Source organism: Bacillus sp. FSL K6-4563 (assembly GCF_038630405.1).
Classification (GTDB): Bacteria; Bacillota; Bacilli; order Bacillales; family Bacillaceae; genus Bacillus; species Bacillus pumilus.
Genome location: NZ_CP152030.1, coordinates 3,567,197 through 3,624,867 on the forward strand (window position 1 = coordinate 3,567,197; position 57,671 = coordinate 3,624,867).

Annotated in this window: 50 protein-coding genes and 1 riboswitch (2 of these 51 running past the window's edge); of the genes, 23 read left to right on the forward strand and 27 right to left on the reverse strand. The window is 40.8% G+C overall.

The genetic code is table 11. The annotated features are described in order from the left end of the window. A protein-coding gene (locus tag MHH54_RS18185; protein WP_342500515.1) for an amino acid permease crosses the window boundary here: on the forward strand, positions 1–1,018 show its 3' portion. The gene continues 320 nt to the left of window position 1, outside the view; the window shows 1,018 of its 1,338 coding nt (coding positions 321–1,338); the start codon falls outside the window, past its left edge; its stop codon occupies positions 1,016–1,018. 32 nt (positions 1,019–1,050) lie between these two features. Here the strand turns inward: MHH54_RS18185 and MHH54_RS18190 are convergent, their stop codons facing one another. From MHH54_RS18190 to MHH54_RS18220, 7 genes are all read right to left on the reverse strand, one after another. Next, complete coding sequence (locus MHH54_RS18190; RefSeq protein WP_342500516.1) at positions 1,051–2,157, reverse strand: DNA alkylation repair protein; 1,107 nt, start codon at positions 2,155–2,157, stop codon at positions 1,051–1,053. A gap of 80 nt (positions 2,158–2,237) precedes the next feature. Further along, on the reverse strand, positions 2,238–3,566 hold the full coding sequence (locus tag MHH54_RS18195) for a GntP family permease (RefSeq protein ID WP_113387507.1): 1,329 nt from the start codon (positions 3,564–3,566) through the stop codon (positions 2,238–2,240). Between the two features lie 24 nt (positions 3,567–3,590). Further along, positions 3,591–5,135: a gluconokinase gene (gene gntK / locus MHH54_RS18200; protein WP_342500517.1), complete on the reverse strand. Its 1,545-nt coding sequence runs from the start codon at positions 5,133–5,135 to the stop codon at positions 3,591–3,593. Positions 5,136–5,320: 185 nt separating this feature from the next. Continuing rightward, positions 5,321–6,178, reverse strand: coding sequence for a MurR/RpiR family transcriptional regulator (locus MHH54_RS18205; RefSeq protein WP_044140358.1), 858 nt, complete (start codon positions 6,176–6,178; stop codon positions 5,321–5,323). Between the two features lie 92 nt (positions 6,179–6,270). Further along, positions 6,271–7,206, reverse strand: coding sequence for a nucleoside hydrolase (locus MHH54_RS18210; RefSeq protein WP_106029421.1), 936 nt, complete (start codon positions 7,204–7,206; stop codon positions 6,271–6,273). A gap of 77 nt (positions 7,207–7,283) precedes the next feature. Next, positions 7,284–7,781 (reverse strand): DUF1433 domain-containing protein, encoded by a 498-nt coding sequence (locus tag MHH54_RS18215; protein ID WP_003215290.1) that lies wholly within the window; start codon positions 7,779–7,781, stop codon positions 7,284–7,286. Positions 7,782–7,841: 60 nt separating this feature from the next. Beyond that, positions 7,842–8,342: a DUF1433 domain-containing protein gene (locus tag MHH54_RS18220; RefSeq protein WP_034620291.1), complete on the reverse strand. Its 501-nt coding sequence runs from the start codon at positions 8,340–8,342 to the stop codon at positions 7,842–7,844. Between the two features lie 108 nt (positions 8,343–8,450). On the opposite strand from MHH54_RS18220, the gene MHH54_RS18225 reads away from it, so the two are divergent. The 3 genes from MHH54_RS18225 (at position 8,451) to MHH54_RS18235 (ending at position 12,117) form a co-directional block, all read left to right on the forward strand. Further along, a complete protein-coding gene (locus MHH54_RS18225; RefSeq protein WP_342500518.1) occupies positions 8,451–9,935 on the forward strand; it encodes a lipase in 1,485 nt (494 codons plus the stop codon). A gap of 12 nt (positions 9,936–9,947) precedes the next feature. Next, positions 9,948–10,358, forward strand: a complete 411-nt coding sequence (locus tag MHH54_RS18230; RefSeq protein WP_106032029.1) for a hypothetical protein — start codon at positions 9,948–9,950, stop codon at positions 10,356–10,358. Between the two features lie 82 nt (positions 10,359–10,440). Further along, the gene (locus MHH54_RS18235; RefSeq protein WP_106029415.1) at positions 10,441–12,117 is read left to right on the forward strand and encodes a hypothetical protein; all 1,677 of its coding nucleotides are present in this window, start codon (positions 10,441–10,443) and stop codon (positions 12,115–12,117) included. 14 nt (positions 12,118–12,131) lie between these two features. Here the strand turns inward: MHH54_RS18235 and MHH54_RS18240 are convergent, their stop codons facing one another. Next, a complete protein-coding gene (locus MHH54_RS18240) occupies positions 12,132–13,031 on the reverse strand; it encodes a LysR family transcriptional regulator (protein ID WP_003214942.1) in 900 nt (299 codons plus the stop codon). A 172-nt stretch (positions 13,032–13,203) separates the two neighbouring features. Between MHH54_RS18240 and MHH54_RS18245 the strand changes: the two genes are divergently transcribed. The 7 genes from MHH54_RS18245 (at position 13,204) to MHH54_RS18275 (ending at position 22,792) form a co-directional block, all read left to right on the forward strand. Next, entirely contained in the window at positions 13,204–14,199 is a 996-nt protein-coding gene (locus MHH54_RS18245; protein WP_003215127.1) for a LacI family DNA-binding transcriptional regulator, read from the forward strand. A 173-nt stretch (positions 14,200–14,372) separates the two neighbouring features. Beyond that, positions 14,373–15,638 carry an extracellular solute-binding protein gene (locus MHH54_RS18250; protein WP_003215045.1) on the forward strand — a complete coding sequence of 422 codons (1,266 nt, stop codon included), beginning with the start codon at positions 14,373–14,375 and terminating at the stop codon, positions 15,636–15,638. Positions 15,639–15,776: 138 nt separating this feature from the next. Next, positions 15,777–17,015, forward strand: a complete 1,239-nt coding sequence (locus tag MHH54_RS18255) for a sugar ABC transporter permease (protein WP_003214698.1) — start codon at positions 15,777–15,779, stop codon at positions 17,013–17,015. Between the two features lies 1 nt (position 17,016). Continuing rightward, complete coding sequence (locus MHH54_RS18260; RefSeq protein ID WP_003215217.1) at positions 17,017–17,859, forward strand: ABC transporter permease subunit; 843 nt, start codon at positions 17,017–17,019, stop codon at positions 17,857–17,859. Positions 17,860–17,870: 11 nt separating this feature from the next. Further along, on the forward strand, positions 17,871–19,079 hold the full coding sequence (locus MHH54_RS18265; protein ID WP_342500519.1) for a glycosyl hydrolase 53 family protein: 1,209 nt from the start codon (positions 17,871–17,873) through the stop codon (positions 19,077–19,079). A gap of 23 nt (positions 19,080–19,102) precedes the next feature. After that, positions 19,103–21,169 (forward strand): beta-galactosidase, encoded by a 2,067-nt coding sequence (locus tag MHH54_RS18270; protein WP_342500520.1) that lies wholly within the window; start codon positions 19,103–19,105, stop codon positions 21,167–21,169. 294 nt (positions 21,170–21,463) lie between these two features. Further along, positions 21,464–22,792, forward strand: a complete 1,329-nt coding sequence (locus tag MHH54_RS18275) for a citrate:proton symporter (RefSeq protein WP_003214912.1) — start codon at positions 21,464–21,466, stop codon at positions 22,790–22,792. Positions 22,793–22,832: 40 nt separating this feature from the next. On the opposite strand, the gene MHH54_RS18280 is transcribed toward MHH54_RS18275, so the two are convergent. The 8 genes from MHH54_RS18280 to MHH54_RS18315 form a co-directional block, all read right to left on the reverse strand. Next, the gene (locus MHH54_RS18280) at positions 22,833–23,261 is read right to left on the reverse strand and encodes a DUF4064 domain-containing protein (RefSeq protein ID WP_003214965.1); all 429 of its coding nucleotides are present in this window, start codon (positions 23,259–23,261) and stop codon (positions 22,833–22,835) included. Positions 23,262–23,289: 28 nt separating this feature from the next. After that, positions 23,290–24,243 carry an ABC transporter permease gene (locus MHH54_RS18285; RefSeq protein WP_106032024.1) on the reverse strand — a complete coding sequence of 318 codons (954 nt, stop codon included), beginning with the start codon at positions 24,241–24,243 and terminating at the stop codon, positions 23,290–23,292. Beyond that, positions 24,240–25,169: an ABC transporter ATP-binding protein gene (locus MHH54_RS18290; protein WP_080984767.1), complete on the reverse strand. Its 930-nt coding sequence runs from the start codon at positions 25,167–25,169 to the stop codon at positions 24,240–24,242. The genes MHH54_RS18285 and MHH54_RS18290 overlap by 4 nt, the downstream gene beginning before the upstream one ends. A gap of 253 nt (positions 25,170–25,422) precedes the next feature. Next, positions 25,423–25,944: a hypothetical protein gene (locus MHH54_RS18295; protein WP_342500521.1), complete on the reverse strand. Its 522-nt coding sequence runs from the start codon at positions 25,942–25,944 to the stop codon at positions 25,423–25,425. Positions 25,945–26,157: 213 nt separating this feature from the next. Next, entirely contained in the window at positions 26,158–26,496 is a 339-nt protein-coding gene (locus MHH54_RS18300; RefSeq protein ID WP_003215145.1) for a zinc ribbon domain-containing protein YjdM, read from the reverse strand. 95 nt (positions 26,497–26,591) lie between these two features. Further along, a complete protein-coding gene (locus MHH54_RS18305; RefSeq protein WP_342500522.1) occupies positions 26,592–27,731 on the reverse strand; it encodes a glycerate kinase in 1,140 nt (379 codons plus the stop codon). A 31-nt stretch (positions 27,732–27,762) separates the two neighbouring features. Next, positions 27,763–29,034, reverse strand: coding sequence for a GntP family permease (locus MHH54_RS18310; protein ID WP_065099197.1), 1,272 nt, complete (start codon positions 29,032–29,034; stop codon positions 27,763–27,765). A 117-nt stretch (positions 29,035–29,151) separates the two neighbouring features. Next, a complete protein-coding gene (locus tag MHH54_RS18315) occupies positions 29,152–30,264 on the reverse strand; it encodes a sugar diacid recognition domain-containing protein (protein WP_003215110.1) in 1,113 nt (370 codons plus the stop codon). A 161-nt stretch (positions 30,265–30,425) separates the two neighbouring features. On the opposite strand from MHH54_RS18315, the gene MHH54_RS18320 reads away from it, so the two are divergent. The 5 genes from MHH54_RS18320 (at position 30,426) to MHH54_RS18340 (ending at position 37,322) form a co-directional block, all read left to right on the forward strand. After that, positions 30,426–31,076, forward strand: coding sequence for a TetR/AcrR family transcriptional regulator (locus MHH54_RS18320; RefSeq protein WP_003215358.1), 651 nt, complete (start codon positions 30,426–30,428; stop codon positions 31,074–31,076). A gap of 69 nt (positions 31,077–31,145) precedes the next feature. After that, entirely contained in the window at positions 31,146–32,399 is a 1,254-nt protein-coding gene (locus tag MHH54_RS18325; protein ID WP_003214677.1) for an MFS transporter, read from the forward strand. Then, positions 32,396–34,723, forward strand: a complete 2,328-nt coding sequence (locus tag MHH54_RS18330) for an ABC transporter permease (protein WP_003214765.1) — start codon at positions 32,396–32,398, stop codon at positions 34,721–34,723. The genes MHH54_RS18325 and MHH54_RS18330 overlap by 4 nt, the downstream gene beginning before the upstream one ends. Before the next feature lie 13 nt (positions 34,724–34,736). Next, positions 34,737–35,501 (forward strand): ABC transporter ATP-binding protein, encoded by a 765-nt coding sequence (locus tag MHH54_RS18335; protein ID WP_003214644.1) that lies wholly within the window; start codon positions 34,737–34,739, stop codon positions 35,499–35,501. Between the two features lie 642 nt (positions 35,502–36,143). Beyond that, entirely contained in the window at positions 36,144–37,322 is a 1,179-nt protein-coding gene (locus tag MHH54_RS18340; RefSeq protein WP_003214680.1) for a Rap family tetratricopeptide repeat protein, read from the forward strand. 100 nt (positions 37,323–37,422) lie between these two features. Here the strand turns inward: MHH54_RS18340 and MHH54_RS18345 are convergent, their stop codons facing one another. From MHH54_RS18345 to MHH54_RS18360, 4 genes are all read right to left on the reverse strand, one after another. Further along, entirely contained in the window at positions 37,423–38,271 is an 849-nt protein-coding gene (locus tag MHH54_RS18345) for a PRD domain-containing protein (protein ID WP_003215356.1), read from the reverse strand. 30 nt (positions 38,272–38,301) lie between these two features. After that, positions 38,302–39,768, reverse strand: coding sequence for a glycoside hydrolase family 1 protein (locus MHH54_RS18350; protein ID WP_003215316.1), 1,467 nt, complete (start codon positions 39,766–39,768; stop codon positions 38,302–38,304). Between the two features lie 4 nt (positions 39,769–39,772). Next, entirely contained in the window at positions 39,773–41,632 is a 1,860-nt protein-coding gene (locus MHH54_RS18355) for a beta-glucoside-specific PTS transporter subunit IIABC (RefSeq protein ID WP_003214882.1), read from the reverse strand. Between the two features lie 348 nt (positions 41,633–41,980). Continuing rightward, on the reverse strand, positions 41,981–42,883 hold the full coding sequence (locus MHH54_RS18360) for a hypothetical protein (protein WP_003214658.1): 903 nt from the start codon (positions 42,881–42,883) through the stop codon (positions 41,981–41,983). Positions 42,884–43,080: 197 nt separating this feature from the next. Here MHH54_RS18360 and MHH54_RS18365 point away from each other — a divergent pair, with 197 nt between their 5' ends. Further along, a complete protein-coding gene (locus tag MHH54_RS18365) occupies positions 43,081–43,632 on the forward strand; it encodes a PadR family transcriptional regulator (protein WP_113387516.1) in 552 nt (183 codons plus the stop codon). Between the two features lie 4 nt (positions 43,633–43,636). Beyond that, positions 43,637–44,119: a DUF4188 domain-containing protein gene (locus MHH54_RS18370; RefSeq protein WP_003215117.1), complete on the forward strand. Its 483-nt coding sequence runs from the start codon at positions 43,637–43,639 to the stop codon at positions 44,117–44,119. A gap of 11 nt (positions 44,120–44,130) precedes the next feature. On the opposite strand, the gene MHH54_RS18375 is transcribed toward MHH54_RS18370, so the two are convergent. Continuing rightward, entirely contained in the window at positions 44,131–44,754 is a 624-nt protein-coding gene (locus tag MHH54_RS18375; protein WP_003214959.1) for a CoA pyrophosphatase, read from the reverse strand. 171 nt (positions 44,755–44,925) lie between these two features. Between MHH54_RS18375 and MHH54_RS18380 the strand changes: the two genes are divergently transcribed. After that, on the forward strand, positions 44,926–45,132 hold the full coding sequence (locus tag MHH54_RS18380; RefSeq protein ID WP_003215336.1) for a helix-turn-helix transcriptional regulator: 207 nt from the start codon (positions 44,926–44,928) through the stop codon (positions 45,130–45,132). Then, complete coding sequence (locus MHH54_RS18385) at positions 45,129–45,809, forward strand: DUF3169 family protein (protein WP_003215128.1); 681 nt, start codon at positions 45,129–45,131, stop codon at positions 45,807–45,809. Before MHH54_RS18380 ends, MHH54_RS18385 begins: the two co-directional genes overlap by 4 nt. 46 nt (positions 45,810–45,855) lie before the next feature. On the opposite strand, the gene MHH54_RS18390 is transcribed toward MHH54_RS18385, so the two are convergent. Continuing rightward, entirely contained in the window at positions 45,856–47,202 is a 1,347-nt protein-coding gene (locus MHH54_RS18390; RefSeq protein ID WP_003214712.1) for an amino acid permease, read from the reverse strand. 162 nt (positions 47,203–47,364) lie between these two features. Beyond that, positions 47,365–47,444: riboswitch (glycine riboswitch) on the reverse strand. Between the two features lie 264 nt (positions 47,445–47,708). On the opposite strand from MHH54_RS18390, the gene MHH54_RS18395 reads away from it, so the two are divergent. From MHH54_RS18395 to MHH54_RS18405, 3 genes are all read left to right on the forward strand, one after another. Beyond that, positions 47,709–48,728, forward strand: a complete 1,020-nt coding sequence (locus tag MHH54_RS18395; protein ID WP_003214978.1) for a LacI family DNA-binding transcriptional regulator — start codon at positions 47,709–47,711, stop codon at positions 48,726–48,728. Positions 48,729–49,168: 440 nt separating this feature from the next. Then, on the forward strand, positions 49,169–50,350 hold the full coding sequence (locus MHH54_RS18400) for an MFS transporter (protein ID WP_065099183.1): 1,182 nt from the start codon (positions 49,169–49,171) through the stop codon (positions 50,348–50,350). A gap of 18 nt (positions 50,351–50,368) precedes the next feature. Beyond that, positions 50,369–51,271 (forward strand): quinate/shikimate dehydrogenase, encoded by a 903-nt coding sequence (locus tag MHH54_RS18405; RefSeq protein ID WP_342500523.1) that lies wholly within the window; start codon positions 50,369–50,371, stop codon positions 51,269–51,271. Positions 51,272–51,312: 41 nt separating this feature from the next. Here the strand turns inward: MHH54_RS18405 and MHH54_RS18410 are convergent, their stop codons facing one another. From MHH54_RS18410 to MHH54_RS18430, 5 genes are all read right to left on the reverse strand, one after another. Beyond that, on the reverse strand, positions 51,313–52,506 hold the full coding sequence (locus MHH54_RS18410) for an MFS transporter (RefSeq protein ID WP_342500524.1): 1,194 nt from the start codon (positions 52,504–52,506) through the stop codon (positions 51,313–51,315). Positions 52,507–52,812: 306 nt separating this feature from the next. Beyond that, a complete protein-coding gene (locus MHH54_RS18415; RefSeq protein ID WP_342500525.1) occupies positions 52,813–54,288 on the reverse strand; it encodes a glycoside hydrolase family 1 protein in 1,476 nt (491 codons plus the stop codon). 18 nt (positions 54,289–54,306) lie between these two features. Continuing rightward, positions 54,307–55,149, reverse strand: a complete 843-nt coding sequence (locus MHH54_RS18420; RefSeq protein ID WP_048237973.1) for a PRD domain-containing protein — start codon at positions 55,147–55,149, stop codon at positions 54,307–54,309. Between the two features lie 35 nt (positions 55,150–55,184). Next, positions 55,185–57,062: a beta-glucoside-specific PTS transporter subunit IIABC gene (locus MHH54_RS18425; RefSeq protein ID WP_342500526.1), complete on the reverse strand. Its 1,878-nt coding sequence runs from the start codon at positions 57,060–57,062 to the stop codon at positions 55,185–55,187. Positions 57,063–57,449: 387 nt separating this feature from the next. Beyond that, positions 57,450–57,671, reverse strand: partial view of a hypothetical protein gene (locus tag MHH54_RS18430; RefSeq protein WP_342500527.1) — the 3' portion only. The gene runs 252 nt beyond the window's last position; the window shows 222 of its 474 coding nt (coding positions 253–474); its start codon lies off the right edge, out of view — the gene reads right to left on this strand; it ends in the stop codon at positions 57,450–57,452.

The window sequence follows — 57,671 nt, forward strand, 5'->3', positions numbered from 1 at the left end:
CGAGATTATTGCGGCAGGCAGCCTGCTTCAATACTGGTTACCGAACGTGCCTCTATGGTCACTATGTTTACTCTGCTCACTCTTAGTCATTGGAATTAACTTAAATAATGTAAAATACTTTGGTGAAATTGAGTTTTGGTTCGCTGGAATGAAGATTTTCGTTATTATTGTGTTTATTATTCTTGGTGCAGCCCTATTATTTGGGATCATTCCGAACGAACAAAGCACATCTGCACTCACCAACTATCAAAACTTCGTCCCGAACGGATGGGGTACGATCTTTGCCTCTTTATTAGTTGTTATTTTCTCTTACGGGGGCTCTGAATTGATCGGGCTGACCATTACAGAAACAAAGGATGCCGAAAAGGTCTTGCCTGGTGTTGTTAAAAGTATGATGTGGCGTATTATCTTATTTTACACTTTGCCGATTTTGATCATCTGTGGACTCATTCCTTGGAATCAAATTGATCCAAATAACAGCCCATTTGTTCAAGTCTTTTCAGCAGCCGGTATGCAAGGCGCCTCTCACTTCATTAATTTCGTATTGATTACAGCCGTTCTATCGGCGGCCAATTCTGGCATTTATGGAACGACGAGAATGATGCATTCTCTCTCTAAATCAGATGGCGGTCCGAAAAAACTGGCACAGGTCAATAAAAGAGGCGTACCCATTTTGAGTTTATGGGTGACCGTTCTGTTTCTTCTCATCGGAACATTCTTTGCTTACTTATATCCAGAGCAAATCTTCAGTTATATGCTGGCTATTCCTGGTTTTGCTGTTTCACTCATTTGGATTAGCATTTGCATGGCACATCTGAAACTTCGCCCGAAATATCCACAGGAGCCGTATTTCAAGGTGTGGCTGTTTCCGTATTTGACTTTATTTGCAGGTCTTGTACTAAGTGTGAGTTTTGTGATGTTTCTATTCAGACAAGAAAACTTGCCTAGCTCAATTATCAGCATTGGTTTCTTAATCGCAGCCATCATTGCTTCATTCTTAATGAAAAAGAAGGCTTAAACGCTAAAACCCGCCATTGAGGCGGGTTTTTTTCATGAGCTGCTGTCTTCTGTCACTTCAAAATCAATCGACGCTTTCGGGATGCCGTTGATGATGATTGTTAATGTATGGATTCCTTCATAGTGTTTTCTTGTCGTCATATTTTGAAAAGACTGTGTCCTGACGAATTCTCTATGTAACGCTGAGCCTGTTTCAAACTCTGTGATTTTAAATACCTTTTGATTGCGGGTCCCCCGAGCTTTGACGTAGTCTATGGCATACTCTACACGCAGCTTTAGCGGCTTATCGGCTTGTAGGGTAAAATGAAATGTCATTTTCTCACCGATCCGAATAGGGTTTTGTATGATCTTCAAATCCGTTACCTGAACGGATGGATCGTCCCCATAGCCAAATAACGCCATAATATCTGGATCTCCTTTTTTGAGTAAGGTACGAGATGCATGTTTGACAATCCAGTTCGTATGTTTGTTGGTTCCATACCAGCTTTGAACCGTCTGTTTCATCAGGTCTGGCTGTATTGCAGAAATATCATTTAAATGATTCGCTACACTTTTTTGCACATACCGCGACGGGTCTGCCTTCAAGTTTTCCAAAATGGGCAGCGTGACCGAAGGATTCTTTTTAAGCGAAGGGACAGATAAGCCCCATGGCAGACGCGGTCTGCAGCCTTCACTAGCCAGCCTCCGCAAATGCTCATCTTGATCCTGAGACCATACGAGCATTTGCGCCAGCATTTTGTCTTGATCTTGAATCAGAAATGGCCGAACGGCAAATTCTGAAGTGGAAAAGGGTGTGAAGAATTCGAGCGCCTTGATCGAGAGGTCCCAGTGTGCAAGGCCATACGTCTCGACGTAGTCTGGAAATACGAGCGCACTAAGCCCTGAAAAATGCGGGGCTGCCTGACGCAGTACCTCAATTGCCTGCTCATAATCCTCTGGTAGACAGGCATGCATCGATTCAGTGACTCGTCTCATCCGTCCTTTTAACTCAAGCTGCTGCCAATCCTCTTGAAATACGAGCCGCTGGAATGGCTCAGCATCAAATACAGTTGAAGCCTGCGTAAGTTTCTCCGCTAATTCTTGGATAAATAATTCATTGTACACATGTTTTAATGGTTCGATCGTGTCCGCCTCCCACATTTCAATATCATTATTTTACCCCAATCTGAAAAAAGTGGTATTAAAAACAGCCCAATTCCAAAGAACTAGGCTGTTGTTCGCTATATAAACATATTAATGATCATAATAAATGCAATGGCACTAACGGAAATGATCGTCTCCATAGCCGTCCATGTCAAAAACGTCTCTTTAATGGTCATACCAAAATACTCCTTGATCAGCCAAAAACCAGAGTCATTGACGTGAGATAAAATTAATGAACCTGCTCCTGTTGCTAACACAAGCAGCTCCCTGCTCACATCAGGCATAGTTGCAGCAATTGGTGCTACAATACCTGCTGCCGTCATCATGGATACCGTCGCAGATCCTGTTGCCACACGAATCACTGCAGCAATCAGCCAGCTAAGCAAAATCGGTGAAATCGGCGAGTGTTTGGCTAAATCTGCAATATAATCACCGACACCTGAATCAATGAGCACATTATTGAAAGCTCCTCCTGCTCCAATGACAAGCAAGATGGAAGCGATCGGACCTAAGCACTCATTACTAAAGGAAAGCACCCGGTCACGGCTCATTCCTTGCATAAAGCCAAGACTGAAAAATGAATAAACTGTTGCAATCAGCAGTGCTGTTATTGGATCTCCGATGTACTTGAATACCTGGAACCACATATTGTCCTCTGGTAAGATAATGTCCGCCAATGTGGCAAGAAGCATCAGAATCACCGGCACCAATATGGTAAACATCGTATTCGCAAAGCCGGGGAGCCTTCGATCTTCATTTCGTTCAGTGAATTGCTTTCTCAGCATCTCCGGAACGGGTTTATGTATCCGTTTTCCAATCCACTTACCGTACAGCGGGCCAGCAATAATCGCTGTCGGCAATCCCACAATAATAGAGAAGAAAATGGTTTTCCCCACGTTGGCATGATAGATGCCAACGGCTGCCATTGCCGCTGGATGAGGCGGGACTAGCCCATGCACGACAGACAGGCCAGCGATTAACGAGATCCCAATGGTTACGAGCGAGATGCCTGTTTCAATGGCAATTGTAAAAAGTAAAGGAATGAGAAGAACGAAACCGACCTGGAAAAAGACAGGTATCCCCACGATAAAAGCAACAAACATCATTGCCCAATGCACATTCTTCGTCCCAAACCGGCCGATTAAAGTTTGAGCTATCCGCTCTGCTCCCCCTGATTCAGCCATCATTTTCCCAAGCATGGTACCAAGCGCTAGAACAATGGCCAGCAATGATAACGTATTGCCTAATCCCGTTTTAATCGATTGAATGATTTCCTGCAAATCCATCCCCGTCGCAAAGCCCACTAGCATCGAAGTAATAATTAAGCTCACAAACGGATTCAACTTAGCGACTGTAATGAGAATGAGTAAAAGGACAATCGCCGCAATCACGATGAATAAAAGCATGTTCTCCCACCTTTTCCCTGATGTTTAACGATTTTGTTTTAATTGCAGCGCACTAATGACATCAAATTCATCCTTCAGTTTGTCATAGAGGCGCTCATATAAATAAAACAGCTCTATGTAAGTTTCATTGTTCTTCATATTAGGTTCATGACGAGCAGAGATTCGAATCCACTCTTGAACCTCTTCTATCTCTTCCATATGACCTAAACTATAAAGTGCAAGGACAGCCGCCCCAAGTGCTGACGCCTCGTAGCTTTCTGGAACAAGCACTTCTCTACCCATCGTATCCGCTAAAATTTGCCGCCACAGCGGAGATCGTGCAAATCCGCCCGAAGCTCTGACATCCTTTGCTGAACCGGTTAAATCCCTTAAGGCAACACCGATCGAGAAAACACTCATAATGACGCCTTCTAACACCGCTCTAATAAAATGCTCCCGCTTATGCTGAAGACCGATGCCAAAGAAGGTGCCTCTCGCATTTGGATTCCAATAAGGTGCCCGCTCACCTGATAAAAATGGCAGAAACAACAGACCCTCAGAACCAGCTGGAACCTTTTCCGCGATATCCATCATCAGATCGTAAGGGTCCACCCCTAGACGCTTTGCTACCTCCACCTCTGACGACCCAAATTCATCCTTCAGCCATCTCAGCATGATCCCGCCATTATTGGTCGGTCCTCCTACAACCCAATGCTTATCTGTCAGGGCATAGCAGAACGTTCTTGATTGCTCATCTGTAATTGGTTTGTCTACAACCGTACGGACAGCACCGCTTGTCCCAATCGTAACAGCCACCTCTCCTTTGCCAATCGCGCCCACACCTAAATTCGCTAGAACGCCATCATTCGCACCAATGACAAATGGTGTATCTTCTTTAATGCCCATGCGCAGTGCAATCTCTGGCTGAAGTCCTTTCAGTTGATATGTCGTTGGGACAAGTTCAGATAGTTGACTGGCTTCAATTCCAGCAATACGAAGCGCCTTCTCATCCCATCGAAGCGCTTCCAATTGGAACAGTCCCGTTGCTGAAGCGATTGAATAATCGACGACATACTGACCGAAAAAATGATAAAGAATATATTCTTTGATCGAAATAAATTTTGCTGCCTTCTTGAAGATTTCAGGTGCCATTTCCTTGATCCAACGTATTTTTGAAAGCGGTGACATTGGATGGATCGGTGTACCTGTCCTTTTATAAATGTGGAAGCCATCCATATCTGATTTGATTCGTTTCGCTTGTTCTGCACTTCTGTTATCTGCCCAAATGATACTGTTCGTTAATGTTTTTCCATCCTTATCCATCACAATTAAGGAATGCATCGCTGTACTTATCCCGATGCCTATAAGATTTTCTTCATCAAATGCTGCTTTCGTCAATGCACCTCTTACACTCGCAATGACGGCTTCTAATATCTTTTCAGGATCCTGCTCAACCCATGCTGGCTGGGGCTGAATGAGCTCATAAGGAACTGAATGCTTCGCTAATACCTTCCCCTGAGGTCCAAACAGAACCGTCTTTGTACTTGTTGTTCCAATATCCAAACCAATTACCGCCTGGTTTCCCTTCATCTGTATCACGCCCAATCATTGATTTGAAGTCACATATGTAGTTTTTGAATTGCCTGTTAAATCCCATTATAAAAATAATTTTTTCGACATTCAACGACCGAAAAGAAAATAATTTTCACTAAAAAGCTCACAATCGTTACCACATCAGCATTTTTCATTATCAGAAAAATTTATTTTTGGAATCATTACACCCTTTTTTGTGAAATGGTTTCTCGCATTTGCTTTAAATTTGTTATTGTTTCCTGCTGCCTTAAGTGAGCAAGTGCAAAATATAGAACGTCAATGACCGTCAGCTGAGCAAGTCTTGCGGACATCGCTTCTGTTCGAAAAGCCGTTTCTTGTGTCGCAGTATACAACGTGACATCTGCAAGCTGACTCAATGGAGAGCGCTGATAGCTTGTAATACCGATGGTTTTTGCTCCTTTACTCTTTGCTGTTTTCATCGCATCGAGCAAATCTTTATTTCGTCCAGAATGAGATATACCGATCACTGTACTGTGCTGATCAAGAAGACCAGCAGACATCGCTTGAAAGTGAGAATCTGTGTGAACAATACAGTTGATGCCTGTCCTCATAAATTTATGAAAAGCGTCTGTCGCAATGAGGCCAGACCCACCACTTCCATAAAACTCTAAGCGTTTTGCTTCATGAATGATTTGTATGGCTTTTTCTACATCCTCTGGATTCAACAATTGAAAGCTATCCTTTAAAGCGGATATATTCGTCTGAAAAACCTTTTGCATAAAAATAGCCATATCATCATCAAGACTCATTTCTTCATCTACATAATTAGGCTTTGTTTGGTCTATTTCCTGGGCAATAGCAATCTTCAAATCTTGAAAGCCCTCAAATCCAAGCCTTTTACAAAGACGAAAAATCGTTGCCTCTGAGCTTGCAGTTTTTTTCGCAAGCTCGACAATAGATAAATGGATGATGTCGCGGGGCTCACTCGTAATATGCTCTGCAATTGCTTTCAGCTTTGGCGGCAATCCCCTGCTTGCTGCTCGTATTTTTTCAATACTACTTAAACTAACAGAAGCCAATTGACTTCACTCCTCCCTTATTCATGTGAACGCATACATTTCCTCATGTTCCCATCTTATAAAAAAGAAGCCTGTTTGCACAGACTTCTTTTTTAAGCGTTCATTGTTTTGATCAATAAATCAAAGAAAGCGTCAGCATTTACATCCGTACACACTTGAACGTTGCGCTCTTTCTCCCATTGATGCTGAAAATCACAGATCATCTGTCCATCACAAAACTCACTCTTCGTCTCGACGTCCACATGAAAAGCCTGTGTGCTCACGAGCTGCTTGTCAATGGCAAGACTGACAGCAAGCGGATCATGCATGGCACACGCCCACACACCATTTCGTTCAAAATAGCGCTGGCAGTAAATGCTTGTACTCTCTCTAATATAATGGGCCAACGTTTCATTCTGAATCGCATCAATTCTTTCATCCGTAAGCAAGACCTGTCTCGTGACATCTAATCCTACTTGAGTCAATGAAGGGAACCCTGCATCCAGCACTAACTTCGCCGCTTCTGGGTCTGCATATGTATTAAATTCCGCTACCGGCGTGACATTCCCCTGTCCTTCAACGACACCACCCATAAAAATGACTTCATTCACGTGAAGAATCAGCTCAGGACACTTTTTCACTGCAAGGGCTAAATTCGTTAAAGGCCCTGTCAACACAAGCGTAACCTGCTTCGAATACTGTATCACTTGGTCGATAATAAAATCAGGCGCAAAACCAGCATCTGCTTTCTTCTTAGGCTGAGCATCCTTTAAAGCACCGCCAATCCCATCCTCGCCGTGCACCCGATGTTCATAATGGGGCGCTCTTAAAAGAGGAGTTGCTGAACCTTTGATGACAGGAATATTATCTGCCTCAACCAGCTCAAGCACTTTACACGTATTCAATGTAGCCGCATCGACAGACACATTCCCACATACAGTTGTAATGCCCAAAATATCAAACTGCTGACTTTTCACCGCCAGCAAAATCCCAATCGCATCATCGATTCCAGTATCTACGTCCAAGATCAATTTCTTTTTATTTGGCATGGGTGAAATCTCTCCCTTATTTGAAAGTGTTGTTAGGGGAATGATAGCATATTCCTTTTTCAACGATTTAGGGAATATTAGCAGGTTGATCTTATTACTCTTTTTCTCCAGTCTTTCAGATATTGTTCGCGTTCTTTTTCGGTGAAGCTTTTAAGATAATCCTCTTTAACTTTAGGTTCATCTTTATATTCATCCCAGTCTATAAAGCGATCTGATAAGTCAGGAGAATGACTCATCGAACCTATTTCATTAGATTTGTATATTAATGATGCAGAAAAATGGTATTTATCAGGCTCATTATTTATATATCCATCAACTGTGACATAACCCATAGGGCTTATAGATACATTTTTTTTAAATGTGATGGTTTTGATAAAATTGTGAATATCTTCTTCATGTAAACGTTCTTCAATTTTTGGTTTCATCTTTTCTGCGAACTCTTCAGCTTTTTCTTGATCGCTCATCTCTTCCACTACATCATCTGACAGACTCTGTTGAATGCACTCTATAATGAACACAGTTACCGAGACGATGACGACCACAATTATAATAGAAAGTTTCAATGTATTTCTCATAAAGACAAAACTCCTTAATGAACTTTAACCCAAATAAAAACAGGTAAGCTAGTACCTGTTTTACTCTATTTCTCCAATGTCCTTTAGATATTGCTCTCGTTCTTTTTCAGAGAGTCTATTAAGGTAGTTTTCTTTTATCTCAGGCTCATCTTTATATTTATTCCAGTCTTTAAAACGATATGACAACTCTGGGGAAAAGCTCATAGAACCAATTTCGTTAGATTTATGCATTAAGGATGCTGAGAAATAAAATTTTTCAGCATCATCATTTATATAACCATCAACTGTTACATATCCCATTGGACTAATGGATACCTTTTTTTTGAATGTTATTTTTTCTATAAAATGATGGATATCTTTTTTATGTAATCTTTCTTCGATTTTTGGTTTCATCTTCTCTGCAAACTCTTCTGCTTTTTCTTGATCATTTTTCTCTTTCACAACAGTTTCCCCTCCTGAATCATTCGATTTTTCTTTCTTATCTTGTTGGATAATAAGAGAAACTATTAGAATAATAACGATAGTAAATAATATAATCACAACTTTGATTGTGTTTTTCATTAGATAAATCCACCTTTGTTAATCTAGAGGATTTTAATCCTCTTTTTATAGATATCTATCATACAATATCATATAATATATAAGATAAATATTACAGGAGTGACAATTTTGTCTAAAAAAGTAGCCCAAAACGAACTTTCTGCTAAAGACTATAATCTTATTTCCAATGCGGCTTATAAAATAGATTACTATAGAATTTCTAGTGAAATAGACATTAGTAAAAATAAGACCATGTATGTCATTGATTATAAAGAAACAACTAAAGGTCTTAATGCACTAACTATCGTTTCCGAAGAAGATTTTGATCGCTCCGATGGCGGAAGAGACCTCACCAAAATCAAAAACGCAGTCATCGCCTACCGTGGCTCTGAACCGATTGGCGCAGGCCAATATAAAGATACCATTAAAAAACATGGAAAAAAAGAGTCAGATGATCTTCTTTCTACCATTTTGACAAAGCTGCCTCCTTTTAGTCGGTCGAAGGCTTCACAGGAAGTGACGACTAAGATGACAACAGGCACAACCACCTATACAAATGAAATTGTTCAAGATTGGATGGTTTCGGATACAAAGTATCTGATTAAAAATATTCCCTTTGAAAATGGCGCAGAGAATCAAATGGTTCAAGCGGATCGTTATGCAAAAGAAATACATAAGAAAATGCCAAATGCCAAGATGTATGTGACAGGGCATTCACTTGGCGGGTCGAATGCGTCCTATGTTCTTGTTAAAAATGATTTTATTAAAGGCGGGGTCACCTTTGAGAATCCGAATATTTACCCCAATCTATCGGATGGCCTCCAAGCCAAAGCATTAAAAGGTGATTACCGTAGTAGATTAACAGAATATATCAATCTCAATGACGGGCTTTCTCTTTTAAATCGACATACGACAGAAATCGGTCGTGTGAAAGTAATGTATGATGCCGCTTTACCTGAAGGCGTCGATTACTCCGAGGACTCCTCCAAAGCCGTCCAATTCATGAAAGATCTCCTCAATCGGGCAATGAGCGTGAATCCTTCACTGGATGCGAATTTATTCCTTGAAGCCCTTGCTGGCAGCCATGGCTTAGATCGGTATGCCTTTTCATCAGATGGCTCCGTTGAAACCATTGATGATATGTTGAGAAAAAACCCTTCTCTCACTGCCGCCATGTTACATCAATTGAGTCAATCGAATGTTCACCCGCAAAGTGTGGTGGCGATTTTAATCAAGTCGCATGTTCTCATGAACACAGGTCGTAAATTCTCGACATATGCCGAGCACCATATACAGCAAATCATTCGCAAAATCGAGAAGCTCGATGACAAAGTGGATCAGTCTGTGGAACGGGTACGCTTGAGATACAAACAGATCGTTGGCTTTGGTTCCTATGATCAGCTGACGGCTTCTGATGTGGATACCGTGATTCGTCATTTAAAAACGGAGGGACTTGAGAATGAGTTCTATTCCGTCAAAGAGTATGATACAGCGATTGATAGCGCGATGAATATAAAAAGGTGGCTGGACTCAATATCAGATGATATGAGCCAGCTAGGGAAAGAATACCATGATGCAGATACAGCCCTGGCAAAGAATATGGGCATTTCTTAAGGAGAACGTGGAATGGAATTTTCAAAGAAACAACCAACAGATGCAGACCGTTTTTTGCAACGAATGACAGATACGCATACATCAAGCTCCGTTTTTTCTCAAGCAAACTTTCACACTGAAGACATGACACCTGCAGAGCTGGCTGCTTTGAAAGCAAAGATTAAAGAAGAGCAGAAAACAGCGCTAATCAGAGCCATCCGGCATCAGCTTCAACTTGAATTTGCAGAAGACCGCCAAGAAGCGGGAAAAATTTTAGATCTAATTGATGAGCTTCAGATCAAAGTGTATAAACATCAAAAGCGCATCCATACGCATATGTCAGGACAAGCCATTGACGCCTTAACAGAGAAAATCGAGCAAAGACTCAAGTTTTACGAACTGAAAGAAGATGTTCAATCCGCCATCGACTCGATTGGCATTTAGATGAACCTTCCGTCTTATGAATCTTTTCCCCATCTCACTCGTATATACTAAAAGAGTGATTGATTTGAAAGGAGATCTGTTTGTGGGATATATTTTGTTATTTTCGGTTGTGATCGGTCTTGTCTTGACCCTCTTGCTCACACCACTCAAGTTGATCGTTAGAAAGAAAGGAACAGAACAACAGGTTCCGCTTATGTGGATTGCAGGCCTTGCTTTACTGTTCATGGTCGGTATTTTTGTTTTCTATTATATGACCAATTTGGATCGTAATCCTTCATCCCTCTGGTTGATTGGACTTGTTGTGACAGCAGCAGGCGCCTTTTTATCAGTTGGGCTGGAGCGTAAGATCAAAGGCGTGCTGTTTCTTATTTTATTACTGCTCGGTGTTTATATGGCGACAGCTTTTCTATTCAATGCGAATGAGAAATTTGATGTCTCCAAAATGGAACAAAAAGTGGAAATCAAAGCGTTTGATGAGACGGAAACACCTGCAAGTGTACCGCCTCAATTTGCTCGGAACAAAATGAAGAAATCGTTCGGACAGGTTCCAAACACAAGCTACTATGAGCTTGGCAGCCTGCAAATCCAGAAGGTCAACGATGAGTATGTGTACATCGCCCCAGTGGAATTCTCGGATTTCTTTAAATGGATTCGTTCAGGGAGTACGCCGGGTTACTTTACATTAAGTGCGACCGACTCATCTGCCAATCCAAAGTTTGTGAAAACAGAGATGGTCTACACACCTTCCTCTTATTTCAACAAAGAAATTGAGCGGCATATTCGCCTCCAGTATCCAGATTTGATTTTCTACGGAGATACACAGCTGGAAATCAATGATGATGGCAAGCCTTATTACATTCGAACATTTGGCGATTTCATCTCTGCCCGAAACGGCTTTAAAGCGTCAGGTGTTGTCGTTGTTGATGCCAAAACTGGCGCAACGAAGAAATACTCTTTAGATCAAGTACCTGCCTTTATCGATGGTGCTGTTTCACCAGAGGCCGTTAGTCTGCAAAACAGTTATTTCGGAAACTATATTCACGGGTTCTGGAATAGTATGTTTGGAAAGTCAGATGTAAAGCTGCCTTCAGATGAAGGAACAGAAGCCAATGTGAGTCCGGTGTTTGATGCAAAAGGAGATATGTACTACTTCACAGATTTCACCAGTCCGAAAGAGGGTGTTGACTCGATGCTTGGGTATGCCCTGACAAATGCCCGGACAGGAAAAGCGACTTATTATACCGGAAATCTTGAAGCGTCCTACATGGATTCTCAAGGCGCTCTGCAAATTATTGAGAAACGTTTCATCGAAAAGAAATGGAAAGGCCGTATGCCGATTCTGTATAATTTCTATGGAGAAGCCAGCTGGCTCACGCCGGTTCTGGATTCAAATGGATTCCTGCAAAACTACTTTATCGTTTCGGCAGCCAATCCTGAAATCGCTGCGTACGCTTCAACACCAAACGAAGCACTGAGAGCCTATAAGACAGCTCTGCAAAAAGGCGGCGGTACCGTTAACAGTTCCTCTAAGCAGGAAAAGAAAGAAACTACAGGGAAAGTCAAACGAGTGTATAAAGAAAAGACCGGTGATTATACAACCGTCACCTTCCTGCTAGACGATGGGAAAAGCTACACCATGTCATCTGAAAAAGAACCTCTCGTCATTTATTTAAAAGAAGGCGATCAGGTCACCATGAAATACACAGATACGGGTGAAATCTTCCTTCCAGTTGATGAGATAAACATTAAAGGATTATAAAAAAGACGTTTCTCCTATTGAGGAGAAGCGTCTTTTCTCTCTTTCCTTAACAATTCAACGAGCAATTCTTTATTTTTATTTCCCCCTGTCATCGGTGACTCGACATAGGAAAATTTTCGTTTAAAATCCATTCCTCTCACAGAAATGACAGCCAATTCACCGCCAATGCTGCCTCGTTGGAGGACATATTTAGATAAAACAGAAAGCCCCATTCCATGAATCACAGCCTCTTTAATCGCTTGATTGCTGCTAAACGTCACAAATGTCCGTGCTTTCAGTCCATTTGATTTCAGGACGTGCTGTAAGTATTCCCCGGTACCTGATCCCTCTTCTCTCGTGATCCATGTTTCGTTTTGCAGTTGATCAATCGTGACATCCTTTTTCTTAGCAAAGGGGTGATCTAATGGCGCGACGATATAGAGCTCATCTTCTAGGAAAGTTTCTACTGTCAGTTCTTTGTCATTCGTCTGTCCTTCGATCAAACCGATGTCGACATGGAATAAGCGGACATGACTGGCGATCGCCTCTGTGTTATCAATGACCACCTCAATGTCCACATGCGGATAGAGCTGATGAAACTCTGCCAATATTTGCGGCAGCACGTACTCTCCAATGGTAAAACTCGCCCCGATTGTCAGCTTCCCTCTTGCCAGATGATGATGCTCATAAATATCCTGCTTCGCCTGTTCATATAAACGAATGATTTGTTTTGATCGATGGTACAGCATATCCCCAGTTGGTGTAACAGTTAGTTGCTTTGGCGAACGATTCAGCAGAACGGTCTGGAATTCCTGCTCCAAGTTCTTAATATGAAGACTGACACTTGGCTGAGAAATCCGCAGCTTTTGGGCTGCCTTTGTAAAGTTTTTCTCTTCCACAACTGTCACAAATGTCTTCAGTGCATCGTAATACATCGGTCCCTCTCCTATCAGAAATCTTAATCCAAAACCTTTCATATATATATCTTACTAATTCCTTCCCAGTGCGTAAAGAAGCGCTTAACTGAAAACAATTTAATAAAAATATTTACTAATTTTTTTAAAGACTCTATACTAGAAGGAGATATTTTCTATAGGAGGTGCTGATTTGGCAGCTAAAATAAAGGACATTGCTGAAAAAGCTGGATTATCCATTGCGACTGTATCTCGCGTACTGAACCAAGATCCCAACCTATCTGTCACGGATCAAACACGTGAGAAAGTATACGCCGCCGCTGAAGCTTTGTCCTATCAAAAGAAAACTTTCAAACATTCATTAAAAAAAATCGCCTTTCTCTATTGGATGACCGAAAAGGAAGAGCTTGAAGATATTTATTTTAAATCCATTCGTCTAGGCGTTGAGGAACTTACGAATACTCGGAGTTTAAATGTCACCGCTTACAATCCATCTGATGGGCTTCACTCCATTGATTCTTCTACAGAAGGGATTATCGCCATCGGCCGATTTAAAAAGTCAGAGCTTGACCAGTTATATGCGATCACCCAGCATATCGTTTTTATTGATACGTCACCAGATGAAGACCGTTTTGATTCAGTAAAGCCAAACCTGAAACGAATTGTTGAAAAGATCATCGATTCTTTTATTGAAAAAGAACACACATCCATTGGATTCGTTGGCGGCACAGACATTGATCTGAATACGAATGTGCATATTCCAGATATTCGCGAAACGACTTTCCGTGAATATATGATGGCTCACAATGTCCTTAATGAGCGTTTGGTCTATGTCGGTCATCATTTCTCAGTAGATGAAGGCTATGCGCTGATGATGAAGGCGATTGATGAGCTTGGTGATGACCTGCCCACCGCTTTTTGTGTCGCTAGTGATCCTCTTGCCATCGGCTGCTTACAAGCATTAAACGAGCGAGGATTTTCTCTGCCGAACCGCGTGAGCGTCTTTAGTATCAACGATATTCATGTGTCTCAATATGTGTCACCGCCGCTCACCACGTATCATATCCACACGTCTTTACTTTGTGAAACAGCAGTTGATTTACTGTTAGAAAGACTTGTAGACGGCAGAACATTACCGAAAACTGTGCTGATTGCCTCAGAACCTGTCTTTCGAAAAAGTACGATATAAACAACCGGAAGCCCCGTCCAATGTGGAGGGCTTTCTTTTCTCTCTACATCAGTAAAAAATTTTACTTAATAAATTTAATAAAATATGTTTACTTTTTTTACTCAAGTTGATATTCTCACATTAAGAAAGCGTTTTCTTATCATCTGTGAAAAAAGAACGAGAGGGGATTACGAATGAAAAAGGGAAAATGGGCGACATTATCAGCAGTCGTTGGGACTGCTGTGCTTCTGCTTTCAGCTTGCGGACCGGGAGATGACAATTCAAGCGGAACACAGCCAGCATCTACAGGTACAAAGACCTTACTAGTGTGGGAGGATGTCAAAAAAACTGAGGGGATTCAAGACGCTGTAAAAGAATTCGAAAAACAACATGATGTGAAAATCAAAGTGGTCGAAAAAGCTTATGCCGACCAAATCGAAGCTCTCCGTCTAGATGGAGCAGCTGGGACAGGTCCAGACGTCATCACGATGCCTCACAATCAAATTGGATCAGCTGTCACTGAGGGGCTATTACAAGAAATCAAGCCAGATCAAAAAGTGATCAACTCCTTCACAGACGAATCGATTCAATCACAAACGGTAGATGGAAAACTGTATGGTCTGCCAAAATCCGTTGAAACCACTGTCCTTTTTTATAACAAAGATCTTGTCAAAAAGGCACCAACGACACTTGATGGCTGGTATGATCTTTCGAAAAAGCTGACAAAAGACGGAAAGTACGGTTTTGTTGCGAAATGGGATGAAATTTACTATGCGCAAAGTGTTTTAGGCGGATCTGGGGGCTATATTTTCAAGCAGAAAAGCGATGGCTCTTATGATGTTAATGACATTGGTTTGAAAAACGATGGCGCCATCCAAGGCGGAGAATACATTCAAAAATTCTTTAGCGAAGGACTTTTCCCGAAAGGCATCATTGGTGAACAAGGAATCAATGTCCTCAACTCCTTATTTACAGAGAAAAAAGCAGCAGCCGTCATTTCTGGTCCTTGGTCATTTGGTCCATATAAAGAGGCGGGTATTGACTATGGTGTGGCTGAGCTGCCAACACTCCCTAACGGAAAACATATGAGCTCATTTTTAGGTGTAAAAAGCTACAACGTCTCCTCTTATTCTAAAAATAAAGAACTTGCTGAGAAATTTGTTGAATTTATCACAAACGAAAAAAATTCAAAGAAGCGCTTTGAATTAACAGAGGAAATTCCACCAGTGAAAAAACTGATGAAAGATCCAATCATTACGGAAAACGCAAATGCGGATGCTGTTTCTAAACAAACGAAATACGCCACACTGACACCGAACAATCCTGAAATGGAAGAGGTGTGGAAGCCGATTGATAGTGCATTAGGTCTCATTGCAACTGGTCGTACAGATGTGAAAAAGGCACTTGATGATGCGGTCAATCAAATCGACTCTCAAATTAAAGCAAATCACTCCAAATAACCATCAAATGCGGGTAGTCTATCAAACTGCCCGTAGTTGATCTAATTTTATATGAAGTAGGTGTTAGACGTGACGGGTAACCTTGAACTAGACCGCACACACATTGTGGAATCAAAGACACACCGGAGACGGGCGCTAATGTTCTCCTTTATACCCGGAATGGGGCAGATATACAACAAACAGTACGGCAAAGGGGCACTCTTTTTCCTGTTCGGCGTCTCTTTTTTGATTGTATTTTATGATTTATTCAATATTGGTTTCTGGGGACTGTTCACACTGGGGACGATGCTGCCTCGTGACAACTCTGTTTTTCTTTTAGCAAAGGGAATTATTGCGCTGTTAACAGCTGGTTTTGGTATCGGCTTTTATGTACTCATGATGCGTGATGCTTTTATGAATGGAAAGAAACGGGATCAAGGGGTACCACTTCATTCCATCCGTGCTCAATATCATCAGCTCATCGATCAAGGCTTCCCTTACTTAATGAGCACTCCTGCTTTCTTTTTACTTCTATTTTCTGTTGTCTTTCCTATTATGTTCAGCTTTGCGCTTGCCTTTACGAACTATGATTTATATCACTCGCCTCCTGCCAATCTGATCGACTGGGTAGGAATCAAGAACTTTCAAAATATCTTTTCCATTGATATTTGGAGAGACACCTTCATTGATGTACTTGGCTGGACCGTCGTATGGACTTTGGCTGCGTCGACTCTTCAATGTGCCCTCGGCATCTTTTTAGCGGTTCTGCTCAATCAGAAGGATTTAAAGGGAAAACGGTTTTTTAGAACCATTTTGATTCTCCCTTGGGCTGTTCCGGGCTTTGTGACCATTTTGGTGTTTGCTGGACTGTTCAATGATACATTTGGGGCCATTAACAATACACTTTTTGCATCGATAGGGATTGATCCAAAACCATGGCTAACAGATCCATTTTGGAGCAAAATTGCCCTCATTGCGATGCAGACTTGGCTTGGATTTCCTTTTGTTTTCATTATGACAACAGGCGTTTTGCAGGCAATTCCCGAGGATTTATATGAGGCTGCGACCATTGATGGAGCCAATTTTTTTCAGAAATTCCGGTCCATCACGTTACCGCTTGTTCTCTATTCCATTGCACCCATCCTCATCACACAATATACGTTTAACTTTAACAACTTTAATATCATCTACTTATTTAATGGCGGAGGACCGCCTGTTGCGGGGTCAACCGCTGGGGGAACGGACATCTTGGTGTCTTGGATTTATAAACTCACGATGCAGTCCTCTCAATATGCACTCGCTGCGGCTGTCACGATTTTACTTTCAATCTTTGTCATCGCCATTGCACTCTGGCAGTTTAAGAGAACGAATTCATTCAAAGAGGAGGACATGATGTGATATGGGATCAAAACAAAACAAGCTCATTCGCCTGAGCATTACTTATTTTATCCTTTTCATTGCCTCCATTTGTATTCTATATCCACTGCTTTGGACGATCGGTGCTTCCTTTAACCCTGGAAACAGCCTCATGAGTACCAGCATGTTTCCGAAGAATCCAACGTTCAGCCACTTTACCGAGCTCTTCTTTGGCCCGGGAGCACTTTATGCAAAATGGTATTGGAACTCCATGAAGATCAGTATTGCCACAATGTTGTTAACGCTGATTCTTGTGAGCTTTACAGGCTATGCCTTTTCTAGATTCCGTTTCAAAGGGCGGAAAAATGGGCTGATGCTCTTTTTGCTGCTGCAAATGATTCCTCAATTTTCAGCGCTGATTGCGATTTTCGTTTTGGCTCAAATGCTTGGACTGATTAACAGCCATCTTGCACTGATTTTGATTTATGCAGGCGGACAAATTCCGATGAATACGTATTTAATGAAAGGCTATCTTGATGCGATTCCGAAGGATCTTGATGAATCAGCCAGAATGGACGGCGCAGGGCATTTCCGAATTTTCATCCAAATTATTATGCCGCTTGCTAAGCCCATTTTGGCGGTTGTCGCCATCAACTCATTTACAGGACCACTGGGTGATTTCATCATCTCAAGTGTCATTGTCCGCTCACCCGAAATGTATACGCTCCCGATTGGTCTGTACAATCTTGTGTCAGACAAAATGGGGGCCAGCTACACGACCTTTGCAGCCGGGGCTTTACTCATTGCGATTCCAGTCGCTTTATTGTTCCTTGTGTTACAAAAACAATTTGTGTCCGGCCTCACACAAGGCGGGACAAAAGGATAAGGGGAGATTTGATGAAGAAATGGATGCTTGTCACGGTTGTCGTTTTCTTTTTGATGGGGTTAGGGATTTTACCTGAAGCAAAAGCGGATGCAATTTTAGTTCAGCCGATCAATGGATTGCAAGGTGATTTCATTAAAGGAACAGATATCTCCATGCTTGCGGAAGTTGAGAGAAGCGGGGGCAGATACTTCGACCAGAATGGAAAACAGGTGGACCCGCTCAAGCTATTAAAGGAAAAAGGCGTCAACTATGTGCGCATTAGACTGTGGAACCACCCATACGACAACCAAGGTCGTGCCTATAATGGCGGGACAAATGATCTCAATACAGCCATTGCTTTATCGAAACGCGCAAAAGCACAAAATATGAAAGTGCTGCTTGATTTTCACTACAGTGATTTCTGGACCGATCCTGGTAAACAGTTCAAACCGAAAGCTTGGGCTTCCCTTTCACAAAACGATTTGGTAAAAGCGGTTGGCACTTACACAGGGGATGTACTCAAAGCGATGAGAGCACAAAATGCTTTGCCGAACATGGTACAGGTCGGAAACGAATTGAACTCAGGCATGCTGTGGCCGAACGGCAAAAGCTGGGGTGAAGGCGGCGGTGAATTTGACCGGCTCGCCGCTTTGCTAAAGGCTGGCACAAATGCAGTCCGCTCTGTCGATTCAAATATCAACATCATGCTTCACCTTGCCCATGGCGGGGACAACGGGGCCTCCCGCTGGTGGTTTGATGAAATCACCAAACGAGGCGTCTCATTCGATACGATCGGTCTATCTTATTACCCGTATTGGGACGGCGGATTTAGCGGTCTTACTAACAATATGAATGATATTAGCGTCCGCTATAACAAAGACGTCATCGTGGTAGAAACCGCCTACGGTTTTACAACAGCAAATGGCGACAACCTAGAAAACTCATTTAACCAAGATTCAGTCAATACTGCTGGCTACCCAGCTTCACCTCAAGGCCAGGCATCTTTTATACGAGATCTATCAGAAAAAATTTCACAAGTGAAAAACAATCGCGGGAAAGGGTTCTTTTATTGGGAGCCGCTTTGGATTCCAGCGAAAGGCGCCCCGTGGTCAAGTCAATATGGGCTGGCTTATATCCAAACAACCGGTACGGCCGGAAATGCTTGGGAAAATCAAGCGATGTTTGATTTCAACGGAAAAGCACTGCCTTCTCTAGACGTATTTAAACAAATGACACCGTAATTAAAAGGATAGGACGTGACAAAATGGGAAAGCGTTACCCACTCGTTCACCCAAATGTGAAAGGCTTTTTGCATGGTGGCGATTATAATCCAGATCAATGGCTTCATATGCCGGAGATCATTGACGAAGATTTTCGATTAATGAAGCTTGCACATTGTCAAACATTCTCCATCAACATTTTCGCATGGAGTAAGCTAGAGCCAAAAGAAGGTCAGTATGATTTTGCATGGCTGGATGACATTATGGACCGCTTGGCAGCTCAGGGGGCACACGCCATTCTTGCAACACCAAGCGGAGCTAGGCCTGCTTGGCTGTCACAAGCATATCCTGAGGTATTGCGCGTCGAAGCGAACCGTCAGCGTAATTTACATGGACTGCGCCATAATCATTGCTTCACCTCACCGGTTTATCGAGAAAAAACGAATACACTCAATCGTTTGCTCGCTGAACGCTACAAGGATCACCCAGCACTGATCATGTGGCACATTTCGAATGAGTACGGCGGCGAATGTCATTGTGATCTCTGTCAGGAAGCATTTCGAGGCTATTTGAAAGACAAGTACAATCATGACCTTGAAGCTTTAAACCAAGCATGGTGGACGGGGTTTTGGAGCCACACGTATAGTGATTGGTCACAAATCGAATCACCTGCACCGCACGGGGAGCACATGATTCACGGGATGAACCTAGACTGGAAACGCTTTGTCACCGCGCAAACAATCAATTTTTATCAAAATGAAATTGAACCGCTGCGGGAATTGACACCCCATATTCCAGTGACCACCAACTTTATGGGCGACTACCCGCATATGCGCCCATTTCTTGGACTGGATTATCATCAATTTGCAAAAGAGGTCGACGTAATTTCATGGGATAGCTATCCAGCATGGCATAGCGGCAGGGAAACAACCGCTGAATTAGCGTCAAACGTTGCCTTCGTTCACGACTTATATCGTTCATTAAAGGACGGTCAGCCATTTCTCGTGATGGAGAGTACACCGAGCCTTGTGAACTGGCATGAAGTGAATAAGGTCAAACACAAAGGCATGGCACACCTTTCTGCCATACAGGCGATTGCCCACGGATCAGACTCCGTGCTTTACTTCCAGTGGCGCCAAGGACGAGGTGCCTCCGAGAAATTCCATGGCGCCGTAGTCGATCATTCTGGGCATGAACATACGCGCGTGTTTCAAGAGGTCGCTGATCTAGGGAAACAGCTGGAGCAGCTGCAGCCCATCGCAGGGACATCCGTTCAACCAGAAGTCGCCATCATATACGATTGGGAAAACCACTGGGCCATTGATGATGCGCAAGGCTTAAATAATACAAACAAACGCTATGTAGAGGCTTGTCAAACTCACTATCGAAGCTTTTGGAAAAAAGGCATCCCTGTTGACATTGTCGGCATGGAAAAGGATTTCTCATCCTATCGGGTGCTCGTTGGTCCAATGCTCTACATGATCAAACCAGGCGTCGCAGAAAAAATCGAAGCCTTTGTCAAAAGGGGCGGCACTTTTATAGCGACATACTGGAGCGGCATGGTTGACGAAAATGACCTCTGTTTCCTAGGCGGTTTCCCCGGTCCTCTCCGCCATGTACTTGGCATTTGGGCTGAGGAAATCAACACATTGATGCCAGATGAACATGTATTAATGACCACAGGGAATGGACGCACCTACCATGTCGGGCAATATTGCGAATCCATACATCCTGAAACGGCCTCTGTGTTAGGACATTTTGAGAACGGCTGCTACGAAGGACAGCCAGCCCTGACTGTCCATCCTTTTGGAGATGGAAAAGCATACTATATGGCTTCCGAAAATGAGGAGATTTTTTATGATGAGTTTTACGAGGAACTCATCGCAGAAATGGAGATACAGCCCGTCCTATCAGCGGTGATTCCAGAGGGAGTCAGTGTACAAAAACGAACAGATGGCACTCAGGAATATGTGTTTATGATGAATTTTACAGAAGAGCAGCAGAACATATCACTAGATTCAGCGGAAAGCTATGAAAATATCCTGACTGATGAGCAGGTGCCAGAGAAGCTTCAGCTTGATCCTTACGAGTACATCATCTTGAAAAAATAATTTAAAAGAAGTGTTCATTCATTGGACGCTTCTTTTTTATTGATCCTAAATACCTGTATAATTATATTTATTAATAGAAATGTATTTGAAGCGTTATATTTTATCTAAATTTTTTGACATGTTTGATACCGCACCATGAATGGATTCACCATCCTTTTTTACCATTGTATAGGTATGAAAGCGGTTGCCTAATGCTCATATTTTTGATACCCTTTTTTTCAATGCAGCTGTGGGACTGCATTGTGATAAAAAGAGCAAACAAATGTAAACGGTTTATTGTAGGGGGAGGGTCTTATGTTAACGCTTGTTGGATTGTTGATTATTTTAACGATTGTTGTATTGCTGATTTGGGGGAAAGCAAGTCCAATTGTCGCCATGGTCATGGTGCCATTAATCGGGGCACTGATTGCGGGATTTGGGATAAATGACATTCAAACCTTTTTTGAAGAAGGAATTATCAAAGTATTGCCGGTGGCGACCATGTTTATCTTCGCCATTTTATTTTTCGGCATTTTACAAGATACAGGGTTCTTTGAACCTGTAATTAAAGCATTAATTAAGCTGACAAAAGGAAATGTTGTCACAGTTGCAATGGGAACTGCTTTAATTGGGATCATTGCTCACTTAGATGGAGCAGGGGCTACAACCTTTTTATTAACTGTACCTGCACTGCTGCCGCTTTATAAAAAATTACATATGAGTCCTTACTTGCTGCTGTTATTAATTGGGACGAGTGCTGGATTAACCAATATGATTCCTTGGGCTGGTCCGACTGGACGGGCAGCAAGCGTCTTGAATATGGATCCATCTGAACTCTGGGTGCCGCTTATTCCGATCCAGCTCATTGGGGTGGTGCTCGTGTTAGGAATGGCGTTCTTTTTAGGAAAGAGGGAAGAAAAACGAATTCGGGTGAAAATTGCTGCAAACGAAGTAGCTGCTGTTCAACTAGAAGGCGCCGATTGGGATCGTGCCATTCAGTCTATTAGCGAAACAGGTGACGCTTCTTTAAAGCGTTATCATCTCATCTGGGTGAACCTTATTCTATTTGTCTGTGTTGTGGTACTTCTCGTGTTAAACGTGATTCCTGCTAGTTATATGTTTATGATTGGCCTGTCACTAGCACTGTTGATTAACTTTCCGAATGTGAATTTACAGATGGAAAGAATCAAGGCGCACGCACCTAGTGCACTGATGATGGCGGCTGTTATTTTCTCCGCAGGTTCATTTTTAGGAATTCTTGAAGGTACAGGGATGCTGAAAGCCATTGCGGTCGACAGTATTCACATTTTACCAGCTTTCTTACTGCCATTTTTACATATTATTGTCGGGATGCTTGGGGTACCGCTCGATATGCTGACTAGTACAGACGCCTATTATTACGCCCTTCTGCCAATTGTTGAATCCATTACATCTGAGGTTGGCGTATCTGGTACTTCAGCGGCATATGCCATGATGATTGGGAATATTATCGGAACCTTTGTCAGTCCGCTTGCGCCTGCTGTTTGGCTCGCTGTAGGCCTGGCAGGGGTGGATATGGGGAAACATATCCGCTACTCCTTCTTTTGGATGTGGGGATTCAGTATTATCCTTCTGTTCGTGGCGATGCTGATCGGTATCATCTAAAAAAAGAAAGACATGCGTACAACGACGCATGTCTTTTTCTTTATGAAGGATATTCACTCGTGTGAATGTCTGTATTCGGCTTTCTAATAAGAGACATTAATCCAATGATAAACAATAGAACCATTGGAGCGAATGCAAGACCGATTGTTCCAATTAAAAGAGTCACAGCAGACACCAAGAAAAGAACACCTGAAATCACGGCACGGCGGTCTGTTTTCAAGAGAATAACACCGACAATCGATAGCACTGCTGCAATTCCAGAAACGACCATAAACTGCGTACCAAATGCATTAACTGAAGCTTGAAGCGTTTCAATCGGTAATGTTTCGCCTTCCTCTTGTAGCACTTCATTAATTTCATTATAAAATGATGGACCTACCGAGAGGATTAATGCTCCAAATCCAACACCAATGGCATTGAGGACAATACTAATAATCCCCATAATTTTTTCACCTTTACGACTAATCATGTGTAAACCTCCTAAAAATTTTTAAAATTTAACTGCCTGTTTTCACTTCTCGTTTTTGGAAGACAATTAAGGCAATGGCCAAGAAAATAGCCCAATAGATGACTAGGACTATTAATGAGAATCCTAGAGACATACCTTCGATAAGAGTAACCTGTTCCATAAAGTATTGGGATGGATCGTTTGCAAATAACAAATATTTTGACCAATCAAAGAAGAGCATTAAAATACCTGTAACTGATCCACCCACAATATAAGCTAACACACTAATGGCAATGGAGATGGCTTCACTTCTAAATACTGTAGAAATGGCGAACGAAAGGGTTCCCAAAACGACAAACATTGCACAATGAGCAAGATAATAATAGATCATATTTGCAAACTGCGAACGTTCAATCACTTCACCATTGTGATACACCAAATTCACATAATCAGTGCTAAGTCCAAAGAAAATAGCACCCAATATGAAGGACAAGATAAATAGCACTACAACAAGTAAAAGAGCATACAGCTGTACTGTAATATATTTAGATAATAGGATCTTTAGCCTTGATGGTGGACGAATCAATAATAATTTGATTGTACCATGCTTGTATTCAGCCGACACAATAGTGGAAGCAATAATGATCACAAACACACCTACAAGCTGGAGTAAATTGGCGTTTGTTTTCACATAATCCCACACACTGTGGCTAAACTGATCAGCTGGCGGCAAGTTATGCTTGATTCGATAATCATTAATAGCGATCTCTTTTTCAAGGCTTCTTTTAAAGAAACCATTCTCTGTCTCTTTGAGCTCTTTCTTGTTCTCCGTATTCATCATTTCTAGCTGGGTTTTCCATTCACCTGAAGCTTGATCTTTGTCATTTGTTTTCACTACAAAGATCAGTGTAGCAATCATACCTAAAACAAGAAGTCCAACCATAATCCAAGTTCCAACACGATAACTGATCTTCATCCACTCGTTTTGAATGAGGCGTATCATACGTCTGCCTCCTTTTTACCTGTTAAGCTTAAGAACTTATCTTCTAAGGTTTGTTTTTCTATTTTGATTTCGTACAAATGAATGGACGCGCCGCTCAAATGACGAATCAATTCCGGCATTTTCTCTTCTGGCAAGGAGAAGAATAAATACTGCTCCTCTTCTCTTACAGTCGTGCCTTCCTCAAATGCGCCGATGAGCTTCTGCGCTTCTGCCAGCTCACCAGATGCGACCTTCATTCGGTAATTGACCAAATCGTCTTGATTCGTCTCTGCACGCTGATCCTCAATCGCAATCAGCTTTCCTTTTTGGATAATCGCAAAACGATCACACATCAGTTCCATTTCTGACATGAGGTGACTTGAAACAATGACAGCTAGCCCTTCTTCCTTTGCAAGCCTTCTCAAGTAATCTCGTATCATGCGAATTCCCTCTGGATCAAGTCCATTGGTCGGCTCATCTAATATCAGTAGTTTTGGTCTATGTATAAGTGCTTGCGCAATGCCTAAACGCTGCTTCATGCCTAATGAAAACGTTCGGACACGCTTATGTTTCACGTGCTGTAAGCTGACCAGCTCTAGCAGCTCATCAATTCGCCCTTCATCCACTTTCCCATTCATTCTGGCAAAGTGAACAAGATTTTGTCTTGCCGTTAAATGATTATACATTTCTGGGTTTTCAATAATGGCACCAACATCTTGGATGGCATGCTGATATGAGGATTGAATACTATGACCATTAATCAGAATGTCACCAGATGTAATAGGAGAAAGACCGACCATCATACGAATGGTTGTTGTTTTCCCTGCGCCATTTGGTCCTAAGAAGCCAAAGACTTCGCCCGCTTGCACAGAAAAGCTCAAGTCTTGAACGATCTTTTTCCCGTGAATATGCCTAGATACATTATGCAGTTCTAAAACGTTCGTCACGTTACCTCTCCTTCTTTGTCTAAGTATCATCTATCATCTATTTCCTGATAAACACCATGATCCGTTAAAAATAGAAGAACACTTCCATATGGTACAGCAATGCCCAAAAGTTGTGAAGGGGATTAGGCAAAATTTAGAGAATCCTCTGCCTTTTTTAAGGTAGGGTTAAGGTAATAAGTTAAAGTGAGATAATTTTATATTTTCAAGAATGTGGAATTCAAAGTTATCATGTAGTATGAAATGAAATCCAATCCTATTCTCTTAACATAAATATATAATAGAGGCATGCAATAAGATGTAAGGACAAGTCATCCTGCTTTTTCTCAATACTAACTTTAGCAGGAGGCACAATTTTATCGTATGTAATTTCAGCTATAGTCTGTTCTTGATTTTCTAATCTAACACGTTTATTAGCGAAACCTTTCTTTAGATAATAAGTATTATCATTTATTATTAAATTCATCGTTGGATTAAGCTTAATTTTAGTTCTATCTTCTAATACTAACCTTCCTTTACCCTTACATTCTATAACCCAGTTTGAGCGAAACAATGATGGGAGAGACTTATTTTCAATAGCTGTTACAATAATATTAGAATTCGAATCCATTACCTCTATATTCACAAAGAACTCATCAAATATGTGATCAATCAACTTTTCAACTTTATTTGTATAGAATCTTCTTATAAATCCAATTCTTACATTTTCTTCATTCATAATAGGTATGCATTTAGTCGTTTTCTTTATCACAGGTTTTTTAAAATATCCAAATTCCATTTTTACCTCCCGTTTATAATTTAGATGGTTGGAATACATCAAAAAAGTTCAAAAAATATAAAACACCTAATTTATTAAAGAACGTGTTTCCTTTAACAATTAGGCGTTTTTTATGTTTTAGCAACATTCATATATTTATTTCTAAGTCATTAATAAAACAATGAAGCAGACAATCCCATTCAGAAAAAAGGATTAATATCTTGCTTCTTTATATTATACCTTTTTCACAAACTCTGATTTTAACTTCATTGCGCCAAAGCTAGGAATTTTACAATCAATGTTATGATCGCCTTCCACTAAACGAATGCCTTTGACCTTCGTTCCTATTTTTAAAACGGAAGAAGAGCCTTTTACTTTTAAATCTTTAATGACAGTGACCGTATCCCCATCACTTAATAGATTTCCATTCGCATCTTTGACCACAAGCTGCTCCTCTGCCGCTTGTTCTTGTTCAAGTGACCATTCATGCGCACATTCAGGACAAACCAGCAGACTGCCATCCTCATAAGTATACGTTGAACTGCATGAAGGACAATTTGGTAGATTAGACATTTGTGTTTCCTCCAACTTTCTATTATTTCATTTCATACAATTTTACCACATTTCTATAGAAAGAATGTGATAGAAAAGGAAACATTTTTCATCGTTTACTTATTTCTTCCAATTGATATAGCAGCCGCAATATTTCGAGCGGTTCTCTCTACATGAATAGCCCCATCTCTCATCGCCTCAGAAAGAGAAGTTACACCTGGAACGATACTAAAAAGTGCATCAATACCATGCTCATGTACGACAGCACTGTCTTTTGAGAGGGAGCCCGCGATAGCAATCACAGGCAGATGATACTGCTTTGCTGCTTTGGCTACACCGATTGGGGTTTTTCCATAAATGGTCTGCTGGTCAATTCGGCCTTCCCCAGTAATGACTAGGTCTGCCTCCTTGATGACATCATCAAACTGAACAGCTTTCAGCACAATATCAATTCCTCGCTGCAAATCGGCATGTAAAAAGCCTAATAAACTCGCACCAAGTCCTCCTGCCGCTCCTGCCCCCGCTACACCTTCAAAGGAAACATTGAACTGCTTTTCGGCTATGTGAGCAAAATGAGCTAAATTCTTGTCTAACACTTGAACCATTTCTTCATTTGCACCTTTTTGAGGACCAAATATAGCAGACGCTCCTCTCTCACCCGTTAAAGGATTATCCACATCACAGGCTGCCTCCAGCCGAACGGATTGCAGTCTTGGGTCAAGTCCAGATAGATCAATAGAAGCTAATTGATGAAGGGTTCCACCGCCTGGCGACAGCTCCTGTCCTGCTTGATCAAGAAAAGCCGCACCTAATCCTTGCATCATCCCAACGCCACCATCATTTGTTGCACTTCCGCCAAGCCCAATGATGACATGCTTCGCTCCTTGATCTAGTGCCGCAAGCATTAATTCCCCAGTTCCTCTCGATGTCGTGAGTAACGGATTGCGTTTTTCTTGCGGAACAAGGTGTAACCCAGAGGCTGCGGCCATCTCTATAACGGCCGTCTCACCGTCTCCTAACATGCCAAAAAAGGCATCGACGGGTTCACCAAGCGGGCCTGTGACTACTTGATTGATCATGTACCCGCCCGTCGCATCAACTAGTGATTGAACAGTTCCCTCTCCTCCATCTGCCATGGGAAGTTTAATATATTCAGCGTCTGGCAAAATCGCATGAAATCCTCGTTCGATGGCACATGCTGTCTCATATGCAGATAAACTTTCTTTAAATGAATCTGGTGCAATCACAATTTTCATCCTAAAGCCCCTCGTTTCTTATCAAATGTCATCAGCCAAACAACTGGAAAACGCCGAAAATAATGGTCGATACGACAGTTAATGTCAAACCAATTAACGATTCAAAAGGCATGAGCTTCAACCGCTCTTTGATGTCCATTTGAACACTTCCTGCTGTTGCATGGAAAAAGCTCCCGTGCGGCATATGATCAAGCACAGTTGCACCAGCATGAATCATGGCTGCTCCTGAAAGAGCTGATACACCAAGCCCAATGAGTGTACCGCTAAATACACCACTCGCTACCGCCGTTCCTGCTGTTGTCGAAGCAGTGGCGGCTGACATAAATATCCCTGAAGCTGGTGCAAGTAAATACGGAGGTAATTCCGAAGCATCGAGTGCTTGGATAAACACATCTTTTAAGGAAGAATTCGATACAATTCCTGCTAGTGTGCCTGTCCCTAATAACATAATTGCTACACCCGACATTTTATGAAGCCCCGACATCGCATAATCATTGAGAAACTTCCCTTTTTTCATGAAAAGAGCGCCTATAATGCCTCCGATCGGTAAGGCGATCATTGGGTCTATATTGATTTGAAAAAGCGGTCTTAAAGCCAACAATAAAATGGTGACAAGCGGACCCGCAAGTGCTTGAAAAAAAGCTGGCACTTCAACTTTGCTTAACGCGGTTTCCTCTTCAAGAACAGGTGTCCCTTTTTTTGCAAGCTTTTTAGCTAACACATATGTAACAGCCAATCCAAACACAGCCGGAATGACACCCGCAGCCATCATTGAAGTAAGCGGTACACCAAAAGCATCAGAAGCGGCAATGGCATTTGGATTCGGTGACATGATATTCCCTGCCTTCCCGCCTCCAATCATGGCGAGTAAAATCCCCGTTTTTGACAACTTTGCCCGTTTGGCAATGGCAAGTGCGATAGGCGCTACCGTGATAACAGCAACATCTACAAAAACACCCACTGTTGTTAAAATCATGGTTGCCAGTGCAAGTGCTAATAACGCCCTCGCCTCTCCAAGCTTCTTCACGATCGCCTCGGCGATAGATAAAGCTGCACCCGACTCAATTAAAACGCCAGCCAAGACACCTGCCGCCATAATTCTGAGGACAGCTGGAATCATATCCTTAGCGCCTTCCATCATGACGTTGACGGTCTGAACAATATCTACACCGCCTACCAAGCCGCCTATGAAAGCACCTGCCAGCATGCCATATGCAGGTGATACTTTTTTTAGAATAAGAACAATCGCAACCACAAGTGCCGTCATGGCTCCTAGTGTACTTACTGTCACATCTCCACTCATTTTCGATCCCCCCAAAATGTCTTTCTTTAATTGTAAGCGTTTACTAACTGGGATCGGGTTGTGAATCTAGATGAACTTTTTTCATTTATTCCTTTATTCAATTGTGCATATGCACAATTAAGATAGTTGACTCATCAACTGCGCCATATAAAGCTCCATCAACTGTTTCACATGACGGGGATCTTTTCCAGTCAAAGCTTGTATTTTATCTAAACGATATCGCAATGTATTCCTGTGAATAAATAAACGATCAACAATTCTTTGTAAATCACCGCCTTCTTTAATGTAAATTCTTAATGTGTGGGCAAGCTCCGCTTCTTGTATTATTGGCTTGTAAAAGTCAACCCAACTACTGTTTTCTTCAACAGCTCCTGCAGTAATCAATAGCCTTTCCAGCTGATAAGATTCAAAAAAATAAATACTTTCCTTCGGATCAAGAGCCTTCCCCAACCTCAAGGAATCTCTTGCGTGCTCAAAGGACAATGACAGCTGGCTTATGTCGGCGGCGACAGTCCCTATCCCCACCAGCACCTGGCCTCCTACTGCTTTTTCCATTGTTCTTTGCAGCTGCCCAACCACATGCTTTAAAAAATGATCAGAAATCGGCTGCCTTAAAAGAACCAATTCATGACGAAAGGTCATGCCAAGCAAATCATCCACATTCTTATCGTATTGAATCGCATGAATCATTTTATGCACAGCGTCTTCTGTGGATGGAACTGGCTGAAAAATGATGGCCATTCGGCGTTTATCTAAATCCATTCCCAGCCATGCAGCTCGGTTCTTTAGCTGATGATCACCAACGTCCGAATCAGAAATTAACTGATTGACAATTTCACTCTCTATTCGCTGCCGCCACTGAACTCGTTCAAGCAGAAAAGACTGCTCTAACACCAGCTCAGCCGCCATTTTCACCAGCTCGGCATGATGCCGAATGTCCTTTGGCTCACCAGTAATGCCAATCACACCAACTACTTGTTCACGAAAGCAAATAGGCAAATTGATTCCTGGTCTCACTCCTTCTAAGTGTAAGGACGCATCGTGGTCAATTTCCACACTGTCCCCGCTTGTCAGAACAAGTCGTGCACCATCATGTTTCTGACCAATCCTGTTTCGTTCACCAGAACCAATGATGACACCATCCGCATTCATCACATTGATGTTTTTATCTAAAATACGCATCGTACGTTCAACCATTTCTTGTGCCAATTCAGTGGTTAAAAATTGCATGAGGCATCTCTCCTGAAGGTATTTTCATTCAATGTATCATAGTGTCATTGCACAATAAATGCAAAGTGTTTAAAAATGAGGCATTGACAAAGGGACATTGAAAAGTGTTTAATCAAACCAAAGGACCGACCGACAGTCTAATCAAAAGAAAGGATGGCTTTATGAGAACCGTTAAACATCCTGAAGAACGTAAAAATGACATCTTAAACGCAGCCGAAGAGCTTTTTTCTACCAAAGGCTATCAGCAAACAACGATTATCGACATTCTGAAAGCTGTTGGCATTGCAAAAGGCACTTTTTATTATTACTTTTCATCCAAAGAAGAAGTGATGGATGCCATTATTGACAGGATCATCAAAGCAGATATCATCGTGGCAAAACGTATTGCGGCTGAGCCAGACCTTCCAGTCGTCGACAAACTATTTCGCATTATCATGGCGCAATCGCCTCAGCAAGGAAGCAATAAACAGGGCATGATTGAACAATTCCATCAGCCTTCTAATGCAGAGATGCACCAAAAAAGCTTAATCAAAGCGATTAAAGAACTATCACCCGTTTTAGCTGATGTCATTCAGCAAGGGGTGGGAGAAGGGACATTCAAAACAAAGTACCCGCAAGAAACGGTGGAATTCCTTCTTGCTTCTGCACAGGTCATATTTGATGAGGGCCTTTTTCAATGGACAGCCGAAGAGAGTATGCAGCGCGCGCTAGCTTTTATCGATATCCTCGAATCCTCATTACATGCAGAAAAGGGGAGCTTCTCCTTTCTTCTGAAACGTTTAACTGGAGAACTTGATGAACATAATCAGTGATTGGTCACTTCAATACCAATCCTGCGTATATTATAGACTGACGGTCGGTCTAAAAGGAGAGTGATACCCATGTCTTTATTATCCAAAAGAGGTTCATCCCACTTTATTTACCTCGTGCTCGGACAGATTATTTCTGTTTTTGGGTCTTCCTTAATTCGGTTTGTTCTATCTTTACACGTGCTGGATATGACTCAGCGTGTAGACTTATATGCCTTACTATTCGCTTTATCCAATGTACCGCTCCTTCTTTCCCCCTTAGCAGGCGCAATCGCTGACCGGTTTAACAGAAGGAACTTAATGATTTTATTTGATGTTCTCACCGGCATCATGATTCTGGCTTTTTATTTTTGGTTATTCTCAGGCAATGATTCACTCTTTATGATCGGAGCGGTCATGGTGCTTCTTGGTGTGATGAGTACGTTCTATGCTCCCGCTGTGATGTCCAGCATTCCACAGTTAGTAAAACAGGAACAATTAGAACAAGCAAACGGGATCGTCAATGGCGTGCAGGCACTTTCAGGTGTTCTCGCTCCTATTATCGGCGGGGTTCTGTACGGACTGATTGGAAGTCAATCCATTATAGGTGCCAGTGCCATCGTGTTTTTTCTATCAGCATGCATGCTTTTACGATTAAACATATCCTTCTCACCTAGCCCGCTTACAGAAACTATGGGCAAAGTGCTCGTAAAAGATATGAAACAGGGATTTTCCTATATTGGCAGTCAGCCATTTTTAAAAAGAGCCATGTTGCTTGCTGCAATGTTAAATTTCATCCTCACGCCATTTTTTATCGTAGGTGGTCCAATCATTTTAAGGGTCACAATGAAAAGTAGTGACATCATGTATGGTGTAGGCATGGGCTTGATTGAGTTCGCTGTCATCGCAGGTGCTCTGCTAGTTGGACTTGTAGCAAAGCATTGGCGCATCCCTACTTTATATCGCTGGCTGATCGTCATCGCAATCATCTTGCTACCTGTCGCATTCTCTACATCCAACACAGCTCTTCAATTTGGCACTTATCCAGCTTATTTTCTCTTTCTAGCAGGATGTCTTCCGATTGCTATGCTTCTTACAATGATCTCAATCGTTGTGATTTCACATGTTCAAAAGAAAACGCCAAATAGTCAATTAGGAAAAGTGATGGCAAATCTGACAATGGTTTCTCAATGTGCTGCCCCGCTTGGTCAAATGATGTATGGGTTCTTGTTCAATACGTTTTCAGCAAACATGTATGTGACAGTATTAATAGTCAGTACTTTCATGTTTGCCCTTGCCTACTTAACAAAAAATATGCTTCAACATGAAGGAGAATCAGCCTCATGAGACTGACGTTTATAAAGAAGGACTTAACCCGCCACCGTCTCATTTCCACCGGTTTAACCATATGCATTATGATGACATCATTTCTAGCAACAAGCGCCGCTCAAATGACAGTACAACTGAATGGTTCCATTTCTAATCTGCTCCATTCAGCCAAGGCACCAGACTTTGTCCAAATGCATGACGGCAGCCTAAAGGAAAAAGATATTGAGGCATTTTCAAGCAAGCAGTCCATGGTAAAAGCACATCAAATCGTCCCAATGATTCCAATTGAACATGCAAATATCAAGTTCGGAAACGAACCCGCCAAAGCAGGTGTGATGGATCATTTATTTGTGAAACAAAATCGTTATTTTGATTTTCTTTTAAATGAACAAAATGAAAAGCTCACTGTCAGTAAAGGTGAAGTGGCTGTCCCTATCTATTTTCAGCAAAGATATCATCTCAAAATAGGAGAAACGTTACTGATTGGGAAAGGGTCTAATCAATTCTCTTTCCGCATCAAAGCATTCTTGCGAGATGCACAAATGAACCCCAGTCTTGTTAGTTCGAAAAGATTCCTTCTTCATCACAAGGATTGGGACGCAATGAATCAAGTGTTTCATAAAAAGGAATATTTAATTGAATTTTTACTGCATGATGCCGCGCAGGCAGATGCCTTTCAAGCAATCTACCAGTCATCACAGCTTCCACAACAAGGTCCTGCTGTCACATTACCTTTGCTGCGTATGCTGAACGCATTGACAGATGGAATGGTGATCGCCATTCTGCTGCTTTCTTGCATGCTGCTCATCGGTATAGCCCTTCTCTCTCTCCACCTTGCTATGACGGCTTCTATAGAAGAGGACGAACGTGAAATTGGAATATTGAAGGTGCTTGGGATACCTTTATCAAGAATCAAGCAATTATACGTTGGAAAGTATGCCTTGCTTGCTGGTATAGGGTGTATAGCAGGATATGGGTTAACGTTTATATTTGGTGATATGTTTACAGCCAATATTCAGCGATACATGGGGAATCAGCCTTCTTTCACTTCTTGGTTCATGCCGCTTTGTGTTTCTATTGTGATGGCAATGATCATCATTTCTTTCAGCTATACTGTCCTAAGAAAGTTTGGTCGAGTATCAGCTGCTCAAGCACTTCAAGGCAGCGTCATTTCAACGAATGATAAAAAACAAATACCCTTGCATCTCAAGAAAAACAGGTTCATATCAGTCAATATTTGGCTTGGTTTAAAAGATCTGTTATCACGAAAGAAGTTGTACACAACGATTACTTGTATTATGGCCCTTTGTACATTTTTGATGCTGCTGCCTATTCAGCTATGGTACACCTTACAATCGCCGGATTTCATCACATATCTTGGCTCTGGTCAAAGTGACCTTCGAATTGATATACGACAAGGAAATCATCTAAAGGAAAATACTAATAAAATAGAATCAATGATTCGTGATGATCGAGACATTCAAGCATCAGCCATATATGAAACAACTTCTCTTCAGGCAAAATCAAAGGAGAATTCATTAGAAACACTCTATTTAGAAGCAGGTAATCTCTCAGCATTTCCTCTCACCTATTTACAAGGGAGACAGCCTTTAAAGAAGAAAGAAATTGCCTTATCAGTGCTCAGCTCAGATTCACTCCAAAAAAAGGTTGGAGAAAAAATTACTCTCGTAACAAACGGGCAGGAAATTCAAAAAACTGTGACTGGCATTTATCAGGATGTCACTAACGGCGGGAAAACAGCAAAAGCAATATCACAGCCATTTCCTCAAACAGCTCTTTGGAAAACCATTCAAATCCAACTAAACCAAGGAGTAGAAATTGCGGAGAAAAAGACAGTATTTGAAAAAGAGATATCTCCTGCAAAAGTGACAGATATGAAAGAATACGTTCATCAAACAATCGGCAGCACAGCATCTTTAGTAAAAGTCGTTGCATTTTTTTCTACATTAGCTGCTTTTGGAACCGCCAGTTTGATGTTATTCATGTTTCTGCACATGTTAAAAGCAAAAGATTCAAGCCGAAACCATTTACTACGAACGATTGGATTTTCTAAAAAAGATGTAACAGTACAATATATCACAAGTTTTATCGTCGTTATCTTTTTGGGCACATTTATTGGCACGATCGCTGTCCACTTGATTGGACCAGCTTTAATGAGTGTAGGTGGAGCATCCTTAGGGGCATCAAGCCTCCAGTGGCTGGCACCACAATGGGTGTCAGTTGTGTACCCAATCACACTATTGATTGTCAGCTTAGCTTTAACTGCTTCGTTATTGAAGACGTTATTTACTAGTCAAACTACACGTCATACACTTTCATAAGGAGATGTTTCACATGGAACACTTGATTGAAACAAAGCGATTGTCTTTGCAAATTGATTCTTTAAAAGGACAGAAACAAATCATTCTTAAAGATATCCATTTATCGATAAATCCTGGGGAATTTGTGACCATTATGGGACCTTCCGGATGCGGGAAAACCTCCTTGCTTTATCAGCTTAGCGGGATAGAATCAGCCTCAACAGGAGAGATCAAATATAAAGGCAGTTTATTATCAGAAATGACAGATAAACAGTTAACTGCTCTGCGTTTAACAGATATGGGATTTGTCTTTCAACACAGCCACTTACTAAAAAATCTAAATCTATTTGATAACATCATTGCTGCAGCTTACTTAACAAAGAAAAAGCCAAGAAAAGAAGTGAATGAGCGAGCTAGATATTTAATGGAGAAACTTGATATTGATCATTTAGCAGATAGATATTTGTCAGAAGTATCAGGAGGTCAGCTTCAAAGAGCCTCTATCTGTCGAGCACTTATGAATGAACCAGACATTCTTTTCGCTGATGAACCAACAGGTGCTCTTAACTCCCATGCAACGAAGGAAGTGATGAATATATTTTCGAAAATCCATTCTGAAGGAGCGACACTACTGCTTGTCACACATGACCCAAAGGTTGCTCTTCGTTCTGAAAGAATCATGTTTATGAATGACGGAGAAATAACGGCTAGCTTACATTTAGGGAGATATGATGATGAGTCAACTGCCGAGAAACGGGAGACCAGATTAAATCAATGGCTTCAAGATTTAGGGTTTTAAGTTTGGAATAAAACAGGCAGCCTTTCTGCCTGTTTTACTTTTCCTGGCACTCAAATGAATAATCCATAGACAAACTATTAGTCTCTAGTATGACTTTGCCGCCTACTTGTTGACAAGATTCTGTCAGCAATTCGATTTCTTTGCTATAAAAGTATCTCTTTGACATATACAGAGTCACTAAAACAAGTAACAGCGTCGCCATAATCACTGTGATTTGCCAATTTGAGATTTTAAATCTTTTTTTCATATCAACATCCTTTCCAACAGACTAATTTTTGTCTGCTTCTATCCGTGTCTATTCCAAATTTGATCTAGCATCATCATAACTGATTTTCTTTAATAGATCGACCTTCCAACTTACCCACCGATTAACTAAAATCTCTTTATTTGTAATATACCAGTGATATTTTTGATCATAATCATAAAACCCATTGTATATATTCCTTTTTTAGACGATTAAAAAAAGATTTTAATCATTTGTATAAACATTCAATCACCATTACAATTTCGTACATCACATGACCATAGGTCCTTTTTATTACCTCTTGGCAATCACCTCACAGAAATGATTATATTCTTCCAAAAATTGTGATATCGTTTTTTAGTGAAACAGGTGAAAGGATCTTAAAGAGGTGAAATTTCATGGCTATCATTTCTGCTGAACAGGTGGGGAACCGTTTAAATGATTGGCGAATTGCGATTCGCAAACATGATGTACAAAGTGCTAACGCAATGTACACAGAATTAAAGCAATTGCTTCAAGAAATGGAAGAGAATCAGGAGGTATTGACTTATTATTCATTGCTAGAAGGCAAGTATAAACTCATGATATATGAACGAAGAGGTAAAAAACTGAATGAACAGACAGAGCTAGATTGCCCCTCTAAAACAAACGACTTAATTGAATACTATTTTTACCTATACAAAGCCCTTTACGCTTCATATAACAGAGACTATGCATCAGCCATTGGACTGTTTAAAATTGCCGAGAAAAAACTGCAAAACATTCCGGATGAAATAGAAGTAGCTGAATTCCATACGAAAATCGCAAACTTATATATGCTACTTCGTCAAAGCCTAATTTCTCTTCACTATATTCAGAATGCTATAGATATTTTCAAAAGTCATGAAGGATATGAAAGAAGATTAGCGACAGCCATTGTCATCGCCGCTGCTAATTATATGGATATTGGCGACTTCACAAGAGCAGAAAACTACTACAAAAAAGCATTACACATCGCTGACAATCTAAATGATCATTTTCTAACTTCACAGCTTTTTCATAATATCAGTATTCTGTATGCCGAAGCTGGAGAATCGAAAAAATGTATCGATGCCCTAGAAAAGGCTCTAAGTGATGAAAACTACCTCTCATCGTGCTATTTCCATCACACCATGTTTATGTTAGTCAAAGAGCTGCTCTCTATTGATGAAAGAACACAAGCTCTCTATTACTTCGAATTGGTCAACCAAAAACACGAATCAGATAAATGCCCCATCTATACAGCAAAAATGAATTTGCTTTACCATCTATATTTTACTGAGGATATGTCTCAAAAAGCTCAAGCCTGTTTCGAGGAAATTAGCATTCTAAAAGAATTAAAGGATGCTGAAGGTGCCTGTGAATTAAGTGCACTAGCTGCAAAACACTTTGAAGATTTAGGTGCCATTCATCAAGCCTATCTCTTTTTGAAGGAAGCCTATCACATGAACCATCCTATATTTGAATGGAGGAATTCTAATGAAAAAAATGAGTTTATTGATCCTTGCTTTAACCATCGTTGTTTTCGGACAAACAGTGTCTTTCAATTCGTTAAATGAGACGAATCCTGGCACAACAGAACGACCTATCGGAACTTAATATAAAAATTGATCACAGCAAAGAACCACTTGCCTGATCACAAGGCAAGTGGTTCCACCATTATTTTAATTGCTGATAAGATATGAGGCGGTGTATATGTACCGCAAGATAAGTAAGCTCATCATTAGGAATGACGATACTATGCACCTGTTTAATATAATCTTTGATTTTAAAAGCAACATCCATCGCCTGAGGATACAAGTGTGCAATTTGTTCAAACAACTCATTTTCTTGATCCGACAGTAATTTATTTGCATAAAACCTCTCTACAAAGAATTTCACATGTGTAATGAACCGACTGTAATGAATATTATCTTGGTCCATTTTCATATTCAATGTATAGCGCACAAGATTGACAATGCTCCCGATCATTTTGGCATATTTCATGCTATCTTTTGAATCGGATTCTTCACCTAATGCATTGATTAGGTGAAAGGCGATATTGGCAGCTTCTTCTTTTGGTAATTGTATGCCCAATGTATCATTTACTAACTCAAGAGCGTACTTCCCTACTTCAAATTCTTCAGTATAGTAATTTTTGATTTCCCAGTACACGCGATTCGTAATATTAATATTCTTTTTATGTCGTTCAACAGCAAAATTCAAATGATCCATTAAGGTAAAATAAACGCCTGAATTTAGATTTGAATTTAACCGTTTTTCTGCATATTGGACGATGCGCTGAGTTAAATCGATAAACTCTTGAGGCATAGAATCTAACAATTGAAGAAATTCTTTTGCTCTCATGTTATCGACTGACATAAAGACTTGGTCCGCTTTTTTCTCTTCTATCATTTGACCCGGTTTTTGTCCATAGCCAATCCCACGGCCAAACAAAACCATCTCCTGTTGGTTCTGATCTTCAGCCAGGACCACACTCGAGTTTAAAACTTTTTTGATTTTAAACATCGTCATCACCTGTTTTCATGATTGTGGTGTTCAATCGAGCGCTTCACCATTTGTCTCAATGACTTTTTGGTACCAATAAAATGAGTCTTTTCGAGATCGTTTTAATGTTCCGTTCCCATCATCATCTTGATCTACGTGAATAAAGCCATAGCGTTTTGACATTTGTGATGTACCTGCACTAATAATATCAATGGAGCCCCAACTCGTATATCCAAAGAGATCGACGCCCTCTTCAATCGCTTCTCTCATCTGACGGAAATGCTCTTTAAAATAGTTAATTCGATAGTCGTCATGGATAGAGCCATCACTTTCAACTTTATCCTTTGCACCCATTCCATTTTCGACAATGATAAGAGGTTTTTGATAGCGATCATACAGTTCGATTAAAGAAATTTTCAGACCAACCGGATCAATTTGCCAGCCCCAGTCAGTTGAAGGCAGATAAGGGTTTTTGACTCCACGAATCGTATTTCCTTCTGTCTGTTCTAACCCTTCTTGAGCTGATTCAGTTAAAGACATATAGTAGCTAAATGAGATGAAATCGACTGTGTTTTCTTTTAGAATATTGAGATCATCTGCTTCCATATGAATATGAATATTTTTTCTCTCAAGCATCCGTGTAATCAGTGGCGGATATTCGCCAAACACCTGAACATCTGCATAGAAATAGTTTTCTAAGTTTTGTTTTAAGGCTTGTTCCACATCATTCGGGTGACACGTATGCGGATACGTTGTCAATTTTGTCAGCATACATCCAACCTGGCTGCCTGGGATAATACGATGGCAATCAGCTGTTACAAGAGCAGATGCAACAAATTGATGATGGAGCGCTTGATACACGGTCTCTTCTACTTTACCTTCTGGGCAACGATCAGGAATAATTCCTGCTGTAATAAATGAGTGGCGGTGAATACTATCAATTTCATTAAAGGTGAGCCAATATTTCACATCATGTTGATAACGTTCGAAACAAACATTGGCGAACTTCACAAAGAGATCGACCACTTTTCTTTCCACCCAGCCGTTATATTTCACACTAAGGGCTAAAGGCATTTCATAATGAGAGAGTGTCACAATCGGTTCTATATTGAGTTTTTTCATTTCGGCAAATACACGATCATAGAATTGCAGCCCTTTTTCATTTGGTTCAGCTTCTTCTCCAGTAGGGAAGATCCGACTCCACGCAATAGAAATGCGAAGTGTTTTAAAGCCCATTTCAGCAAATAGAGCCAAATCCTCTTTATAGTGGTGATAGAAATCAACCCCTCTGCGTTTAGGGTACTTTTTATCATCTGGGTCTTTTATTGCACGTTCTATATTTTCAGAAGTCACAGCAAGATGTCCTTCATAATCTTCTACACTTAAATTGGAACGATACATTGCAATATCTGCAACTGATGGTCCCTTTCCATCTATATTCCAGGCGCCTTCTGCCTGGTTGGCGGCAATTGCGCCGCCCCATAAAAACCCTTTTGGAAAACCTTTAATTGTTGTCATATGTTTAGCCTCCTAATTGTGTGACAACCATCAATGTATCTTGACGATTGACCTCTTGTAATGGCTGTACCTTTATTTCATATTGATCTGTATTTGTGATGACAGCAAGTGTAACTGGATCATAACCTGCAGCTATGATTTTTTCTACATCAAATTCAATCAGTAAATCTCCTGCTTGAACACGTTCTCCTGCCTGCACTTTTGGATGAAAATACTGTCCTTGCAGTTGAACGGTATCAATGCCAATGTGGAATAGTACTTCAACCCCTTGGTCCGTTTTCATACCAAGTGCATGATTTGTTTCGAACAGCATGGTCACCTCACCATCTACTGGTGCGTAAAGCGCTCCTTCTGAAGGGACAATGGCAATTCCGTCTCCCATGACCTTTGAAGAGAAAATATCATCTTTTACTTCAGATAGAGAGATCATTTGACCTATCACAGGACTTTTGAATGTTTCACCTGCTCCAATTTGTTCAGCAAATGCCGCTTGATCATTTGTCTTTTCTTCTACTGTTTTATCCTTACCTAATACAAAAGCAGCGATAAAGGCGACAATAAACGAAATGACTGCTCCAATGACAGCAAACATTAGATTTCGTGGGAGCTCATCTGATATAAACATCGACATACTTGCTAATCCAGGGCCAACAAGTACAAAGGCTTGTATACCAACTAATCCAATGAAGATCCCGCCAACAAACGAACCAATCATGACACTTCCAAGGACTCGCTTATTTTGAAGTGTCACACCATACAAAGCAGGCTCTGTGATACCAAAAAATGCTGAAATCCCTGCCGAAATGGCTGTTGATCTGAGTACCTTGTCTTTTGTGCGTAGTGCTACAGCGAAACACGCTCCACTTTCCGCAATATTATGCGCAAGTGATGCTGGCAAATAAAGTGCTTCTTTCCCAAGGGTACCCATCGTTGTGACTGCATAAGGGACCATCGCTTTGTGCATACCTGATGCGACCATGAATGGAAGGACTGCTGCTAAAATCGCGACAGCTACCCATCCTACTGTATTAAACATTGCAAGAATGATGGATGAAAAACCTTGTCCTGCTGTAAAACCAATCGGTCCTAATAGAAGTAATGTAACTGGTACAGTAATGACTAATGACATCATTGGAACAAAGAAAATCCGAATTGGTTTTGGTGAAAATCGTGTAAAGAATTTTTCCATTTGAGCGTACAGCAATACAGAAAGGATTGCTGGGAACACTTGATACGCATAAGCTATATTTTTCACGTCGAATGACAGCAATTGCGCACCTTCAGTAAGCATAGCCGTCATGTTCGGAAGAAGAAGCGCACCGACTGCTGATAATGCGACCAATGGGTTTACCTTTAGTTTATTCGCCGTCGTTACAGCGACTAGTAAAGGCAGGAAGTAAAGTGGTGCGTCCCCTACCATGTTCAATATTTGATAGGTTTGACCCTTTGCATCCATCCAGCCTAATAGAGAGAAAAGGAGAAGAAATGATTTTAAAATCCCTCCGCCTGCGATAGCTGGAACAAGCGGTTGGAAGACACCTACAATGAAATCTAACAGAACTGTGCCTATTTTTCTTTTTTCTTTTGGCTGATTGGATGGCACGTCTTGTCCAGGCGAGCTGCCGCCCATTAATTTTGTTACCTTTTGATACACTTCAATGACGTCATTCCCAATGACCACTTGGCATTGTCCTGACATTCTGACAGCTATGACACCTGGTGTTTTTTCTAGTGCTGGTACATCTGCTTTTTTCTGATCAATTAGTGTGAAGCGAAGTCTTGTTGAACAGTGCTCAAGGTGCGCAATGTTTTCTTTGCCACCTACATGCTGTAAAACGTCTTTGGCAACCTGTGTGTAATCCATTTTTTCTCCCCCTTTTCTCATACATGAGACCTATATTTTAGCAACAAAAAAAGGACCTAAAACGACAAATTAAAGAAATTCATCGTTTTTAGATCCTGCCTGCATGACCAGTCACATGTCTAATTTATCAATATTGGATTTGATTTTAGTATATATCGATTATATGAAAGCGTCAACATTTATTTTTCTAAAAATTATTAAGGTCCATATACCCAAATTTCTTTTCTTTAATTACTTGAAGCAGCCTTTCTCTTTTTTTATACACCTATTTCCTTTTATCATTAATAAGAACTATTTCCACCATAAAAAAACCAGATAAGTTGACTCACTCATCTGGTTTAACACAGTCTATTTTTTCTTTTCTTCCGCCTGCTTTTTAAATGCTTCAGATTGTTTTTGATATTCCTGTTTCGTGACTGGTTTAAATTCTACAGTGCCGCCTGCTATTTTCAGAGGAAGTTTTATTGATTTTGCACCTCGATTCGTCGAACCTACGATAATACCCGTTTTGTGCTCTTCGATTTGAGGATAGGTACTGATATCAAACATGATTCCATCAGAAACACCACCGGCTTTATGTTTCGTCTCTTTATAAGGTTCACTACCATCCCCTGGAACTGTTCTCATCAGAAAAGACCCTGACCATTCTGACTCAATATGCATGTGCTTTACTTGTAGAAATAGTTGGTATGAATCATCCTCCGCAGTATACAGATAACCGTAAGCGCCTGTTACTTTCTTGATGTAGTCTCTTAAATAATCATAAAATCTATTTTCTGAGTCATCTATTAGTTCATCATATCGATCTTGAATGACTTTTTGATACGCCTTTAGCTTTTTTTGATCAACCGCTTTGTATGTGGTGCTTTTGTTTTCACCTTGTTTTTTCACAGAAAGATCTTTTCCAGCAATATGAACTTCGTATATAGCCGTATCTTTTCCTTGCTTCACTTGAAATTCGTAACCGTTTTCAATTACTTTTCCAGTTAATTGATATTTATTTTTAAATAGATTAGGATCATAATGCATTTCCGGATTTTCTTCCAGAATGGTTTCATTCAGATGACCTGTTACTTTCCCTTTTCTCTCCGTTACCTTAAACCAATTCACACGATCTTTTGTTTTATACGCAAAGGCGTAGGAGTGATTCAGTGCACTCTTTTTTGCGGTTGCTTGATATGCTATCCAGCCAACTGCACCAATGACTAGTACCGTCAGGACAGCCATGATCCAAATTTTTGATTTGCTCATTTGTCCCCCTCCGCTATCATTATTTTTTTCTCCATCGTCATGTCAATTTATATGAGTGATTCATCTTCCCAATTCACAAAATCTGTTGTCTCTTCACCTCCTTTATAAAATATATTTTTTAAAACCTGCTTGTATTTTCCACTGAATATCAATTATTATATATCTAAATGATATATCTTTTAGATAGGTGTGCTGATATGAAAAAATACAATGATACGACGTATGCGATTTTAGGTATTTTAACGACAGATTGTAAGTCTGGGTATGAAGTGAAGCAATTAATTGATAAGAGCTTGCATCATTTTTGGAAAATTAGTTATGGACAAATTTATCCAGCTTTAAAGTTAATAGTCGAGGAAGGTCTTGCTGAGGTTTCACCCGCTTCTACGTCTGGCCGCTCCGACAAGCGGGAATATCATCTGACTGAAAAAGGGCTGGAGACGTTAAGAGAGTGGCTGGCAAAGCCTCTCGATCAGTTACCAACGGAACGAAATGAAGTGTTATTAAAGTTATTCTTCGGTCAATATCTTTCGATTGAGAAAAAGCTGGTACTGCTACAGGATTATGAAAGGCAGCTTCGTATCCGTTATGAGACCTATGTTTCGATTGAAGAAAACATTCAAGAGCTTTATCCAGATGAAGCAGATGCGAAGTATTGGCTGTTTACTTTAGATTACGGAAAAAGAGTGGCTCAAGCAGGAATTGATTGGTGCGTGGAAACATCCCATTTGATGAAGAAGGAAGGGTAAATGAATGAAAAAAGACATACGTGCTGGCAGATTTACAACAGAGAATTCTGACTCGATTGTTGTGTTTATTATCGGCATGCGGATCAACAAACGCTGGGCGGTTCATCAATGGATGCCTGTGTTCATGGCGATGCCTGGCATGATCAAAGAGCTGTATACCCATCAAGATGAGCTTGGTTTCCTCGGGACAGAGAATTACTTTGGCTTACGTACGACAGCGATGATCCAATATTGGAAATCAACAGATGACCTTCTGGCTTATGCGAAGATGGAAAAACATTTGGCGGCTTGGAAGAACTTCCATCAGAGGGCTCAGAACAATGACGCAGTGGGTATTTATCATGAAACCTATCAAATTCAAGCCGGCTCGTATGAATCTGTCTATGTGAATATGCCTTCCTATGGACTGAGCCAAGCGAGAGCGCCTATTCCAATTGGTAAAGGAAAACAAACAGCGAAAGAACGGCTGAAAACAACAAATTCCTAGAGAGCGAATCTCTAGGAATTTCTTTTTGCAACGGTCACAAAATGCTTTAATATGCGGGCTGTTAATCCCCAAATGGTGTAGTTTTCATAATCATAAAACCATTCCTCTATCGAACGGCTTCCCCAGCGGTACTTCTCACCATTCATGATTTTTTCATAAGGGAAATCCTCAGCAGGAGTTGGCTGAACGGATACATGATGTAGGTACGGCTCATATTGACTTAGCCATGATAGAGGCACAGTAAAGGTCTCTTCTACTTCTTCTTGATTGAAGGAGTGTTTCACTTTTTGTTCATCAATGATCCCGACATATGGGTAGACCACGAAGGATGGAGACGCAATGTAAGGACTAAGCTGTCCAAGAATCTCCACCGATTCTGGCGGAATGCCCAGCTCTTCATGTGTTTCTCGCAATGCAGCTTCCTGTGCTGTTTCGCTGCCGTCGAGTTTGCCACCTGGGAAGCTAATATCTCCCGGCTGTTTTCTCATGATGAGCGATCGCACCTCAAATAAAATATGCCATTCTCCGTTTACTTGCACCAAAGGGACAAGGACTGCAGCTTTGAACGCTGTTTCTTCTCCAATAAATAACGGTTGAGATTGATGTAAGTCATTTTTTAATTGGTCAATGAACACGGGCATCACCTATTTTCTGTTTCTCTTTCTTTTAGCGTATCATGGTTCACCTTTTGAAGAAAGATGATCTTATCTGACAATTATTTTTATCAAATTGACAACTTTACTTGTCAATTTGAATAACATGTTTTACAATCAAAGAAAGATTCAGATCAAAATTGAGGTGACAGAATGAAAAATCGGCTAAAAGAGCTTCGTGCACGTGATGGTTTGAACCAAACTGAGCTTGCCAAGCGTGCAAAGGTTTCTCGTCAGACCATCAGCTTAATGGAACGCGATGAATTAATGCCGTCTCTCTTGCTCGCTGTTAAGCTTTCACGAATTTTTCAGGAACCCATTGAACGTATTTTTCTATTCGAGGAGGATGAACTATCATGAAAACTGTATACAAACTGCTCTCAGGTGCTCTCCTTGGCTTTCTCGGCGCTTACTGTCTGCTGGCTGCCGAATTTGAAATGACACTTCTTGATATTGCATTCGAAGCGACACTTGTCATCAGTGGATTGACGATTGTATTGATTGTTTATTGTTTTTCAGGGATTTCACGTATGAAGAAAAGAGTATCTCTTTCGGTATCTGGAGATGAAGAGGATGAACTCGAAGCAAAACAGTATCGCACCTTTACTGATTCGACTTTATCCAATACGGTGAGTACCATTTTGTCCATAATTGCCACCGGTATGGCTATCGTTACCGAACAGCCTATTTGGCTGATTCTCGTCAATGTTGCTTTATTTATCGTCACCATTATCAGTTCTTATGTAGCGATATCCGTTCTACAACTTGTCTACCCTAATCGCAATCTCCCAAGCCCGTCTGACAAAGATTATAGTAAAAAGCTGCTCGCTATTTCTGACGAAGGTGAAAAGCATGTGATGCTTGGCGGACTGTTTCACACGTATCAAATGATGAACATCTTATTGACCAGTGCCATGTTTATTCTGATTGTGTATTCCCTTGGAGCCAATCACTCTCAACTCTTCTCAATCATCGTGATTGGACTTGTTTTAATCATTTTGAATGCAAATTATATGTTCAGGATTAGAAATCGTTAAATGAACAAAAGCACAGCCCAATGCAAAGGCTGTGCTTTTCCGTCCATTATGATGCACGGCGTTTCTTTCGTGCATAAATCAATAATAAGAAACCAAACCAAACCGGTGTTAACAAGAGCGCCGGGCGTGTTGCATCCGCAAACAGCATGATCACAAGAATGGCAGCAAAAAGGACAAGAACACAAATGTTTACAAATGGTGTGAACGGTGCTTTAAAGGTAGATGCTGCATGCAGTTCAGGCTTTGTTTTTTTATATTTCAAATGGCAAATTAAAATAATACTCCATACCCAAATGAAACAAATGGCACTGATGGTTGTGACAATACCAAAGGCTTGCTCTGGAATCAGCTTGCTTAAAAGAGCACCGACCGATACCACAATTGTTGAAACGAATAGTGCATTACTTGGAACAGCGTGCTTATTCAGACGTCCAAAGGAAGATGGGCCCTGTTTTTGATGACTGAGATTATACAAAATTCGGCTCGTCGAGAACATACCGCTATTACAAGCCGAAGCCGCAGACGTCAAGACAACAAAATTAATGAGTCCCGCTGCTACTGGAATTCCAATCAGCCCAAAGGTTTTTACAAAAGGACTTTCTGATGCACTGAGCTCAGTCCATGGGTTGATACATAGTAAAACAAAGATCGCTCCCACATAGAAAAATAGAATTCTTAATGGAATTTTATTAATCGCAGACGGGATGTTTTTTTGTGGATTGGCTGTTTCTGCTGCGGACACACCGACCAGTTCCACTCCCACATACGCAAAGATGACCATTTGGAATGACAGTAAGAAGCCTGTGACACCATGCGGGAATAGTCCGCCGTGTGACCAAAGATTCGTTACCGTCACCGGTCCTGCATCTGTTTGAAAACCAATGATTAAAAGGACAATTCCAACGCCGATCAATAATAGAATCGTAATCACTTTAATAAGTGCAAACCAGAATTCCATTTCTCCGAAAAGCTTCACCGTTAATAAATTAAACCCTAGTAAAATCAACAAACAAATGATGGCAGGAATCCATTGCGGGATATCAAACCAATACTGCACATACACTCCGACAGCAATAACATCCGCCATCGCGGTCATAATCCAGCAAAACCAATACGTCCACCCTGTCACAAAGGATGCCCACGGACCAAGGTAGTCCTCTGCAATATCGGTTAATGACTGATAGCCTGTCTTCGATAAGAGCAGTTCACCAAGTGCCCTCATGACAAAAAAGATCGCCATCCCGACAATTAAATAAGCAAAAATGATCGATGGACCTGCCAATTGAATGGCCTTTCCAGAGCCTAAAAATAGCCCAGTTCCAATGGTTCCGCCAATTGCAATCAACTGAACATGGCGGTTTGATAAATCTCGTTTCAATTCTTGTTGTTCCAATGCTAACGCCCTCCTACGACACGATCTTATACTGAAATAATGAACTCTCAAAAAGTCCATAAAAAAAGAGATTGGATGCGCTCCAATCTCTCGGTCATAAAAGAATAGCAAAATAGCGAAAAGCAATACACGGCGTCATCCATGCACTACAAATACAATATTTCGTACTCTTCTGTCCTTTTGCCTGAGATTGTGAACCCTTCGGCGCCGCACATTCATGCGGTCTCTCCAGAAGCTGCTCCTGCCATAGTGTGACCCACAGCATTCATAGCCTTCGTTATTTAATTAAAATGTTGCTATTTCTGAATAATTTCATATTTTACGCCTCTAAAAGAAAGCTGTCAATGGAAATCTTTTATGATTGACGGTGGTAGCCATATAACTTCACTTCATCAATCCCTCTTGATTCATGTATAATAAATCAAAAGATGTTCGGCTCGTTTGCTGGAGAAATCCCTCTTGATCAAGAACAAAGTTAGGAAATCCATGGAAGTTGGTGAAAACAAATGAAAAAAATGAACAAACAGCGTGTCACATTACAGGAAGTCGCCAAGCATGCCGGTGTTTCGACTTCAACGGCATCACTTGTTGTTCGAAATAATCCTAGAATCTCTGAAGCCACTCGAAAAAAAGTACTGCAATCCATGGAGGACTTAGGATACGTATACGACCGCGTTGCTGCCAACATGCGGTCAAAAAGCTCAAATATCGTTGGTGTGATTGTCACGGATATTTCTAACACCTTTATTTCTGAGTTTTTAATTGGCGTGCAAACCACGCTTGAATCACTAGGCTATACTGTTTTACTTGGTACGACCTTTGACAGTGTCGATAAACAGGAGCGGCTCATTTCCACAATGGTAGAGCACCGAGTGGGCGGGATTATTTTAAACCCAGCTTCAAAAAGCTCTGCACGAACGGTCAAACAATTAAATCAAATTCGCACCCCAAAAGTACTGGCAAATCGTGAATTATCAGATGTGCAATGTGACTATGTCGGCGTTGATTATGAACAAGGTGCTTGGATGGCGATTCGTCATCTTCTTCAAAAGGGACATCGGCGTATCGCCTTCTTAGGCGGCATCAAGACCTCATCGACTTGGATTGAGCGGATGAAAGGTTTCAAAAAAGCCCATGACGAAGAAAATCTGATGATTGATGATTCTCTTATTATTGACATAGAACCTACTCGTGAAGGCGGGAAAGAAGCGCTTGCCCAAGTGATTGATCAGCCTGAGCCTCCTACTGCTATTTTTTGTTTTAGTGATCTAGTCGCATTTGGGGTCATTCAAGAACTATCAGCTCGTGACATTAAGCCTGGTGAAGATATCGATGTGGTTGGATTCGATAATGTTCCTGAAGCGGAGATGTACCATCCGCCGCTCACCACTGTTTCCTCCTTCCCCCGATCCATCGGGGTAAAAGCAGCGAACCTTTTATATCATAAAATGAACGAACAGGATGAAGAGCTGCAGAGATTGATATTAAAGCCTCAACTTCATATTAGAGAAACCGCTCCCTCATGATGAAAAAGAGAATTGCATGCAGCAATTCTCTTTTTTTATTGATCAAGTCAACTATTTCTTTGTTTCATTTTTATTTTTTTAAATCACAAAGTCATAAACTTGACACATTTAAAACACAGGAGTATATTTATCTCGTTGCTTCTTTTAGTATATCGTTATACCTATTTCTTCATATCGTTATTTTTCTATCAAAAAACAGTTGAAATTGGTTTTTTATGATTCTGATCAAATCATGAAGTTTCACTTTCTAATCAAGACTGTTAAATTTTTTTTACAATTTGGTAGAACGATGTACTTAATTGAAGAAGAGACGAATATTCATCAATTTACTCATCAATCACACAAGGGGTGTTGTGATGGACTTATGTACATGTAAGGAAATAATCAAGATTATACAAAGAATTTGACCTTAAAGGGGTTTCAAATATAGGAGTGGGAACATGAAAAATCCTTATATTAAATCGTCTGTTGGCATGTATTTAAACTACTTCATGCTCGGCATGATCAATATTATTGTAGCTTCCAACATGGACAGCTTATCAGAACGCTACCATGTGGATATTCCGAAAATCAGCTTGCTTGTATCGGCGATCGGAATTGGTAAACTGGTTGCTCTCTTTTTCTCAGGCCGGTTAGCCGACCGCTGGGGACGTAAGCCTGTCATTATTACAGGAAACTTTCTTTACTTATTATTCTTAATCGGTATCCCAACGACAACGAGTTATACACTAGCATTTATCTTTGCGATTTCTGCTGGGATTGCAAACTCATTACTTGATTCGGGAACATATCCTGCTTTGACAGAATCGTTTCCTAAAAAGGCAAGTTCAGCTTCTGTTTTAGTGAAGGCGTCCGTTTCAATTGGAGCGACTGTTCTTCCATTTATCCTGGCATTCCTTATTGCACATGACATCTTCTGGGGCTGGGCGTTCTTTGGACTAGGGCTTCTTTATTTACTTGTTGGGATTTACTTAATCTTTATGCCGTTCCCGAACCATAAGCAAGTCTCTTCACAAGATGACCTTCCAGTACAGGAACAAATGAAGGAAGATCCTAAAATGCTTGGTGAAGGCTTAGCTGTTGTACTCATGGGGTTCACGTCGACTGCATTGTTTGTCGTATGGCAGACATGGCTTCCGCAGCTCGGGTTAAAATTAATCGGACTTGGCACAGAACAAGCCACACAGCTTCTATCTTATTTTAGTATCGGTGCACTGGTGTCTGTTCTCTTGCTGTCGATCGTATTAGATAAATTCATTTCACCTATTATGGTGGCAATTATTTATCCAATTGGAGCATTCCTTGCGATGCTTTCATTATTCCAAATCGAAACATACAGCATTGTGATTGTCAGTACCTTTTTCTTAGGGCTATTTACAGCGGGAATCTTCCAGCTGGCGATGAGTATCATGATGAAACTATTCCCGACAAACAAAGCAACGGCTTCATCATACGTCAACATTGCGGCAAGCTCCGCGTTTATTCTCGTGCCGCTCATTACAAGTGGGTTGGTCAGCACGTACGATATTAAAATGACGTTATTTTTCGATATGATCATTGCGGTTATGAGCGTATTGCTAGCGGTCTTTGTTCTTGGACGCATGAAAAAATTATTTAGATAATTAAAGGAGATGTCAATCATGACAAACATACATGAACGAAATATTGATGGGAAAACAAAATTAGTCGGTCTTCTTGCTACACCAATCGGGCACAGCCTTTCACCACGGATGCATAACCTTAGCTATACACTAACAGGGATCAACTATGCTTACCTCGCATTTGAAGTAGGGAATGATGAACTAGAAGCAGCCGTAAATGGTATGAAAGCAATGGGTGCAGCTGGGTTTAACGTTTCTATGCCGAACAAAATGAAAGTATTGGATTACTTAGATGAACTAGACGATTCTGCAAGATACACACGTGCAAGCAACACTGTTGTGAACAAGGATGGCAAGCTGATTGGCTACAACACAGATGGTCTTGGCTACGTGAGAAACTTGATTGAGCATGGCGTTGAATTAGCTGGACAAAAGGTCACACTCGTTGGCTCAGGCGGTGCCGCGACTCCGATTGCGATTCAGCTTGCACAATCTGGTATTCGTGAAATTAGTATTTTTGCTCGTAATGATCAATATTTTGTTCAAGCTGAAGAAAATGTGACGTACATCAACGAAGAAATGAAATCATTTGGTGTCAAAGCGAACATTTTCCCACTTGAAGACAAAGACACGTTCCGCCGTGAAGTAGCAGAAAGTGCAATCTTAGCAAACGGGACAAGCCTTGGCATGAAACCACTAGATCAGCTCAGCATCATCGATGATACGCTTGATGTACTGCGTGAAGATTTGATCGTAACAGATGTCGTATACAACCCGCAAAAAACAAAGCTTCTTGCTCAAGCACAGGAAGCTGGCGCCAAAACCATTAACGGTCTTGGCATGATGCTATGGCAAGGTGCACTTGCTTACAAACTCTTTACTGGTGAAGATATGCCAGTTGATCAAGTGAAGCAAATTCTTTTTGAAAATGACCGTTTCTAATACAAAAGAAAGACGACTTCCTGAGCGGAGGTCGTCTTTTTTTAATCATGTACCATGATTTGACGGTATCGATACAGGATATACAATGCACCGATAATGGCCACAACAGCCACAACCGCATCGAACATAAAGATCTGTAAAATCGTCGAGTGACTCTGAATTAAGCCTGTTACGACCGGGATGACGATAGCCGAAACGCCGCCCGCTGTGGAAATAATTCCTGTCATCGTCCCTTTGTTTTTCCAGAAGAATTCAGCCATCACAGTTAACGTCAGCTGAAAGACTCCTGCTGTTGAAAATCCCAATACAAAAGCATTGACGGTTCCTATGACTGGGGATTTCACGACCAAGAGTACACAAATAGAAACAAGTGTAATAATTGGATAGATCAGCAGCACAGTGACCGGACGGACAAAACGGCGCAACAGAAATGCGAGCATCACGACAGACAGCAGCCCGCCCATGCTATAGTAACTGAGCAGTTTCACAGCACTGCCCGATGTCATCCCCAATATGGCCTCACCGTAAGTAGGAAGCCAAATTTGCGGCAACGCATATAGCCCATTTGACGTAAAGCTGATCACAATGAGTGCAATTCCTTCTCTCCAAAACGTCGGCTCTGTCGAGAAGCGCGGAAGTCCGTCATGCTCCGTTACCTGGACTTGCTCCACCTTGCGATGATTCGGAAATGGCAAGCTCCACAGCATCAAGACATTCACAAGATAGATCAGAGCAGGAACAAAAAATACCATTCCATAAAACAAATTATGCTCTGCCAAAAAGAAAATCGCGAGTGGCAAGATGGTTGCCCCAATTGATATAAAGGCCTTCACCATCACATTCGCAGATCCCGAGTTTTGCGGAAAAGCCTCCATTAATGCAGGATACGTCCCTGCATCCATCGCTGAATTCGCGACCCCTGCCAAAATCGCAAACACAAACGCGATTTGATAATTTGGAGACAACGGAATTCCGATCAGGAACACCGCCATCAGCACACCCGAAACCAAAATGACAGGCTTTCGCCCAAAACGATCTGACAGCACGCCCGATAAACCATACGTGAGCACCCTGCCAATGCCAAGCGCCGAAATCATATAACTAATTCCTGCACTATTGGTATCTAACTGTTCGATTAAAAATGGCATATTGGAAGCCAAAATAATATTGACCATCCCTAATAAAAAATAATTGATATAAAGACTAGAAGCCGTTCTCACATACGGATTCCTCATCCTGACACACCCCTCAACACCATCGCAATGAAGTGATAAATAATGGTTACGCTTATAAGATCTCATATGTGAGGAAGAACAGCTTTACAGCCTTCACGTTCATACATCTCATCATGTCATGCAGCTCACCGCTTACATGCCCTTCATGTATCAAGCATTTCTTCAATTTTTCACTGCTCTTATTTTATATGAATGTGAAAGGTAATGATAGTGAATTGCTTAAATTTGAGAGGAAATCATCGCCAAACATCTGACGCAATAAATAGAAAAAAGGAGCGGCTATCTGCCACTCCTTTAAAAGGTGTCTCAATTCTTTTCATCGTCTATTTCCAAACCATTTTGACGAATCACGTTCTGGTACCAATAAAAGCTTTTTTTAGGTGTTCGTTTTAATGTTCCATTTCCATCATTATCTTGATCAACATGGATGAACCCATACCGTTTTTCCATTTCGGACGATGAGTAACTAATTAAATCAATAATTCCCCAGCTCGTGTAACCCATCAACTCGACCCCATCTTCAACAGCTTCTAACATCTGCTGAAAATGCTGCTCATGATAGCTAATACGATAGTCATCATTGATCTTTCCATCTTCCACCTTATCATATGCACCTAAACCATTCTCCACAATAAACAGTGGTAATTGATAGCGATCATATAAATCATTTAAAGAGATACGAATACCAATAGGGTCGATCTGCCAGCCCCATTCACTGACTTCTAAATAAGGATTTTTCACGCCGCCAATTGTGTTTCCGCTCACAGTTTCCATGCCCTCACTATTTTCAGTAGCAACTAGTGAATTGTAGTAACTGAAAGAAATAAAATCAACCGTATGCACCTTTAATAATTCGTCATCTCCCACCTGTTTCTCAATGTGGATATTCTTTTCTTTGAACAGTCGATTGATAAAACGTGGATATTCACCGCGCACCTGTACATCTGTGAAGAACATATTGAACTGATTGTTCTTTGACGCCTTTAAAACATCCTTTGGGTTACAAGAATACGGATACGTTGTTAATTTCGTCAGCATACACCCTATTTTTGCCCCAGGAATCATTTTATGACAATATTTAACCGCCAAAGCACTTGCAACAAATTGATGATGCAATGCTTGATAAACTGCCTGTTCTACATTGTCAAAGCGCTCTGAAACGATTCCACCACTTGTAAATGGATGTCGAACAATGCTATCAATTTCATTGAAGGTCAGCCAATACTTGACTTTATCTTTGTATCGATCAAATACCACTCGGCTAAATTTCACAAAGAAATCAACGACTATGCGATGAGACCATCCTCCATATTCATTCACTAAATATAGCGGCATTTCATAATGAGATAACGTAACGAGTGGTTCAATATCATGTTTCTTCATCTCATCGAATAGGCGGTCGTAAAATAATAATCCCGATTCATTTGGCTCTTCTTCATCACCGTTTGGAAAAATACGTGTCCATGCAATCGAGACACGTAACGTCTTCAATCCCATTTCTTTGAACAGCGCCATATCTTCAGGATAACGATGATAAAAGTCTACACCTCTTCGTTTCGGATAACCTTCAGCGGTATCTGCACGCATCGCTTGCTGAATTTGTTCTTCATCCACTTTATTGTGCTTTTTATAGTCAGACTTACTGAGACCTTTTTTAAAGATCGCCACATCAGCAGTCGATAGCCCTTTTCCGTCTACATTCCATGCACCTTCTGCTTGGTTTGCCGCAATGGCGCCACCCCATAAAAAACCTTCTGGAAATTTCTTGATTTGATTAGACATGTTTCTTCCTCCTCAAGACTATGCGTTATTTCTTTGAACCACTCGATTAACATGAATAATTAAATACATTTTTTCGTCACTGGAAATCGTGTAATCCACATTGGTTTTAATATATTTCTCGATTTTCTCCACACATTTTACTTCTTCAGGATACTTCCTCATGATTTGATCAATTAGATCGTGATCATCTGTTTCAAGCATTTTGTTCTCAAGTAAACGTTGAACAAAGAACTGTAAATGTGTTAAAAACCTGGAGTAATTAATCGTATCTGTCGGAATGTCGATTTTATAATGCATTTTGATAATATTTAAAATGTCTTTGACCATATTGGTCATCATCACGATTTGATTTAAATTATCTTTAGTCTGCTGCGCATTTACTAGATGAAATGCAATATTCGCCGCTTCTTCTTCAGGCAGCTGAATGCCTAACTGTTTTTCAATCAGCTCTAGTGCATGCAGACCAATACTGAATTCCTCAGGGTAAAATTTCTTCACTTCCCACAGCAGGCGATTTTGTATCGTTAAATTTTCCTTAAAGCGCTTCGTAGCCATGAAAAGGTGATCGGTTAAAGAAATATAAAGATGCTCATTTAAGTGTGTAGATAAACGGCGCTTCGCATAGGATATAATCTCATCCGTCATGATTAAAAATTCCTCTGGGGTCTCCCTCATAAGCTCAGCTAAATCATTAGACGTGCTTTGATCTTCTAGCACATAGATCTTTTGAATATCAGACTCTTGAATAAGACTGCCTGGCTTATTTTTAAATCCAATGGCTTTACCCATTACGATGATTTCCTTACCGTCATCTCTTTTAGCGAGAACCACACTGGTATTCAGCACTTTTATAATTTCCATACCATATCACCTTCCTGGATACATTCAAAATCGATTTATAAGACCGTTAAAAGTGGCTGCTGATGACCAGAAACAGGATTCGTTTTTCCCTCTTGGGGTAAAATTTCTAAATAATCAGCTGAATTTGTAATAATGACTGGTGTTGTTGTATCATAACCAGCCTTTTGTATATTTTGGCCATCAAATTCTATCAAGAGTTGACCTAGTTTCACTGTATCACCTTTTTGAACATGTGAAGTAAAATATTGTCCATTTAAGTTAACGGTATCAATACCAATATGAATAAGAACTTCCACACCAAGCTTTGATCTTAGTCCAATGGCATGATTTGTATGAAAAACCATTTCCACTTGTCCATCAAAAGGAGCGAATACTTTTCCCTCGCTAGGTTGAATCGCTGCTCCTTTACCCATCACTTCTTCAGAGAAAACTTTATCATTCACTTTTGCTAAAGGAATAATGTCTCCTTGAATTGGTGCATAAATGACTTCACGATTTCTTGTGCTTTCTGATGTGGAGACAGGCTCGCTGTTCTTCTGGATGACTTCAGTTTCTGCATCTTTAAAGCCGATGATGTAAACAGCAATAAATGCAACGACTGCTGAAATGACTGCACCAATAATGGCAAACGTAAAGTTTGAAGTTCCTTTTTCAATGAAAATCGGCATTGTTGCGATTCCAGGTGAAACCATGACAAACGCCTTTAGCTTAATCAATCCAACAAAAATACCTGAAACTCCTGCACCAATCATACATGCGAGTAATGTTTTCTTAAGTTTTAAATGAACGCCGTATAATGCAGGTTCTGTTATACCAAATAATGCAGAGATTCCTCCGGACATCGCAATTTGTTTTAACTTAGGATCTTTGGTTTTAAATGAAACAGCCAAAGCACCTCCACCTTGCGCAAAGTTCGCCGCTAGCATGGCTACCCCAATGAGAGCATCGTAACCAGGTGAAGCAAGGGAAGCGATAACAACTGGATAGAACACCTTCTGCATCCCAAACATGACGATAAAAGGTAAGAAAACGGCTAAAATAGCAACGGCAGCCCAACCCGCAGTTTGCTGAATCCATAAGACCCCTGCGGCTAAACCTGCACCAAGATACATACCGAGCGGTCCTAAAAACAGTAAACCAATCGGAGCGACAATAATCATCGTAATTAAAGGAACCATAAAGATTTTGACAGGTCCCGGTGATAATTTATCTGCCAGCTTTTCTACATAAGACATCAGCCAGACAATGAGTATGATCGGAATAACCGATGCACCATATGAAACAGCTTTTAGCGGGATGCCCACAAAGACAACTGGATCACCACTGCTAAACAGGGCTGTTAAGTTAGGATGTAACAATACCCCTGCCAAAGCCATCGATACCATAGGGTTTGTGCCAAATTTTTGTGAGCTTGTATAGGCTAACAAAATAGGTAGGAAGAAGAACGCTGCATCTGAGATGATTTTCAATACCAAATAGGTTTGGCTGTCTTCTTTCATCAAGTTCAGCATCGGCAATAAAATTAATAGAGCCTTCAACATTCCTGCACCAGCGATCGCAGGGATAATCGGTGCAAAAATGCCAGTGATCAAATTGGCAAAACGATTGAAATACCCTTTCAAGCTGTGATCTTTATTCTGTTCAATTTGCCCGCTTGCTTCTGGATTTTGATCAATCAATTTGGCAAACTCTTTATAAACATAACCTACATCATTTCCTATAATAATTTGATACTGACCTGCTGTATCTGCTACTTGGATGACGCCATCAAGACGACTAATTTCTTCAGTGTTTGCGCGTGAAGAGTCTTTTAAAGTCAGCCTTAATCTCGTCATACAGTGAATGGCATTTTGAACATTTTCGCTTCCGCCAATATGTTTTAGAATGTCTTGAGCTAAGTCTTTATGGTTCATTAAAGTCACCGCTTTCATTTTTAATAAAAAAGGCTTCAGGCAATAAAAAAAGACCTGGATCGGGTGGGAATCTACACATACAGATATCCCATCCAATCTAGGTCTTGCCTGCCGAACAGTAACACGCCTTATTGAATGTACGTATTATTCTATTTTTAACTTTTCATCGTTTCATGAAACCGCTTTTAACATGTTAATAACTTTATAGTAATTAATTCTTTTAATAAAAGCAATGTTTTTCTCGAAAAACAGATAATAAATTTATTAAATATAGATCAAAGAACACTTTTATATCAGCTAATCGTACCTTTTAGGGTTTCTACCGAATTTAAAAATAAAGGAAATAACGACGAACAATAAAAAAGTCATAACTCTTCATTTCTAAACTCAAAGCCCCCACGTGCTAAATTCATAATAATATTCCGTTCGCTCTATGCATAATCCAAAATGAAAATCCTCTGAGACTAAAATAAAATCACCATATCCAGTTGAAAATTTGGTGTGCTCGAGAAGTTGATTTAAATGACTAAACACTTCATCCACATCCACTAAAAGGGCTTCAATTTCATGGTCTCGAAAAAATAGTAATCTACCTTGTGTAGGAGTTAC

Bases quoted from the DNA above. Each gene is read 5' to 3' on its own strand.
- MHH54_RS18190 (WP_342500516.1), bottom strand. From the start codon at position 2,157: ATGTGGGAGGCGGACACGATCGAACCATTAAAACATGTGTACAATGAA.
- MHH54_RS18195 (WP_113387507.1), bottom strand. From the start codon at position 3,566: ATGCTTTTATTCATCGTGATTGCGGCGATTGTCCTTTTACTCATTCTC.
- gntK (WP_342500517.1), bottom strand. From the start codon at position 5,135: ATGAAGGGAAACCAGGCGGTAATTGGTTTGGATATTGGAACAACAAGT.
- MHH54_RS18210 (WP_106029421.1), bottom strand. From the start codon at position 7,206: ATGCCAAATAAAAAGAAATTGATCTTGGACGTAGATACTGGAATCGAT.
- MHH54_RS18215 (WP_003215290.1), bottom strand. From the start codon at position 7,781: ATGAGAAATACATTGAAACTTTCTATTATAATTGTGGTCGTCATCGTC.
- MHH54_RS18220 (WP_034620291.1), bottom strand. From the start codon at position 8,342: ATGAAAAACACAATCAAAGTTGTGATTATATTATTTACTATCGTTATT.
- MHH54_RS18230 (WP_106032029.1), top strand. From the start codon at position 9,948: ATGGAATTTTCAAAGAAACAACCAACAGATGCAGACCGTTTTTTGCAA.
- MHH54_RS18240 (WP_003214942.1), bottom strand. From the start codon at position 13,031: ATGTATTACGATGCACTGAAGACATTTGTGACAGTTGTGGAAGAGAAA.
- MHH54_RS18250 (WP_003215045.1), top strand. From the start codon at position 14,373: ATGAAAAAGGGAAAATGGGCGACATTATCAGCAGTCGTTGGGACTGCT.
- MHH54_RS18255 (WP_003214698.1), top strand. From the start codon at position 15,777: ATGTTCTCCTTTATACCCGGAATGGGGCAGATATACAACAAACAGTAC.
- MHH54_RS18260 (WP_003215217.1), top strand. From the start codon at position 17,017: ATGGGATCAAAACAAAACAAGCTCATTCGCCTGAGCATTACTTATTTT.
- MHH54_RS18265 (WP_342500519.1), top strand. From the start codon at position 17,871: ATGAAGAAATGGATGCTTGTCACGGTTGTCGTTTTCTTTTTGATGGGG.
- MHH54_RS18270 (WP_342500520.1), top strand. From the start codon at position 19,103: ATGGGAAAGCGTTACCCACTCGTTCACCCAAATGTGAAAGGCTTTTTG.
- MHH54_RS18275 (WP_003214912.1), top strand. From the start codon at position 21,464: ATGTTAACGCTTGTTGGATTGTTGATTATTTTAACGATTGTTGTATTG.
- MHH54_RS18280 (WP_003214965.1), bottom strand. From the start codon at position 23,261: ATGATTAGTCGTAAAGGTGAAAAAATTATGGGGATTATTAGTATTGTC.
- MHH54_RS18285 (WP_106032024.1), bottom strand. From the start codon at position 24,243: ATGATACGCCTCATTCAAAACGAGTGGATGAAGATCAGTTATCGTGTT.
- MHH54_RS18295 (WP_342500521.1), bottom strand. From the start codon at position 25,944: ATGGAATTTGGATATTTTAAAAAACCTGTGATAAAGAAAACGACTAAA.
- MHH54_RS18300 (WP_003215145.1), bottom strand. From the start codon at position 26,496: ATGTCTAATCTACCAAATTGTCCTTCATGCAGTTCAACGTATACTTAT.
- MHH54_RS18305 (WP_342500522.1), bottom strand. From the start codon at position 27,731: ATGAAAATTGTGATTGCACCAGATTCATTTAAAGAAAGTTTATCTGCA.
- MHH54_RS18310 (WP_065099197.1), bottom strand. From the start codon at position 29,034: ATGAGTGGAGATGTGACAGTAAGTACACTAGGAGCCATGACGGCACTT.
- MHH54_RS18315 (WP_003215110.1), bottom strand. From the start codon at position 30,264: ATGCAATTTTTAACCACTGAATTGGCACAAGAAATGGTTGAACGTACG.
- MHH54_RS18320 (WP_003215358.1), top strand. From the start codon at position 30,426: ATGAGAACCGTTAAACATCCTGAAGAACGTAAAAATGACATCTTAAAC.
- MHH54_RS18325 (WP_003214677.1), top strand. From the start codon at position 31,146: ATGTCTTTATTATCCAAAAGAGGTTCATCCCACTTTATTTACCTCGTG.
- MHH54_RS18330 (WP_003214765.1), top strand. From the start codon at position 32,396: ATGAGACTGACGTTTATAAAGAAGGACTTAACCCGCCACCGTCTCATT.
- MHH54_RS18335 (WP_003214644.1), top strand. From the start codon at position 34,737: ATGGAACACTTGATTGAAACAAAGCGATTGTCTTTGCAAATTGATTCT.
- MHH54_RS18340 (WP_003214680.1), top strand. From the start codon at position 36,144: ATGGCTATCATTTCTGCTGAACAGGTGGGGAACCGTTTAAATGATTGG.
- MHH54_RS18345 (WP_003215356.1), bottom strand. From the start codon at position 38,271: ATGTTTAAAATCAAAAAAGTTTTAAACTCGAGTGTGGTCCTGGCTGAA.
- MHH54_RS18350 (WP_003215316.1), bottom strand. From the start codon at position 39,768: ATGACAACAATTAAAGGTTTTCCAAAAGGGTTTTTATGGGGCGGCGCA.
- MHH54_RS18355 (WP_003214882.1), bottom strand. From the start codon at position 41,632: ATGGATTACACACAGGTTGCCAAAGACGTTTTACAGCATGTAGGTGGC.
- MHH54_RS18360 (WP_003214658.1), bottom strand. From the start codon at position 42,883: ATGAGCAAATCAAAAATTTGGATCATGGCTGTCCTGACGGTACTAGTC.
- MHH54_RS18365 (WP_113387516.1), top strand. From the start codon at position 43,081: ATGAAAAAATACAATGATACGACGTATGCGATTTTAGGTATTTTAACG.
- MHH54_RS18370 (WP_003215117.1), top strand. From the start codon at position 43,637: ATGAAAAAAGACATACGTGCTGGCAGATTTACAACAGAGAATTCTGAC.
- MHH54_RS18380 (WP_003215336.1), top strand. From the start codon at position 44,926: ATGAAAAATCGGCTAAAAGAGCTTCGTGCACGTGATGGTTTGAACCAA.
- MHH54_RS18385 (WP_003215128.1), top strand. From the start codon at position 45,129: ATGAAAACTGTATACAAACTGCTCTCAGGTGCTCTCCTTGGCTTTCTC.
- MHH54_RS18395 (WP_003214978.1), top strand. From the start codon at position 47,709: ATGAAAAAAATGAACAAACAGCGTGTCACATTACAGGAAGTCGCCAAG.
- MHH54_RS18400 (WP_065099183.1), top strand. From the start codon at position 49,169: ATGAAAAATCCTTATATTAAATCGTCTGTTGGCATGTATTTAAACTAC.
- MHH54_RS18405 (WP_342500523.1), top strand. From the start codon at position 50,369: ATGACAAACATACATGAACGAAATATTGATGGGAAAACAAAATTAGTC.
- MHH54_RS18410 (WP_342500524.1), bottom strand. From the start codon at position 52,506: ATGAGGAATCCGTATGTGAGAACGGCTTCTAGTCTTTATATCAATTAT.
- MHH54_RS18415 (WP_342500525.1), bottom strand. From the start codon at position 54,288: ATGTCTAATCAAATCAAGAAATTTCCAGAAGGTTTTTTATGGGGTGGC.
- MHH54_RS18420 (WP_048237973.1), bottom strand. From the start codon at position 55,149: ATGGAAATTATAAAAGTGCTGAATACCAGTGTGGTTCTCGCTAAAAGA.
- MHH54_RS18425 (WP_342500526.1), bottom strand. From the start codon at position 57,062: ATGAACCATAAAGACTTAGCTCAAGACATTCTAAAACATATTGGCGGA.